The organism is Microbispora sp. CL1-1, from assembly GCF_012034195.1.
In the GTDB taxonomy this organism is placed as follows: domain Bacteria; phylum Actinomycetota; class Actinomycetes; order Streptosporangiales; family Streptosporangiaceae; genus Microbispora.
On record NZ_JAATEK010000020.1, the window covers coordinates 1 to 55596 of the forward strand.

Consider the following 55596-nt stretch of genomic DNA (forward strand, 5'->3'; position numbering starts at 1 on the left):
GCTCACCGGGGCCCGAGCGGACTTCACTGTGCGCCAGAAATACGACATGGCAAACCTCCTCCATAACGCCGGCTTCCCCGCGAGCAAACCACCCGCTGAGCTCATCAGCGCGAGGACAGGACACCTCAAGACCTTCGATGAATTAGTGGCCGAGGCCAAGCAGGAGGGGGCCCGAACGGGGAACAGCTGGGAGAGTGTCCTGCGGGCGAAGCTGACCCCTTACGAAAAGTGGATGGACAGCAACGACGCCCTTGACAGGAAGGCCGAGGATGCGGCGGACAACGTAAGCAGTGAGCAGGCCAAGGAGCTCAACCGTATCTGGAAGTGATAGAGCCTATGAGCGGGGGAGGCAATCAGTCTCCGCAACCAGCCGCCACGTTGGCGCTTCCGGCACCACTATCACCTTGACCGTCAAACCAAAAGCATCCTTCCTGCCCTCTATCAAGCGGGCGTCCTGCCAATCCAATTGGGCCAAGTCGTAGGTGATTTTGTAGTGAAGCTCCTGGGACAGCGTGTTCTCCATCACCCGCTCCGCGTGATCGAGGTGGTTGTCCACGGGGTCTTCAGGGATGTGTTCGTAATCCGCCGTCGCGTGTAACACCCGCTTGAACTTATCCTTGTCGCAGGGCAGGTCCCTGTCCGGACGATCCACGATTCGGAGCTTGCTGAGAGGATTCTTCAAAAGTCCGTCGGCCTCTAGGCGGTGCAGGTCTTTCTGTAGCTCGGCGGTTGCGGCCTGGAGTGTCGGACCGTTGCCGCAGCTCGAAACGAATCCGCCGACCAGCAAAAACGTCACCGCCACCCGCGCAACGCGCACGCCCCTACCTCCACCCGTCGGTATACAGACGGATCAATATTGACTCAACGCCTCGCCTTCCGTCACCCCGTCAAATAATCCGGTTACTCCGTCCGCCCCGGACTTCATGAGGTTTGGGACGGCACCGAGGCGTGCGCCTCGGACATCGGGCCGGCCCGTAGCGTGCCTGCCGTCACAGCAGTTTCCGACCGACTCATGCGCTTTCGGCGGATTCGGCCGGTTTTCCTCGCGCAGCGCTGTCCTGCCGAGAGACGCTGAACTGCGGGCAAGGGACGCTCCCGGGACGCCCACAGGCGCCCGGCATCGCTGCGCATGATCCTTAACCCATCGCACCCTGGAGCAGGGACGACGGCTCTGTGGTGTGTCACAGGTCAGGACCGACCCGGACCTGTACGAGCGCATCACGAAGGCCATCGAACGTCCGCAGCGCGTGGACGCCCCCACGATCGAGTGGCTCGAACGCTGCCTGAGCGAGCATCGCCGCGTCGAGGACACCTTGGGGAGCGGCCCGCTGCTACCGGTCGTACGCGCCCAGCTCGACGCGATCACCGTGCTCGCGCAGGGGGCTCCGGGGCCGCTCGCCGACCGCGTGGTCTCGATGCTCGGGCAGTACGCCCAGTTCATCGCCTGGATGTGCCAGGACTCCGGCGACCATGCCGCCGCGCTCGCCTGGTATGACCGCTCGCACGGCTGGGCGTTGGAGGCGGGGGACGCGGCTCTGGCCGCCACCACGCTCAGCATGCGCGCCCACCTCGCGTGGAGCATCGGCGACCAACTCCGGTGCGTACGGCTGGCGGAGGCCGCGCGCTGGGACGACGGGCGCACGACCCTCGGCGTGCAGGGCATGGCGGCCCAGATGGCGGCCCGAGGTCATGCCGAGATGGGCGAGGCGGGTCCCGCGCGGCGGCTGCTCGGAGAGGCCGAGGAACTGATCCGGGCGGCGGGCGAACACCCGGAGAACGAGCCGCCCTGGATGTACTTCTACGACGACGGCTGGTTCGACATGCAACGGGGAATGGCCGAGCTGGCTCTAGGCGACGGCACGCGCGCGGTGCGGTTCCTCGACCGCGGGCTGGCGACCCTGCCCGAGGCCTACCGGCGTGACCGTGCGTGGTTCGGGACCTGCCTGGCCCGCGCCCATGCCCTCGCGGGTGACGTGGAGGCCGCCGAGCGAGTCGCGCTCGACGCGGTGCCCGACACCCTGGCCGTCAACCGTCACGCCGTCAAGGACCTACGTGAACTGTCCGCCGGCCTGCTCCCCATCCACTCGCGGAGCGGGAGGCGCATCGAGGAGGCGTTGAGGGCGGAAGGGCGATGACACCGCACGATGCCGAGCGGACGTGGCCGCCGAAGAACGGTTCCGAAGGACCGGTCGCGGCACGCGGCAGTGACCGGTCGCTCGGGGCGGCGGGTTTTGTCGTACGCGGGAAGCATCATGGGCGGCGTGAAGGACTGGATGATCGACTTCGCGGAGCTCGCGCGTGAGGAGTTGCCGCCAGGGAGCGCGGAGCGGCTGATCGGACTGTTACGGCCCGCCATCCGGCTCTCCGCCGCCGAGGACGGCGAGACCATGGTCGGGCGGCTCGGAGGGCTCCCGAGGTTGCCGGACGACATGGCATGGCCGTCCGTCTCCGACGGCGACCGGCCGCTGTCGTTCCTCGCCGAGCTCGACTGCGGGGCGCTGGCACGTTACGAGGTGGACATCGCCCTGCCCGATGCCGGCACGCTGCTGTTCTTCGCCACGACCGACGCGGACGAGCACCAGGTGATCTACGTGCCGGACGGAACGACCGTCGCCGAGCGGCCCGCGCCCGACGACCGCGTCGAGGTGTACCCCGAGCTGCCGCTCACCGGGGCCACCGAGCCGACCTGGCCCTCACGTGATCACCCCGTCCTCGTAGACGTCTTCGGCAGTCTTCAGGAGGCCGAGGAGAAGGTGTGGGAACACGTGCTGGACGAGGACACCTGTGAGCTCTTCGAATATCAGCTCCAGCTGTTCGAGGACGGAGGAAGGGACGGGCCGCCGCACCAGGTGGGCGGATACTCCGACGCGCTTCAAGGCCCGATCGAGGTCGTCGCGGCACACGCCGCCGGCACCGGCTCCTACGGCGATCCGGCCTTCCAGGAGGAGGCGCGCCAGTGGGTCACGCTGCTGCAACTGGCCGAGGACAGCAGGACCGGGATGCGGTGGGGCGACGGCGCGTGGCTGATCTGGGGCATCCGCAAGGACCATCTGGCCGCCTGCGACTTCTCCAAGGTCCACCTCCACGTCGCAGGGCACTGACCCCGCGTCGGGCTTCTTCACGAGAGGAGGGCCGGGGGTGGCCCGGCCCTCGTGGTGTCATGGTTCGAGGCTCTCCGGGATGGAGTCGGAGTGCCCCCTCGGGCGTTCGGTGCGGCCGTCGGCGTCGTAGATCTTCACCCAGCGGATGCCGGGAAGCCGCTTGAGCGTGGGCGTGATCTCGTCGGCCACGGTGAACGTCGACCCGCCGCCGCGGAGCGAGCCGGTGAGCCGCACGTGGGCGACCCGGTCACGAATGACGACCGAACGGACGCCGGTGGCTCCTGAGGCGACGAACCGCAGCCCCTTGGCGTACTCCGCCTGCGTCGGCCCGGCGAACAGCCGTTGGAGGGCGCCGCGCGCGGTGGACGGCGGCACCACCGGCCGCGACACCGCCGCCGTGTACGGCCGCCGCCCCGCCGCGTACGCCCGGGAGTCGAGGAAGTAGGTGCGCACCGGCACCGTCCGGTAGGGCGTCTTGATGTCCACGACCACGCGGTTCGGACGCGTGAGGGTGTAGACGCGGTAGGACGACTTCCGCGACAGGCCGATGCCGAACGTGAGCTCCGCCTCGAAGTCGCCCGCGTTGACGACCTGGATCACGGCGGGCAGCGCGAAGGTCTCACGCGAGGGCCCGTAGGTGGAGTGTCCATGGGTGTCGTGGCCGGTCGCGCCGCCGAAGTGCAGCTCCAGGATCGCGTCGCCGGCCACCGGGACCGTACGGCCCGAGCCGTCGGCGATCAGCCGCGGCACGTAGCGTGCGCTCCGCCGTGCCGGGAGCGGTCCGCGGAACTCGAAGACGACCCGGTCGAGCCCTGGCTGGTGCGCGGCGCGCACGTCGACCAGGGTCGCCAGGCGCGGGGCCGCATAAGCGGCCGCGGGAACGGCCGCGGGAACGGCCGCGTGCACGGCCTCTTGAACGGCAGCGGTCTGCGGTACGGCTGTCGCGGCGGCGGGGGCCGCCGACAGGCTCACCAGCGGCACGGCCAACACCGCGAGCGAGCGCTTGGGGGGCAGAAACATGAGGGCTCCTCTGCCGGGTTCCTTTCGCGAGTTGGGGGACCCGCGGGAGGGCGCCAGGACCGGCTACGGACCGGCGTCCACTTGAAGTATCCCCAGGTAGGCCCTGCTCGGGGACGGCACAGACCTGTCACCTTCCGTCCGGCTTTTCCGACCCATTGACTGCATCGTGGGGTCTATGTAACATCTGGGCAACCAAATGTAAGAAATTTGCAACTCTGAATCGAGACTTTGCGGTCCTCCGCAAGTTCCGGCAGGAAGCACTGCGTCCGTGCGCCCCGCCACCGTCACCTTTCGCGCGAAAGGACACGAGGTGATGTCGGCCACGGCAGTGGGCAACCGGTCGCCGCCGCGACCATAGCGAGCCCCGACTTCCAAATCCCCCCACGACCGCGCGGATCGGACAGCCCGCCGGTCGGTTCCTGCCCGGACAGAGGAACGCAAATGTCGAAAACGCATGTCCCGTTATTGCGCTTGATCGCTGTGGTGGCAGCGGCCTGCCTGCTCGCCGTGGCCGCGCCCCTCTCCCCCGCCTCCGCCGCCGGCGGCCCCAACCTCGCCGCCGGTCGCACCGTGACCGCGAGCAGCAGCAACAGCCCGTACGTCCCGGGCAACGTCAACGACGGCGACCAGGGCACCTACTGGGAAAGCTCCAACAACGCCTTCCCCCAATGGGCGCAGGTCGACCTCGGCAGCGCGACGAGCGTCGACCAGGTCGTGCTCAAGCTGCCCGCGTCGTGGGAGGCCCGCACCCAGACGCTGTCGGTGCAGGGCAGCACCGACGGCACGAACTTCTCCACCCTCTCCGCCTCCGCGGGCCGCGCGTTCAGCCCGGCGAGCGGCAACGCGGTGACGATCGGCTTCACCGCGACCTCGACCCGGTATGTCCGGATCAACGTCACCGCCAACACCGGCTGGCCCGCGGCGCAGCTCTCCGAGATCGAGGTGTACGGCGCGGCCACCGCCTCCGGCAACCTCGCCCTCGGCAAGACCATGAAGGAGAGCGCGCACGCCGACGTGTACGGCGCGGGCAACGCCAACGACGGCAACCAGGCCACCTACTGGGAGAGCGCAAACAACGCCTTCCCTCAATGGCTGCAGGTGGACCTCGGCGCCTCGGCCGTGGTCAACCGGGTGGTGCTGAGGCTCCCGTCCACGTGGGAGGCCCGCACCCAGACGCTCGCCGTGCAGGGCGGCACCGACGGGACGAACTTCTCCACCCTCTCCGCCTCCGCGGGCCGCGCCTTCGATCCCGCGAGCGGCAACACGGTCGCCATCACCTTCTCCACGGCCAGCGTCCGCTACGTCCGGATCAACGTCACCGCCAACACCGCCTGGCCGGCCGCGCAGATCTCGGAGTTCGAGGTGTACGGCCCGGCGCCCACCGGTGACACCCAGGCCCCGACCGCGCCCTCGAACCTCGCCTACACCGAGCCGGCGACCGGCCAGATCCGGCTCACCTGGTCGGCCTCGACCGACAACGTCGGCGTCACCGGCTACGACATTTACGCCAACGGCGTGCTGCGCACCAGCGTCGCCGGAAACGTCACGACCTACACCGACACCCAGCCGGCCGACGTCACCGTGTCCTACTACGTGCGCGCCAGGGACGCCGCGGGCAACGAGTCGGCCGACAGCAACACCGTCACCCGCACGGGCGCGACCGGCGACACCCAGGCGCCCACCGCTCCCGGCGACCTCGCCTTCACCGAGACCACCCCGGGGCAGGTCAAGCTCACCTGGACCGCCTCCACCGACAACGTCGGCGTCACCGGCTACGACATTTACGCGAACAACGTGCTGCGCGGCAGCGTCGCCGGAAACGTCACGACCTACACCGACACCCAGCCCACCACCGCCACGGTGACCTACTACGTGCGGGCCAAGGACGCCGCGGGCAACGAGTCGATCGACAGCAACACCGTCACCCGCAACGGCTCGGGCGGCGGCGGCTCCAACATGGCCGTCGGCAAGCCGATCACCGCCTCCTCCTACACGTTCACGTACGTCGCGGCGAACGCGAACGACAACGACCTGACGACCTACTGGGAGGGCGCGGGCGGCTCCTACCCGCAGACGCTGACCGTGCAGCTCGGGGCCAACGCGGTCGTGAGCTCGGTCGTGCTGAAGCTCAACCCCGACGCCGCCTGGTCCACCCGTACGCAGACCATCCAGGTGCTGGGCCGCGAGCAGAGCGCGTCGGGATTCACCAACCTGACCGGCGCCGCGACCTACACCTTCAACCCGGCCACGGGCAACACGGTCACGATCCCGGTCTCCGGCACGGTCGCCGACGTGCAGCTCAGGTTCACCGCCAACTCCGGGGCCCCGGCCGGGCAGATGGCCGAGTTCCAGGTGATCGGCACCCCGGCGCCCAACCCCGACCTGACCATCACCTCCCTGTCCGCCTCCCCCGCGTCCCCGGTCGAGACCGACGCCGTCACGCTGTCGGCGACGGTGCGCAACGCGGGCACCCTCGGCTCCGGCGCCACGAACGTGAACTTCTACCTGGGCGGCGCCAAGGTGGGCACCGCCTCGGTCGGCGCGCTCGCGGCCGGCGCCTCGGCCACCGTGACGGCGAACATCGGCCAGCGTGACGCGGGCAGCTACCCGCTGAGCGCCAAGGTCGACGAGTCGAACGCGGTGATCGAGCAGAACGAGACCAACAACTCCTTCTCCGCCTCCGCCCCGCTGGTCGTGAAGCCGGTGGACAGCTCCGACCTGGTGGCCTCGCCGGTGAGCTGGACGCCGGGCAATCCGGCGGGCGGCAGCACGGTGACGTTCACCGTGGCGATCAAGAACCAGGGCACGGTCGCCTCGGCGGGCGGCGCCCACGGCATCACGCTCACGATCGCCAACGACTCGGGCACCGTGGTCAAGACGCTGACCGGCTCCTACAGCGGCGCGATCGCGGCCGGGGCCACGACGAGCCCGGTGAACCTGGGCACGTGGACCGCCGCCAACGGCAAGTACACGGTGAAGACCGTGCTCGCCGCCGACGCCAACGAGCTGCCGGTCAAGCAGGCCAACAACACCTCCAGCCTGCCGTTCTTCGTCGGCCGCGGCGCGAACATGCCGTACGACATGTACGAGGCCGAGGACGGCGTGACCGGCGGCGGGGCGACGGTCGTCGGCCCGAACCGGACCATCGGCGACCTGGCCGGCGAGGCGTCCGGGCGCAAGGCCGTGCGGCTCACCACCACCGGCAGCTACGTGGAGTGGACGACGAGGGCCGACACGAACACCCTGGTCACCCGCTTCTCGATCCCCGACGCGGCGGGCGGCGGCGGCACCGACGCCACGCTGAACGTCTACGTCAACGGCAGCTTCCTCAAGGCGATCAACCTGACCTCGAAGTACGCCTGGCTGTACGGTCCCGAGGCGAGCCCGGGCAACTCGCCGGGCGCGGGCGGCCCCCGGCACATCTACGACGAGGCCAACATCCTGCTCGGGACGACGGTCCCGAAGGGCAGCAAGATCCGGCTGCAGAAGGACGCCGCCAACACCTCCTCGTACGCGATCGACTTCGTGAACCTGGAGCAGGTCTCGGCGATCCCCAACCCCGATCCCGCGACGTACGCCGTGCCGGCCGGGTTCACCCACCAGGACGTGCAGAACGCGCTCGACAGGGTGCGGATGGACACCACGGGCACGCTCATGGGCGTCTACCTGCCGGCCGGTGACTACCAGACGTCGGGCAAGTTCCAGGTGTACGGCAAGCCGATCAAGGTGGTCGGCGCCGGGCCGTGGTTCACCCGGTTCTACGCGCCGTCCACGCAGGAGAACACCGACGTCGGCTTCCGGGCGGAGGCGTCGGCCAACGGCTCGACGTTCTCCGGGTTCGCCTACTTCGGCAACTACACCAGCCGCATCGACGGGCCGGGCAAGGTGTTCGACTGGTCGAACGTCGCCAACATGACGATCGACAACATCTGGGTCGAGCACCAGGTCTGCATGTACTGGGGCGCGAACACCGACAACATCACGATCAGGAACTCGCGGATCCGGGACACGTTCGCCGACGGCGTCAACATGACCAACGGCAGCACCGACAACCTGGTCTCGAACAACGAGGCGAGGTCGACCGGCGACGACAGCTTCGCGCTGTTCTCGGCCATCGACGCGGGAGGCGCCGACGAGAAGAACAACGTCTACGAGAACCTGACCGCGATCCTGCCGTGGCGTGCGGCCGCCGTCGCGGTGTACGGCGGGTACGCGAACACGTTCAGGAACATCTACATCGCGGACACGCTGACCTACTCCGGCATCACGATCAGCTCGCTCGACTTCGGCTATCCGATGAACGGCTTCGGCGCGAGCCCGCCCACGGTGTTCGACAACATCTCGATCGTCCGTGCGGGCGGCCACTTCTGGGGCCAGCAGACCTTCCCGGCGATCTGGCTGTTCTCCGCCTCGAAGGTGTTCCAGGGCATCCGGGTCAGCAACGTGGACATCGTGGACCCGACCTACTCGGGGATCATGTTCCAGACCCAGTACGTCGGCGGCCGGCCGGTCAACCCGATCAAGGACACCGTCTTCACCAACATCTCGATCTCCGGAGCGCACAGGAGCGGTGACGAGTTCGACGCCAAGTCGGGCTTCGGCCTGTGGGCGAACGAGCTGCCCGAGCCCGACCAGGGCCCGGCGGTCGGGTCGGTGACCTTCGACAACCTCAGGCTCAGCGACAACTACCAGGACATCAAGAACACGACCTCCACCTTCACGATCAACGTCAACCCCTGACGTGACGGCGCCGCCGGAGAGGCTTCTCTCCGGCGGCGCCTGCTTTTCAGGGACGTGCTTTTCGACGACGCGTCACGAGCAGCGGGTGCCGTTCAACGTGAAGTTCGTCGGGTTGCCGTTCGAGCCGTTCCAGGTGCCCTGGAAGCCGAACGAGGTGGTCCCGCCCGGCGGGATCGACCCGTTGTACGACAGGTTCCTCGCGGTCACCGACGACCCGCTCTGGGAGATGTCGGCGTTCCAGTAGCCGGTGATCTGCTGGTTGTTCGGGAAGGAGAAGCCGAGGTTCCAGCCGTTCACCGCGCTGGAGGAGGTGTTGGTGACGGTCACTTCGGCGGTGAAGCCGCCCTGCCACTCGTTCTTGCTGTAGCTGACCCGGCAGGCGCCGCCGCCGCCGTTGTTGCCGCCCTGCGTCGGGCTGGGCGAGGGGCTCTGGACCACGCCGCCGATGCTGTAGGAGAAGTTGTTCACCGCGAGGCCGGCGCCGCCCACCCAGGGCTCGAATCCGGCCTGGACGCTGGTCAGATACCACGACCGCTGGGCGTATCCCCTGTTCACCATGTCGTTGTAGAAGTCCCGCACGGCGAAGCTGATGGAGTTCGTCGGGGAGGTGCGGACGTAGGAGACGACGTTCCAGCCGGTGTTGCCGAACCAGACGTCCCAGGTGCCGCCCGCGATGTTGACCGTCCCGACCCTGGAGCCGACGGGCTGGACCGAGCCGGTGTGGTTCAGCCAGACCATCAGCTCGGCGCCGGTGTTCTGACCGTCCGTACGCGGCGTCGGGTCGAACCAGATGTCGTACGCGGCGTCGTAGACCCCGGAGCCCGGGTAGCTCATGCTGACGCTGGTCTGCACCGAGTTGAACTGGCTGTTGCTCACCGACAGGGGCAGGCCGCTGCCGCTGGAGCAGTTGGCGTAGTGGCAGCCCGCGTACACCGCGGGGTAGGCCGCCGGCGCGCCGTTCTGCGCCTTGTTGTGCCCCGCCTGCGTCACCGTGAAGCCGTTGTTCGTCACGTTGATGCACTGCTGGGCGTCGCTGCCCCAGACGTTGTTGATGACGACGTACTTGCCGCCCTGGATGGTGGTCGCACCATACTTCTCGCAGATCGTGGTGTCCGCGTGCGCCGCCTGACCGACGACGAGCGACGCGGCGACGGAGCCGAGCAAGGCGAGGCCCGCCGTGATCATTCGCATCTTCATGCCCCGGACCATAGGCACCGGGCCGAGGCGGGCGACATGGGCCGATTTGGTCGACAATCTGGACGAAATCCCGACCAGCGACAACGCCCTTACGGAAAGTGAAACTTTCAGTCACATGAACTGTCCGGCCCGCGGAACACCGGCGTGCGCCGCCCCTCTCCGGGGAGTATGGCGGCAGGAGTCGCAGGAGGAGGTGGGAGCGGTGTCCGTCACGGTCCGCCGCGTGTACGAGGACCCCGCGCCCGGGGACGGCACCCGGGTGCTGGTCGACCGGGTGTGGCCGCGCGGCCTCACCAAGGAGGCCGCTCATCTGGACGAATGGATCAAGGACGTGGCGCCGTCCGGCACCCTGCGCACCTGGTACGGCCACGTCCCCGAGAGGTTCGGCGAGTTCCGCAGCCGCTACCTCGCCGAGCTGGACGCTCCCGAGCGCCAGGCCGCCCTCGACCGGCTGCGCCGGCTCATGGAGAACGGCCCGCTGACCCTGCTCACCGCGACCAGGGACGTCGAGCACAGCCAGGCCGCCGTCCTCGCCGAGGTCCTGTCCGAGCCCCGCCGCTGAATCGGGAACGGCTCGTAGTCGGCAGGGGAAGGCCGCACTACGGGAGACCGGACATGGTCGGCGTCGACGCCACGCGTCGAAGTCTGCGCAACAGGGAGAGCCACCACAATGAGAAGCCACCACGCAGCAGACACCGCAGGCGAAGTTTCACCCACCAGCGAGAAGAAAGCACAGAAGATTGCCAGCGCCAGACGCAAGCGGGTGATTCCGGCGAAGAGTCGGTTGGAAGTACGTATCACCCCAGATGACAAAGACCTCATCGAGCAGGCCGCGTTCATCTCGCGGGAGACGACCACCGCTTTCGTTCTTCAAGCCGCTCGATCCGCGGCGGAGGAGGTCCTACGCCGGGAGCGACTCACCGTGGTTCCACCGGATTTCTACGACGAGATCCTCGCGTCGCTCGATGCTCCACCGGTGCGGAACCGTGCGTTGACCGAGGCGGCACGGAAGAACCGCGACATCATGGATCGGTAGGTAAGTAAGTCGTGTACACCACGCAGCCTCTCGGCCAGGAACACAGCCTGGAAGACTTCGATTGCGGAAAGGATGAGCTCAGCGCCTGGCTGAAGCAGTTCGCCTCGCACGCGCAGGCGATGAAGACCGCTCGAACGTTCGCCTGGACTCGCGAACACGACACGAACGTTCTGGCCTATTACTCCATCGCCGGGCACGCGATCGAAAGGGCGCAGGTGCCACCCAAAATCGGGCGCGACAGCCCCGAGCAGGTGCCTGCGGTGATCCTGGCACGACTGGCGCTCGACCGGCGACTGCAAGGGCAGGGACTCGGCAGCAGGCTGCTTGTCGACGTCCTTGACCGGATGGTCCGGGCCTCCAAGGAGGTGGTGTTCCGTCTGGTCGTCGTCGACGCTGTCGACGAAGAGGCTGCGCACTTATACGAGAAGTACGGATTCAGACGGTTTCCGGGCGAGACGAAGTTATTCCGAAAGCTGAGCGACATCGAGCGCGACCTGACCGATCTTTAGATCGGCCTGGGAGCGTCTGACGCAGCGAGGCGCCGTCTGGGCCACGCGCAGCAGAGCCATCCGGCTCCGGCTCCGGCGGGCGTACGAACAGGGCTCGGTCTCGATCAGTGGACCGCGCTTCAGTGGACCGCGCTTCAGTGGACCGCGCGGGTCCGGCGGCCGCCGGTCAGGTTGAGCCGGACCATGGCCGGGAGACGGCGCAGGCCGAGCGTGGTGCGCAGGTCGGGGACGGCCTCGTCGTGCAACCGGGTGACCAGTGCCCCGAGGTCGGCCGGTTCCTCGGCGGAGACGCCGATGTCGAGGTGCGGGTCGTCGGACGGGCCGCGCAGCACGGCGTGCGCCCGGCGGACCTCCGGATAAGTGCTGACCTGCTCGGCCAGGGCCTCGCTCGCGGGATGCGCGTCGACCTCGGTGACGCCGGTCGTGCCCGACTCCAGGCGCAGCCGCCGCGGCCGGTCGACCCGCAGCAGCGCCAGCAGCCAGGCCAGCCCGATGAGCCCGATCACGAATGCGACGGCGGCCACGACGGGCCACAACCACGGCGTGGTCGCCGCGAAGCTCCTGGCCCCGGCGTCCACCACCGGCTCCCGCGCCGCGGCGTCGCCGAAAGCGCCCAGCGCCCGCGCGATCGCGAGGCCGCCCACCGCCAGCAGGACCAGGCCGAACACCGCCAGGCCGGTCCGGTTGCCCTTGCCCGATCTCGTCTTCACGTCCTGTCTCCTTCGCCTACGACTTCGCCTACGACGGGCCGCGGACGCGCACGTTCAGGGATATGTGATGGGCTGGGGCGAGCCGGGCGAGCTCGTCCTCGACGGCCGCGCGCACGCGCTCCGCGAGCGCCTTCGTGTCGCGCAGGTCGGTCCTGACCGACACGTCCGCGTGCCAGCCGCGCATCCTGGTGCCGGCCGCGCGCACGCCGTCCACCTTTCCGGCCCTGGCACCGAGCGCCCGCGCCAGCGCGCGGCGCGGCAGGCCGACCACCAGGTCGGGGTCTCCGGTGCGCAGCGCGATCATCCGCCCCCGGCCGGGGACCACCGCGATCAGGATCAGCACCAGGCCGATCAGGGCGAGCGCGGATGCCACCGCGAGGGTGCGGCCGTCGTTCCAGGCCGTCGTGCTCGCCCAGCGGGCCCACTGTTCGTACGGCACGAGCCTGACGGGCCGCCCCAGCAGCGCGGAGACCACATGGACTGTGGTGAGACCCCCGATCGCCAGCAGCGCCAGCGCGGCGACCGCGGCAGGCAGCCCGCGACTGGGCCGGAAGGCCCCGCCGGCTCCCCCGGCCCCGAACCCCCGCATCGGGACGAAGCGCGGCACCTTCTCAGGCGCCTGTCGGCCTTCGGTCATCGCCATCCTCCCGCTCGGCCCTTCACGCGAGCCTGTGTCCCCGCCTCTGCTCGGGCACGAGCTCCACGACCTCGATGTCCACGTTCTCCACGGCGACGCCGGTCAGCTCGCGCAGCCGCCGCCGTACGTGCTCGCGGATCTTCGCGGCCAGCCGCGGCACCGGCGCCGGATATCGCAGGGCCAGGTCGCAGTGCACCGCCGCGACCGCCCCGCACACCGACGCCGTCACGTGGGGCGGGCCGGCGACGTGCTCGTCCTCGCTCGCCAGTTTCTCGGCGATCCGCGTGAAGGCACGGTCGGAGATCGTCGTCGTCCCGTGCTCCGTGGGCACGCTCATTGCCGTCTCGGGTGCATCTGCGGCAGGTGTACGCCGCCTTCGAGCACCAGGCCGACGACGAACCCGACGACGCCGAGGACCAGCACGATGATGAACGCGGCGAGGCCGCCGAAGGCCCCGACCACCCCGAGCACCGTGCCGAACAGCAGCCCCACGAGGCCCCAGACCGGATAGCCTTGCATGATCATCCCTTCTTTCCGCCGTCGTCTGTGACCACGTCGGCGATCGTCACGTCCACCCTCCGGCCGCCCGCCAGGTCGCCGATGGCGTCACGCACCAGGTCGGCGACCTCCGGCAGCGGCCTGCCGTACCGGGCGACGATGTCGACCTCGATCGCGTCGTCGCGTACGGCGACGCCCGGGACGAGACCTCCCGGCAGGTACGTCGCGACCACGCCGAACGGCCCCCGGGACAGGCCGGCCACGTCGGGACACGACAGCACGCGGTCCGCGATCCGGCGCGCTGAGACCTCTCGTTCCGGGGCCTCTCGTTCCGGGGCCGGGCGTTCCGGCGTTTCCGCTCCTGCGTCCCGCTGCCGGGGCGGGCCCTGCGGAGCGCCGGGCCCGGCCCGCTCGGGCGTCGTGACCCGCCCGGGCTCCGCTCCCGCGTTCTCCGGCACGGCGTTCATTGGACCCGTGGCTCCCCGTCGCCGGGCGTCTGCGGCTCCTGCTGCCGCGGCAGGTGGACGTCGTCGACCGCGATGTTGACCTCGGTGACCTCCAGCCCGCACATGCGTTCCACGGCGCGGATCACGTGGCTCCGCACCGCCTGTGCGAGGTCGGGGATCGCGACGCCGTACTCGACGATGAGGTGGATGTCCACGGCGGCCTGCCGCTCGCCGACCTCCACCGACATTCCTCGGGTGACACCATCCTCGCCGCCGAGCGCGCCCCTGATCGCGCCGAACGCGCGGGCCGTGCCGGTGCCGAAGTCGTGGACGCCGTCGATCTCACGGGCCGCGAGGCCGGCGATCTTGGCGACCACCTCGTCGGAGATCGTGGTGCGGCCCCGCTCCGTCACCAGACTGGAGCCGCCCATGGTCCCGAGGGACCGCCCGGGTGCCGGCTCGACGGTCGCGGTCGACGTTCTGGTCTCGGTCATGTGACTCACCCGCTTCACGCGCGCAGTAGATACCGCTTACCGCCGATACACGCCCGTAATACCCGGTTTGCGCACAGTAATCGTCCGAGGTGGGGCGAGTTTGGGTCACCGGAATCCCTCTAACACACCAAGACCGGCGAATCCGGCGACGACCGTAACGGACAGCACTAAGCCAGAGATCAAGTCCGCCGAAAACTGCCCGGTATGTACCGGATCGAGTTTTTGTGTGCCTGTCTAGGGCATTCATACCGTTCAGTCGGATCGCAGCGCCGTACGGCGTGACGGGCGGACGGCCGGAACGGCGCATCGGGCGGCCAGTAGGAGGCGCGATCATGAAAGACGGACTGAAGGTGGCCCTGGCTGTGATCGCGGGCTACTACCTCGGCCGGCACCACAAGCTGCGCCTGGCGATGGTGCTCGCGCTGGCCATCCTCGCCGCCCGTCTCAAGGGAGAGGGGGCCGCGGGAGCCCTCCTCGAACAGGTCCCCAAGATCCTCGGCGGCGCCGCCCCCGACCTCGGCAAGATCACCGAGCGCGTACGCGGCGACCTGCTGGACATCGGCAAGGCGGCGGCCATGCGCGCCACCAGCCGCCAGATCGACAACCTGAGCGACAGGCTGCACGAACGCGCCGAGGCCCTCCGGCAGCCCAAGGGCCGGGGCCGGGCCGCGGTGCTGGAGGAAGAGGAAGAAGAAGAGGAGAGGGAGCGTCCGGAGGAGGCCCGCCGCCGGGCGCCCCGCCGCCGCCCGCCCCAGCGCAAGCCCGAGCCCGAGCCCGAAGAGGCCTATGAGGAGGAAGAGGAGTACGACGAGGAGCCGTACGAGGAGGAGGCAGCGGAGCCCGAACCCGAGGAGCGGCGCCGGCCCCGGGTCCGTCCCACCCGTCCCGTGGTGCGGAGGAGGTGAGACCGATGGCCGGACAGACCCGAGAACGCAGCCAGACGCAACGATCGCGAGCCCCACATGCGCCGGACACGGGAGCGCTGCCCACGCAACGGCTCGGCGAGGAGTTCCAGAACCTCGCCACCGCAGTGGCCGAGCGCGCGTTGTCGCGGGTCGCCGAGAAGATCGATGGTCTGGCCGGCCGTCTCACCGACTATGTGGAGCACGGCGGCTCCGGGCTGTTCAGCGCGCTCACCGGCAAGGAGAGCGGCGGGCGGCAGGCGCTCGGCGGGCTGCTCGGCGGCCTCACCCACGGACAGGGCGCCCGGGGCCTGCTCAAAACGGCGGCCGACCGGCTCGGCGCGACGGGCGGAGGCGGCCTGCTCGGCACCGTCGCCAGCGCTCTCACCGAAGACGGCGGAGGCGGCCACCCCGTGCGCGCGGCCCTCATGGCGTACGGCAAGGAGAAGATCAAGGGGCTGTTCGGCGGGGGCGGCGGAGGCAAGGGCCGCAAGGGCAAGAAGCTCAAGGTCACCAACATCGTCGAGGCGCTCGACATCGGCGCGCCGCTCCGCCTGGTCTACAACCAGTGGACGCAGTTCGAGGAGTTCCCGAGCTTCATGAAGAAGGTCGAGACCGTCGAGCAGAAGTCCGAGGAGAAGCTCGGGTGGAAGGCGCAGGTCTTCTGGTCCCACCGCACGTGGGAGTCGACCATCGTCGAGCAGGTCCCCGACAGCAGGATCATCTGGCGGTCGCAGGGCCCGAAGGGCTTCCCGGACGGCTCGGTGACCTTCCACGAGATCGCTCCCGAGCTGACCCGGGTGCTGCTCGTCATCGAATATCACCCGCAGGGTTTCTTCGAGCACGTGGGCAACCTGTGGCGGGCCCAGGGCCGCCGCGTCCGGCTCGAGTTCAAGCACTTCAGACGGCACGTCATGACCAACGCCCTGCTGCGTCCCGACGAGATCGAGGGCTGGCGGGGCGAGATCCGCGACAGCCAGGTCGTCAAGGACCACGAGACGGCGCTGCGCGAGGAGCGCGAACGCGAGGAAGGCCGGGAAGGCGAGGAAGGCAGGGAAGGCGAGGAGCCCGAGGCCGAGCAGCCCGAGGAAGCCGGTGAAGGCGAGGAGGCCGGGGAGGCCGAAGAGTTCGAAGAGGAGCCGTACGAGGAGGAGGAGGAAGAGGAGGAGCCGGAGCGGGCGCGCAGGCCGGCGTACGCGGGCGCCCGGGCGGGCGGACGCGAAGGACCCACCCGTGGGCCCGCGGACGGGCCCGAGGAGCGCGGCGCGAGGCCATCGGCCAGGCGGCGCGGGCCGGAGGCCGAGCGAGGTGCCGCCGAACGGCCCCCGAGGCGCGAGCAGGCCCGCGGGGGCGAGCAGGCCCGCGCGGACGAGCCCGAAGAGACGGGCGAGGCCGAGGAGCAGCCGGCGCGCCGCCGTCCCCTGATCCGGCGCCGCCGTTCCCCGGAATAGGAGGCGACCACGCCTGACGGCCGCTCGTACGCCGGGCGGAGCGAGTGATCGGAAACATGACAGAGAACCGAGGAGGGGAAGCGCATGACGGTAGCCGTTCCACCGGCTGGTGGCGGCGGATTGCCGGGCCGATCATCGGGATCGGGCCTGGCGGACGTCATCGACACGATCCTGGACAAGGGCCTCGTGATCGACGCCTACGTGCGGGTCTCACTGGTCGGCATCGAGATCCTGACCATCGACGTACGCGTCGTCGTCGCGAGCGTCGACACCTATCTCCGCTTCGCCGAGGCGGTGAACCGCCTCGACCTGGCGTCCCAGAAGCAAGGGCTGCCCGACCTCCTGTCGAGCGCGCCGCAGAGCGTCGCCCGCGGCAAGACCAAGGGCATGGTCCAGGGCGTGCTGGAGGCGGCCGGAGAGAAGCTGCAGGACATGAGGGAGAGCTACGTGGACGAACCCGCGCCGCGTGCCCGCCGGCGCCGACGGGAGGAGGACTGAGATGACGGGCTCCACCAGGCAGTCCGGGGCGGGCGACCAGGCCGAGGCTCCCCCGCGCAACACCGCGTGCTACGTCTACGGCATCCTCCCCGAGGACGTCGAGATCAGCGAGGACGCCGTCGGGGTGGGTGATCCTCCCCGCCCGGTCACGATCGTCAGGCATGGTGAGATCGCCGCTCTGGTCAGCGACGTCGATGTGGACCGTCCCCTCGGCCGCGCCCAGGACCTGGTGGCCCACGAGCAGCTGCTCGACGAGGCCGCGGCGGAGGTCCCCGTGCTCCCCCTGCGGTTCGGCGCCGTGATGACCACGCCGGAAGCGGTCGTGGAGGAGCTGCTGGCCCCACATCACGACTCGTTCGCGGCCGCCCTGAAGCAGATCGAGGGCCGGGCCCAGTTCGTCCTCAAGGCGAGGTACGCCGAGCAGCCGGTGCTGGTCGAGGTGCTGACGGAGAACGCCGAGGCCAGGCAGCTACGCGAACGGATCAGGCAGTTGCCCGAAGAGGTGACGCGCAACGAACGGATCCGGCTCGGCGAGCTGATCACCCAGCTCATCGCCGCGAAGCGCGAGGCCGACACCCAGGCGGTCGTCGACCGCTTCGAGCCCTTCACCGCAGGCGCGGTGGTCCGCGACCCCAGCCACGAACGGGACGCCGCGCACGTCGCGTTCCTCGTGGAGAACGACCGCCAGGCCGACTTCGAACGCGTCGTCGGAGAGCTGCGCTCAGAGTGGGGCGACCGGGTCGAGGTCCGGGTGCTCGGGCCGATGGCGCCGTACGACTTCGTCACCACCTGACTCACGAGAGGAGGCCGCCGTGGGACTGATCGGTTTGCTGTTCACCTGGCCGCTCGCCCCGGTCCACGGCGTCATCAAGCTGGGCGAGCTGATCCAGCAGCAGGTCGAGCACGAGCTGCGGGATCCGGCCGCGGTCCGGCGGCGGCTGGAGGCCATCGAGGAGGCCAGACGCTCGGGTCAGATCTCCGAAGAGGAGGAGGCCCAGGCCGTGGAGGAGATCCTCAAGCTCATGAGCGGCCCGCCAAGGAGGTGACCGCCTGATGCCTCCCCGGCGAAGAGCCCGTTATGACGAGGATCCCGCCTCCTTTCGGCGGCGGGCCTCGTCCGGCGTGCCCGTCGAGGAGGACGGGCCGTACGACGAGGTCGAGGACGACAACGAGGACGAGTTCGATGACAGGGACGATGACAGGGACGAGCCGCGCCGGCGCCGGGCCACGCTGAACGCGGTGTCCGCCGGACGGCTCGGCCAGCGCTACATCGCGGATCTGACGTCCAAGGAGACCGAGGGGGTCACGTCGGTCGAACCCGTCGAGGACGGCTGGCTGGTGGACGTCGAGGTCGTCGAAGACCGCAGGATCCCGTCGACCGGCGACATGCTGTCGCTCTACGAGTGCCGGCTGGACGACGAGGGCGACCTGATCTCCTACCGGCGCACCCGGACCTATCGGCGCGGCACGGGCGCCTGTGGGGGTGGGCCATGACCGATCCCCGCTCGCGTCCCGTCCTGCGTGAGTCGTCGTACGGGCCGCCGCCCGTCATGGGGCGGGAGTCGACCAACCTCGGCGACATCCTGGAACGCGTGCTCGACCGCGGCATCGTGATCGCCGGCGACATCAAGGTGAACCTGCTGGAGATCGAGCTGCTGACCATCAAGCTGCGGCTCGTCATCGCCTCGGTCGACACCGCGCGGGAGATCGGCATCGACTGGTGGGAGCGCGACCCGTGGCTCAGCGGCAGGGACCAGGAGCTGGTCGATGAGAACCGCCGGCTGCGCGAGCGCCTGAGCGCGGTCGAGGAGCGCCTGCTCGCCTGGGAGGAGCGTACGGAACTCGAACCGGGCGAGCCCGCGCAGGAGCGAACGGGAGATCGCACTGCTGAGCGGCGGGGCGACCGCCGGCCCGAAGCGCGCGAGCGCCAGGCCGAGGCCCGCGACCGGCGGTTCGGCCGCCCCCGCGGAACGGAGCCCGGCGATGCGTGACGACCACCCCGCCACGAGCGAGCACGCCCCTCCCGGCGGGCCCGGGCAGGGGGTCTACCTGTACGCGGTGACGCTCGCCGGGAAGCCCGGGGAGATCGGGACGCCCGGGGACAGCGGGATGCCCTGGCACAGCGCGGAGAACGGCGGGCGCGCGGAAAACGGGATGCACACCGAAAGCGCGGAGCGCGCAGAGGGCGTGGACAGGGCGGGCGGCGCGGCGCACACGGGCAGCGCGGGCGGTGGGGAGAGCGCAGAGCGCGCGGACAGCGCGGAGCGCGCGGGCGGCGCGGGCGGTGAGGCGCACGCGGAAAGCCGCGAGCGCCCGGCCGGCCTGCGCGGGGTCATGGGGGGCGTGGTGCGGCCCGTGCCTCGCGGCGGGCTCGTGGCCCACGTCAGCGATGTGCCTCTCGACCGGTTCGGCGAGGAACCGCTGCGCCGCTCGCTGGAGGACCTCGACTGGGTGGAGGGAGTCGCCCGGGCCCACCACCGGGTCGTCGAGGCCCTGGCTGCGGCCGGGCCGACCGCCCCGGTGCGCCTCGTGACCGTCTACACCGGCGAAGATCAGGTCCGCGACCTTCTCGACCTGCGGCACGACGACTTCATGGAGATCCTGTCGCATGTCGCGGGACGGCGGGAGTGGGGCGTCAAGGCCTACCTGCGCCGGGACGCGCCGCCCCCTTCCCCGGTGCCCCGTTCCCCGGCGCCCGCGACCGCCGCCGCGCCCGGTGGCGACAGCCCCGGCATGGCCTATCTGCGCCGGAAGAAGGAGAGCCTGCGCGGCAGGGAGGACCTGTGGCGCGCGGCGGCCGAGCGAGCGGAGCTCCTGCACGCCGAGCTGGGACGGATCGCCGTGGCGAGCCGCCGCCACCGCCCGCAGGACCCCCAGTTGTCCGGGCGGAGCGAGTCGATGGTGCTCAACGGCGCCTACCTGGTGGATCCGGCCCGCGAGGAGGAGTTCGCCGCGGTGCTCGACAGCTATCGCGACCGGTTCCTCGATATCGAGCTGACCGGCCCGTGGGCGCCCTATTCCTTCACCTCGATCGACCTCGGGGCCGGCCGGGCCGGAGGCGTGCGATGACGCCCGAAGGGACCCCGTCGTACCTGCCGGAACGGTCGCGGGGCACCGCCCTCGCGGCCGAGGGCCGCCTGCCGCCCGAGCGCGTGGCGCTGGTCGATCTGCTCGACCGGCTGCTCGCCGGCGGCGTGGTGATCGCCGGCGACATCGTGCTGTCGATCGCCGACATCGACCTCGTCCGCATCTCCCTGCGGGCGTTGCTCGGCTCCGTACGCGGCAGCGAGCCGTTCGACCCGCTCGGTGAGCCGTACGGCGCGAGGGGCGGGCGGGCGACGGGCGATCGCGGCGGCAGAGAGGTGAGTGAGGATGACCGGTGGTGAGGCCAGGGGCTCCCCGTGGAACACGGCGGCGGGGCCGTGGCGGCTGGGCGTCGAGACCGAGACCAATACCGGCGGTGCGGACCAGTGGGAGCCGGCCCGGTGGGAGCGGGATCAGCCTGAGCCCGACAAGTCCGAGCCCGACAAGTCCGAGCCCGACAAGCCGGATCAACGGGAACCGGGCCACTGGGAGCGGGGCGCGGAGCCTGGGCGGGGCGGCCCGTGGCGGCTGAACACCGACCCGGACGCGGTGCGGCGCGACCTGAGCCGTCTCGTGCTCACGCTGGTCGAGCTCGTACGCCAGCTCGTGGAGCGGCAGGCCATCCGGCGGATGGACCAGGGTGACCTGTCCGACGAGCAGGTCGAGACGCTCGGCCTGACGCTCATGCGCCTGGAGGAGGCCATGAACGAGCTGTGCGAGCGGTTCGACATCTCGCCGTCCGACCTCAACCTCGACCTGGGCCCCCTCGGCACGCTGCTGCCCACCGACTCGCCGTGAACCCGGGTGTGTACGACCAGGTGACGGGGGTAGTCGGAGCAGACCGGCCGGGGGGAGATGTCATGGCCGCCCGCGACTGGGGGGCGTGACAAACCGGTCGCAGACCCCGCGGTACCGGGGCATTCGGTACTGGGGCATTGGGGGAACGTATGGGGGGATTCGACGCGTCCGCGTACGGGCGGGCGATCGCCGACGTCTACGACGAGATGGTGGAGCACCTGCCCACCGGTCCGGCGGTCGAGCGCGTCGTCCGGCTGGCCGAGGGAGGGCCCGTCCTGGAGTTCGGGATCGGCACCGGCAGGCTGGCGCTTCCCCTCGCCGCCCGCGGCCTGGCCGTGTCGGGCATCGACGCGTCGCCCGACATGGTGGCGGTCCTCCGCGGCAAGCCCGGCGGCGACCGCATCCCTGTGACCATCGGCGACTTCTCGGAGGTGCGGGCCGAGGGGCGGTTCGCGCTCGTGCTGCTGGCCTTCAACACCGTCTTCGCGCTGCCCTCCCAGGACGCCCAGGTGCGGTGCTTCCACAACGCGGCGGCCCATCTGCGGCCCGGCGGGCGCTTCGTGATCGAGGCGTGGGTGCCGGACCCCACGGCCTTCCATGACCGGACGTCGCTGCGGCTGCTGTCACTCAGCGATGACGAGGTCGTCGTGGAGGCCGCCCGGCTGAGCCCGGCCGAGCAGTTCATGCACACCACGAGACTGCGGATGACCCCGGACGGCCTGCGGTTGCTGCCGGCCAACCACCGCTATGCCTGGCCGTGCGAGCTGGACCTCATGGCCCGGCTCGCCGGGATGCGGCGGGAGCACCGCTGGGCCGACTGGTCCGGCGCTCCGTTCACCGACGACAGCCGTGCCCACGTGTCCGTCTACCGTCTACTGGAGAGCTGATGCAGTTACCCGTGCCCAGAGGGCCGCTCACCGACCGGCTCTTCGCGGAGCTGGCCCGCCCGCCACACGTCTTCCGAACGCCGCCCACCGGCCCGTACGACGACCGGTGCTTCGGCGAGGAGGACGCCCATCTCGCGCTGTTCGTCTGTTACGAGCTGCACTACCAGGGCTTCGACGGCGTGGACGACCGCTGGGAGTGGAACCCGTCGGTGCTCGCCCTGCGGGAGCGCCTGGAGGCATGGTTCGAGGGGTGGCTGGCCCGGCGCGTGCCCCGCCCGCCCGCTCCGCCGCCCCGGCAGGTGCCCCGAGCACTGGCCTCGCTGGTGGCGGCCGACAACGGCCCGTCCCTGTCGGCGTACCTGCGCACGAGAGGCGACACCGCGCAGTTCCGCGAGTTCGTGGTCCACCGGTCGATCTACCAGCTCAAGGAGGCCGATCCCCACACGTGGGGCATTCCGCGCCTGCTCGGACGGCCGAAGGCCGCGCTGGTGGAGATCCAGTCCGACGAGTACGGCGGGGGCAGGCCGGAGCGCATGCACGCCGAGCTGTTCCGCGCGACCATGCGCGGGCTGGGCCTCGACGACTCCTATGGCGCCTATCTGGACCACGTCCCCGGGGTGACGCTCGCGATCAGCAACGTCATGTCGCTGTTCGGGCTGCACCGCCACTCTCGGGGCGCGCTCCTCGGGCATCTCGCGGCGTTCGAGATGACCTCGTCGCTTCCCAACCGCCGCTACAGCCAGGGCCTGCGGCGGCTGGGCGGCGACGCCGGCGCGCGCCGCTACTACGACGAGCACGTGCAGGCCGACGCCATACACGAGCAGATCGCCGCGCACGACCTGTGCGGCGCGTTCGCGGCGGAACACCCCGGCCTGACCGGCGACATCATGTACGGCGCCGCCTGCGCGCTGGCTCTCGACCGGCTCTTCGCGGAGCACCTGCTGGACCGCTGGCACGAGGGACGCACCTCCCTGCGGGAGGCGGACGCCGAGGCGGCGGTGCGATGACCACGCCCGGCCGCCGCCCCCGTCGACCAGGCCGCGCCGAGATCGACTACGTGCTGCCGCTGCGCTGGCAGGACGACGCCGGGCTGGCGGAGCTGACCGGTTACCTGCGTTTCCTGTCCAGATATGCCCGGATCGTAGTGATCGACGGTTCACCGTCGCCGCTGTTCGAACGGCACGCGCACCTGTGGCGCGGCATCGCCGAGCATGTGCGGCCCGACGATGACCTGACGATCGCGAACGGCAAGGTCGCGGGCGTCCTCACCGGCATGCGCCGCGCCCGCGCCGAGCACGTCGTCATCGCCGACGACGACGTGCGCTACGACGTGGACGCGCTCGCCCGGGTGGACGCCCTGCTCGACGACGCCGACCTCGTCCGTCCGCAGAACCATTTCCACCCGCTCCCCTGGCACGCCCGCTGGGACACCGCCCGCACCCTGCTCAACCGCGCCCTCGGGGCGGACTATCCGGGCACCTTCGGCGTACGCCGTTCGACGTTCGAGAAGATGGGCGGCTACGACGGCGACGTGCTGTTCGAGAACCTGGAGCTCATCCGTACGGTCCGGGCCCACGGCGGCCGGGAGGCCCGGCCGCTCGACCTCTACGTGCGGCGCCTGCCGCCCGACGCCCGCAGGTTCTGGTCACAGCGGATCCGGCAGGCGTACGACGACCTGGCGCAGCCCGCGCGGATGGCGGTCTTCCTCGCCGTCCTCCCCTGCCTGGGCGCGGCTCTGTGGCGGTGTCGGATGGTGCCGGTCGCGACGGGAACGGTAGCGGCGGGAACGGTAGCGGCGGCCGGCCTGGCGGAGATCGGACGCCGCCGCGCCGGAGGCCGCCGGGTCTTCCCCGCCACGGTGAGCCTGTTCGCGCCGGTCTGGGTGCTCGAACGCGCCGTCTGCAGCTGGGCGGCCCTCGCCGCGAGGTTCGCGCTCGGTGGCGTGCCATACGCGGGGCGGCGGCTGCGGGTCGCCGCGCACTCGACGCGCCGGCTCCGCCGCCGGGCGCTCCAGGAGCCCGCGCCCTCCGGATGGGGTCTTGCCGGCCGGCGGCCGGTGCGTCGTCAGGCGGGCGGGTCGGGCTCGCTCGTCGCGCGGAACCCGGCCGCCTTGTGAGAGCCGTCGCAGAACGGCTTGGTCGCGGACCGGCCGCAGCGGCACAGCGCCACCGTGGCCCTGCCCGGATCGATACGCCGTCCGTCCTGTGTCATCAACGTGAACGGCCCGCGCACCAGCAGCGGGCCGTCCTCGCACGGTGTCACCGTAACCGCCGTCACCGGGACCGCCGTCACCGTGTCCGGGTCCTCCGCCATGTGCTCCATGCGGAGCAACCTGCCCGGAACGGTGACGGCATAACACCTGGTCAGCGGCGCATGGTCAGTCCCATCTCGCGCAGTGGGCGGAGGGGCTGAAGGCCCAGCATCCGGCCCGGCCCACGTCCGTTCCGTCCGCCGCGAGCGCGAACCCGGCGTACTGCACGCCGAACGCGCCCGGGACGCCCGACGGGCTGGGCCCGCCCGGCTTCACGCTCGGCGGGGCGAAGGCCCATCGCGGCGTCGCCGTGCCGCTCGCCTGCCCGCCACCCGAGAGCGGCGCGGAGTGGCCGGACGTACGGCTCCGCCAGGGCGCCAGGCTCCAGCAGCCGGCCGTGCCGTCGTCCCCGCACCGCTCGTGCGTATGGGCGACCAGCGGCGGCAGCGGCAGATATCCCGGGATCGCGATCGGTGCGGTCGGCGGCTGTCCACCGGCTGGGGGCACCACCGACGACCGGCCGGTGAGCGGCGCGGGGATCTCCCACACCGGGCTGCCCGGTGACGTCGGCACGGCCGTGGGAGCGGACGTGGGCGTCACGGCCGGAAGGGCCGCCCCCGTCGGCGTCGCCGCACCGCCCGCCTGTGGGACGGCGGGTGGCGAGGCGGCGGGAAGCCCGGTAGAGGTGACGGTCACGCTCGGCCTGGGTGCCGTGGGCTGCTGGGTCGGAGGTTGCTGCGTCGGGGGCTGCTGGGTCGGCTTGGCCGTCGATGTGCCGCCCGGTGCCTGCGTGTCCGTGGGTTTTGGACTGGATGTGGCGTTGCCCGTCGGCTTCTCGGACGGTTTGCTGGTCGGTTCGTTCGTGGGCGTGCTCGTGGGCTTCGCAGTCGGTTCGCCTGTGGGCGAGGCGCTCGGTTGCGTGCCCGGTTGCGTGCTCGCCGTCGTGCCCGGGTTGGGCGAGACGCTCACCTGGACGGGCGCCTGCGGGCTGGCCTGCGGCGTCGCGGGCGGGGTCGTAGGCGGGGCCGCGGGCGGGGTCGTGGGCGGGGTCGTGGGCGCGGCGTGCTCGTCGCCCGCCTTGGGCGCGTTCGCACCGCTCGCGGCGGGTGCGGGCGTGGCAGGTGCGGGCGTGGCGGGACCGGCGCCCTGAGCCGCGGCACCCTGCCCCACAGCACCCTGCGCACCCGCGCTCTTCGCCGCAGCACCCTGCCCCACAGCACCCGGCCCCACAGCACCCTGCCCCACAGCACCCTGCCCCGCGGCACCCTGCGCCGCCGACGCGGTGGGGCCGCCGCTCGCGGTCGGCGCAGGCGCTCCCTGGCCGTTCTGGCCCGGCTGGCCCGGCTGCCCGGGCTGTCCGGGCTGTCCCGGAGCCGCGGTGGCACCGCCACTCGCCGTCGGAGCCGCGCCACCCGGCCTGTACGGCGACGGAGTGGCCGGAGGCCGCGGGGCGGAGTTCCCGGCGTGGCTGCCACCGATGTTCCGTGAGGTGCCGGAAGGACGGTCGGTGCCGGCCTGCCGTGAGGTCCCGGAAGGCCAGTCGGTGCTGGTCCGGCCGGAGCCCTGCCGGTTGTCGGCACGGGTGTCGCGAGCCGTACGGTCACCGGAGGCACGGCTCAGGACTCGGCGGTCCTGATCACGCGATTGGTGGGCCGTCCGGTCGCGGGTGGAGGTGCCGGTGGGCTCGTCGCCGGTGCGGCGCGGCGCGATCGTGGTGCTGTCGGGTGCGTTCGCGGTGTGGCCGGGTGCCTTCGCGGTGGTCCGGGCGGAGTCGTCGCGGGCAGAGCCGGACGCATCACTCGAACGGCCGGACGAACCACCCGGAGCGCGGGACGAACCACCCTGACCGCTGAACGAATCACGCGCGCCGGACGAGTCCTGCTCCGCGCCCGGCACGTCATCGGAACCGCCCGAGGAGCGGCGGGAGGCGTCGGAGAAGCCGCGGGCCGCATCGGACGAGTCGCCGGACGTGCCTGCGGAGGAACCGGGGCCGGCCCTGACCTCCGTACGTGTGCCGGACGAGGCGTCGTCCGAGGCGGTCGCGACGTCGTCATGCACGCCGGCACGCGCACCACCGGAGCCGCCCGACGAGGAGCCGGGCGCCGAATCCGACACCGGATCCGATGACGACGAGTCGAGCGAAGAGGACGAATCCGACGAGAACGACGAAGCGCGGCCGGGCTCGTCGGACGTCGGCGCGGCCAGGGGGGCGGCACCGTCTATCGGCGGGGGGGCATCGCGGCCGGGGTCGGCCACGGCCGCCCAGGGCTGCGCGACGACGGCACCACCGGTCGCGGACACCGCTGCGAGGAGCAGGCCGGAGACCAGGGTGGCGCGCCGGGAGGACATTCGGGGGGTCATTGAGGCTCTTCCTCGATCTAGGGAGTGGGCCGGGGACCGATGAGGGACTTCCAGCCCGCCGCGGCGAACTCGGGTGTCCCTGGGAGAGCGGCTGCGGGCACGGACGGAGGCGTCGGGTCGGGGATGTTCACCCAGTCGCCCTTGTCGGCACCACGCATATCGGGTTTCCACGCCATCAGCAGGCTCATGGCGTAGGGGCTGGAGTAGACGGGGCCGGTGGCACCGGCGCCCGTGGTCGCCGTCACCTGCACCAGGACGGAGACCTGCACCTGGTCCTCGGAGCGGACCTTCCACTGGACGCCGATCGTCTGCGTCCGCAGGGCCGCCCCGGCGGGCAGTTCGCCTTCGGGGGGAAGGCCGAGGGTCTCCCGCCAGCCGCGTACGGCGTCGCGAGCACCCTCGCGTGCCGCCTCACGCTGGTCCGGCGGGGCGTACAGCGCGGCCGCCTGTTCCGCCTGGCCGAGGTCGAGCGTCCAGGCGGCCTCCAGGGCGGCGGCCGCAGCGGACGCCGCCCCGATCTCGGTGTGCGGGAAGCCGACGGGATAGCCCCCGTCGCCCTCGTGACCGGTGGGCACCGCCAGCGCGACGGTCGGCGCGACGACGTGCGCGGGCTTGGGCGGCGCGTCGGCGTGCCGGGTCTGCAGGACGATCACCGCGACGGCGATGACGGTGACGACACCCGCGATGGCGACGACCAGGTGCCGGGGATCCCACCGTCGCGGCGGTCCCAGGTCCCAGTCGAGCGCCGGATCGGGAATGACCGGTCCCACTACTTGCTCCGGTCCGTCCGCTGCGAGAACGCCTGCCCGGCGGCGGCGGCGAGGCGCAGGTACGCGCCGCGAGTGGTGGGCCGCAGCCGGGCCAGATCGACCTCCGCGCCCTCCTTGAGGTGCGGGTCGAACGGCACCCGCACCACCGTGCGGCAGCGTCCGGCGAAGTGGCGTTCGAGCAGGTCGACGTCAACGTGCGACTTCGGCTCGACCGCGTTCAGCACGACGATGGCGTTCCTCACGAGGTGGCCGTGGCCGTGGGCGGTGAGCCAGTCGAGGGTGGCGGCGGCCGAGCTCGCGCCGTCCACCGCGACCATGGTGACCAGCACGATCTGGTCGGCGAGCTCCAGCGTGGCGCCCATGGCGCCGTGCAGGAGCCCGGTGCCGCAGTCGGTGATGCAGATCGAGTAGTAGCGCTCGATCAGGTTGGCGACCGTACGGTAGTCCTCGGCGTTGAACGCCTCGCTGACGGCCGGGTCGGTGTCGGAGGCGAGCACCTCCAGCCGGGCGGACGACTGCGACGTGAACGCGCGGGCGTCGGCGTACCGCACGATGTGCGGCGCCTCGGCCAGCAGGGTCCTTATCGTGGCCGCGGTCTCCGACTTGACCTTGATGCCGAGCGTCCCCCTGTCGGGGTTGGCGTCGATGGCGATCACCCGGTCGCCGCGCAACGAGGCCAGCGTGTTGCCCAGCGCCGCCGTCGTCGTGGTCTTCCCCACCCCGCCCTTGAGGCTCATGACCGCGATCCTGTGGTGACCGCTGGCGACGGGCGTCTGGGCCTGGGCGATCAGCGTGCGCCGTTCCAGCTCCGCCGCCGACTCCGAGGGGATGATCCGGCCGCCGGAGAGCTGGTAGACGAGCCGCCGCCATCCGCTGGTGGGCTCGATGCGGCGGTTGGTCAGCAGATGTTCGGCCGTGAGAGGCACGCTCTCCGGGAACTGCTCGGCAGGAGTGGGCACCGAAGTGTGGATCTCGGTCATGGGCGGGTCCTTTCACCGAGGACGGGAGGAAACAGAGGCGGTCAGCAGGTGCTCCATCGCACGGTGGCGGTGCCTTTCTTGCCCTTCGGGCCGTGCAGTTCGAGCGGCGCCGTCACGGGCGAGGGGACCCCGCACCAGTAGCGGACGCGCAACGCGCGCACGGTGAGCACGTCGGTGTGCCCGGGCTTGAGCGTTCCACTGGACGGCTCGACCACCAGGCCAGGAGCCGTTATCCGCCATTTCACGGGTTTTCCGGAGGTCGTCGAGAGAGTGAGGGTTCCTCTCCCGAACGCGTCGAGTGCGACGACGGACGGCGCCTGCACACCCCAGGCACCCATCAGGAAGACGCCCGGACGTGTGGGAGTGTCCGGAGCGGCGCCCTGTCCGCCGGGTTGCGCGGCGCCCCCGCCTGTGGCGCCCCCTGCCGCCGTGCTCTGTTCGCCGCTCTGTCCCCCGCTCTGTTCGCCGCTCTGTCCCCCGCTCTGTCCCCCGCTTTGTCCCCCGCTCTGTGCTGTGCCCCCGCCTGTGGCACCCCCGTTCGCCGTACTCTTTTCCCCGCTCTTTCCGTCGCTCTTTCCGTCGCTCTGATCCCCGCTCTGTGCGGCGTCCCCGTCCGTCGTGTCCTGTCCGCCGGGCTGCGCGGCGCCCCCGGCCGTGGTGTCCCCCGCGGCCGTCGCGGTCACCGTGACCCGGGGCGCGCCCGTGCTGGTGGTGCCCTCGGCACCCGCCGCACCGTCCGCCGTACCACCCGCCGCGCCGTTAGCCGCGCCGTTAGCCGCGCCGTTCGCCGTGCCGTCCGCTGCGGGGTTCGCCGCGGGGTTGCCCGCCCCCGTTCCCGCCGGATCGGCGGACGTCTGCGCGACGTTCGCCTCCAGCGCCCCCTTCTGGGACTGGGGAGCGGGAGCGAAGAGGTTGATCCCCGTCACGGTCCCCGCCGCCCCCGCGACGACGACGATGACGATGCGTAAGGCGGTCGCCCGAAGCAGTGAGCCGACCCGGGCCAGGACCGCGACGATCCTGATCTGCGCACCGGCGGGCGGCCTGTGGGCGGAGCCTGCCTCCCCGGCCGTACCGGTGGTGTCGTGGACAGAGGCCGTTGCAGGGACGGTGCCGGCAGCGGGGGCAGGGACCACCTCGGCGGCATGCGCCAGCGCCTCCCTGGCCCTGATCTGCGAGAGCAGGGCGTTGTAGAGAGGCGTGTCCTGCCCCGGCTGCAGCGCGGCGCTCTCTCCGGAGGCCGGGTGCGCCCTGCTCGCCACCCCGGGGAACGGGTTGGGCCGTTGCGTGGCGCGTGACCTCAACGTTCCTGACGGCCACGGCAGGCTCGGCTGGGTGTCCTCCTGGGAGATGGGCCGCACCGGGCGCTCCGGCCGCTCGGCCCCTGGAGTCCCCGCGGCCGACGGTTCCGCCTTGGGAGCCCCCGCGCTCGGCAGTGCGCCCCCAGGAGCCGGCGTGAGCGGCAGCGCGGCCCCGGCAGTCGCCGCAGCCTGCGGCATGGCCCCGGGAGCCAGCGTGGTCGGCAGTTCGACCCCGGCGGTCGCGGCAGTGTCGGCAGGACGCGGCGCTTCCGGCAGCGAGGGCAGGAGGCCGGGCCTCGTGTCGTCCCGGTCCTCCCCGTCCTTCCGGGACGGGGGGCGGGACTCTTCCCGGGACCCCACCGGCGACAGACCGGAGCCGGGCGGCACCGACGGCGGGCCCGGCGGCGTCGCCCCTGGGACCGCAGGAGCCGCCGGCGTGCCTGGCGGCGACGCGGAGACCGCCGACGCGGGCGGCGGCGATATGGGGGATGCCGACGCAGGCGCGGCGGGAGCGGGTGTGGACGCCGCCGCAGGCGCAGGCGCGGGCGCGGTGCCCACGGGAGCGGACAGCGGCATGCCGAACGACGATGGGGGCCGCTGCCCCGTCCGCTCCGCCGGAGCAGAAGGCGGAGGGGACGCTGGAGCAGACGGCGCAGAGGACGGCGGTGCCGAGGATTGCGGTGCGAACGCCGGCTGGGACGCCGAAGGACGCTCCGAAACGGATGGCGACGAAGACGCCCGGGCGGACGCCGGAACGGACGGCGAAGAGGACTGCGGCGCGAACGCTGGATGGGACACCGAAGGGCCCGCCGGATGGGACGGCGGAGGAGACGCCGGGGCCGATGGTGGCGGGAACGGCGGAAGGGACGGCGGAGTGAACACCGGCGCGGTCGGCAGAGCGGACGCCGAAGGGGGCGCCGGGACGGGCGGCGGGGCGGGCCTGGCTCTGTGGCTGGCCCTGCTCAGGGCGTCCAGAAGTCGCTGCCTGGTCTCGGGCGTGAGGTCGGCGACCGGAGGGCGGGACAGGATCTGCGGAACGGTGTATCGGATGTTGATGGGCCGTTTGCACACCACGCACGTCACGATGTGCCGGAGCAGCGCCGTACGGGCGGTGCCGAAGTCGGCCGCCTCGCCGTGCTCGTCCGGGAAGACGGCGGCGGCCAGCGGAGCGAGGTCCGGGCAGATCGGACGGCCCCGGGCGAGGCCGTCCAGCCCGCTCACGAGGATCTCCACCACGTCCTGGGTGCGTGCGATCAGCCTGCCTGCCTCCTTCAGCGGCAGCGCGAGCACGTACACGAGATCCCGAAGCGGGAGTTCGTGACGGTAGAGGAGGAGCAGCGTCTCCGCGCCCAGCGGGTCGGCCAGGCGCCACGCGCGCCGCACCGCGAGGTGGTCGGGTCCGCCGGACCCGGGCCCGGGCACGAATCCCCGCCCCGGGCCGGTGGCGACCTCACGGCGCAGCGCGGACAGCAGCCAGGCCCGGTCTGAAACGTTCCCGGGCCGTTCGCGGGCCGCGCACGACTCCAGAGCGGCGGTCACCGCCGCGAGCATGGGGCCGGACGCGAGATGGCCGGAGGCATAGTCGACGAGGTGGGCGCCGTGTTCGTCCACCCACGTCATCCCCTGGCCGGGGTCGAGCGTCACATCCCCGACTGGCGGGCTCATGCGCACCGGATCGGGGTGAGGACGACGACGGCGTCATGTTCGGCCAGAGCATCCCTGCGACTTAGGCATGGCACTTGCCTAACAGGAAATCTTGATGCATACCGATACATAGAACGAGATCTTAGACTGACCGCGATGTGTTGGGAAGGAAAAGAACCAGAGAAATCCTGAGTTGAGGATAAGCCGCAAATAACACCGATATGGTCATCCGAAAGGGATCCGGTAGCGGCTCCGTATCGTCTCCCGACTTGTCTGGAGAACTTGCGGACCATGATTGCTTCCGCCACCCCGACAGCCCGGATGACCTGCCCTTTCATTCCACTTTCCGGCACGAGCGACATTCGGCGGCGGGCGGGTTTCGGTGCCCGCCTTTCACCCGTCATCCGATCGCCACATCCGATATGAATAGCCTTCATATTTCTGGGGAATAACCAGCGTTCCATGCTTTTTCAGCATTACAGCATGCGCACGCGCGGTCTCTGCGTGAAGCAGCCTCCGCCCACCTCGGATCACCCTCGAACGGCCGCCGCGAGGTCGCGAAAACGTGATCTCCAACGATCTTCGACGACCTTCCACGATCTTCAACACTCTCCGGCGATCTCCGCGATTTCCCGCGCCGGAGGCCGTCCGGCACGTGTCGAATCGGACTGACACTCAGGCGGCGTCTGCCTTCGTTGACGTGACGCCCGCAACCACCGGTGCCGGGGACCACGAAGAGACGTGCGTGGAGGCCGTCGTCGTCCTGTTCAACCGGGACCTGCGAGTTCACGATCATCCGGCGCTGTCCGAAGCGTGCGCCGCGGCCCGGCACGTCGTTCCGCTGTTCGTTTTCGACCCCGCCATCGGGGCCCGGCACCGCCGCGACTTCCTCCTCGCGTCCCTCCACGACCTGCGGTCGTCCCTGCGCGCGCTCGGCGGAGACCTCGTCGTACGGCACGGCGACCCGGTCGCCCATGCCGTACGGACCGCCGGGGAGACGGGCGCGGCGGCGATCTGGGCGAGCGAGGACGTCAGCCCGCTGGCGCGGCGACGCGAACGGCGATTGGCGGAGGAGTGCCAGGCCCACCGGCTGGAGTTCCGTCTCTTCCCCGGCGTGACCGTGGTGCCCCCCGGCGCGCTGCGACCCGGCGGCGGGAGCCACTACCGCGTCTTCTCCCCCTACTGGCGGGCCTGGTCGGCCACCGCGAGACGGCCGGTCCTCGGCGCGCCCCACCGCCTGTCCCTGCCACGTGGTGTCGATCCCGGCGTCCTGCCCGGGGCGTCCCCCACGCCGTACGGGATCGTGCGGGGCGGGGAGGACAAGGCGCGGCGGCGGCTGGAACGGTGGGTGAACGACGGCCTGGCCTCCTACGCCGAGACGCGCGACCTGATGGCGGGGCGCACCTCGATGCTGAGCGCCTACCTTCACTTCGGCTGCCTGTCGCCGTCCGAGGTCGTGGCCCGCGCCTGCGAACGGCCCCGCAGCGAGGAGTACGTCAGGCAACTGTGCTGGCGCGACTTCCACTACCAGGTCGTCGACGCGTTCCCCGACATGGGCCAGCGCGACTACCGGCCGAGGGACGTGGACTGGCGGCGCGACGAGGAGGCGGAGGCCGCCTGGCGAGAGGGCGCGACCGGGGTTCCGATCGTGGACGCGGGCATGCGCCAGCTACGCGCCGAGGGCTGGATGCACAACCGGGTGCGCCTCGTCACCGGCTCCTACCTGACCAAGCGGCTCGGGATCGACTGGCGGGCCGGGCTGGAGCACTTCGCCGAGTGGCTGCTCGACGGCGACATGCCGAACAACTCCGGCAACTGGCAGTGGGTCGCGGGCACGGGCAACGACACCCGGCCCTACCGCACGCTCAACCCCCTGCGCCAGGCGAAGAGATTCGACCCCGACGGGGAGTACGTGCGGCGTTACGTCCCCGAACTCGCCGCGCTGCCCGGCCACCTGGTGCACGAGCCGTGGAAGGTGCGCGGCGGGGTGCCGGGCTACCCCTCCACTCCTCTCGGCGGCGAGCTCAGTGCGTGACGGCCGCCGAGCCCGTCCCGCCGTCCGGTCAGAGTTCGGCGTCGTGGGTTGACCCCGCCCGGACCATGATCATGCCCGTCCCCGGCGCTTCCGTACGGCCATGGGCGGAGCACGTCATGGCTGTCTCCTCGTCATCCTGTCGAGCTGGCCGACGACCCATTCGCGATAGTCCTTCGACAGCGGATCGGCGCCGACGATCCCCTCGACCATCCGGGGCAGCGCAATAGGCGCGAAGGCCAGCGCGTAGGCGACCAGCAGGACGAACTCGGCGTCCAGCTCGCCGGTGATCTCGCCCTCCTTCTGACGGCGGCGGGTCCGCTCCACGGCCTGGCGCAGCCGGTCTCGCTGCGCCGTCGCCCATTCGTCGTCGCTCTCGGGGGACGAGCCGTCGCCCAGCGCCTGCCAGATCACCAGCCGGGACCAGTCCGGGTTGTCCAGTGTCGCGTCGAGGTGGGCCGCCACGCTCTCGGCGTACGTCGCGCCGGGCGGCGTCACGTTCTCCTGCGAGCGTGCCCACCTGCGCCGCAGTTCCTCGACGAGCCCCTGTTTTCCGCCGAAGTAGTACGAGATGAGCTGCTGGTTGACGCCCGCTCGCGCCGCGATGGCGGCCGTCCGGGCTCCGGCGTACCCCTTCGCACCGAACTCCTCGACCGCCGCCGCCAGGATCCGCTCGCGGGTCCGTTCCGCCGCCTTCCCACGCTCCTGTGGTGCGCGCCGCCCTGATGAAGCCATGCGTCGCACCCTAGCCAATCATGTGGTTGAGTGACAAAAATCAATCAATCACTTGAAGAGGATGGGGCGCATGATCTTCACAGAGCGCGAAATCGAATACCTCTCCAGTCAGCGGATCGGGCGCCTGGCCACGCTCCAGCCGAACGGGACGCTCCAGGTGAGCCCTGTCGGATTCCGCTACAACCCCGAGCTCCAGACGATCGACATCGCCGGGCACAACATGGCGGCCAGTCGCAAGTTCCGCAACGTGCTGGCCAACGGCAAGGTGGCGTTCGTCGTGGACGACATCCCGTCCGTCGATCCCTGGCAGGTGCGCTGCCTGGAGATACGCGGGCGCGGCGAGGCGCTCACCGAGGCCGCCGACTCGAACGCCCCGCTGCCCGGCCCGATCATCCGCGTCCGTCCACGGCGGATCATCAGCTTCGGCATCGACCCCGGCAACCCCGCCGCCGGCAAGCGCGACTTCCCGGAAGCGTGAACGGCGCGCAGGCGGTGCGCGTCCGGGAGGCGTGCACGGCCCGGAGGCCGTGAGTGGTCCGGGGAGGCGTGAACGACGCTGATGCCTGAACCGCGCGGAGGCGGTGAACGGCGCTTAGGCGTGAGCGGCGCTTAGGCGTGAGCGGCGCGGGGGCGTGAGCGGCGCGGGGGCGTGAGCGGCCTTTTACTCGGATCGGCCGGTGGCACGGCAGCGGCGGTGGACCTCGTCCACCCGTTCAGTGAGGCCCTTGCGGTCGAGGTGTTCCAGCAGCGGCACCGCGACCCTGCGGCTGGTGCCGAGCACGCTCCTGGCCTGGCTGACCGTGAACGGCTGCGGCAGCCGGGCCAGCAGCGCCGCCGCGCCCGCGTCCGCGCCCGGCGCGAGCACGATGCCCTCGGCCACGCGCAGCAGCGCCCCGGCGCGTACGGCGGCGGCGAGCTCGCGTGGTCCGAGTCCCAGCTCCGCCAGCCGCCCGGCGTCCGGCGCCTGGAACGGAGCCGTGGCCAGGTCGTCCAGCAGGGCCCGCACCGCCCGGGCCACGGGGGCGGGCAGCCCGGCCGTCCCGGTCACGACGCGGCCCGCCGTGGTGATCCGCCCGTCGGCCACCGTCAGCGGCGGGCGTACGAGCGCCGTCACGAGCCGCCGGTCGGGCAGGCCCAGCTCGTGGCGGGCGGCCTCCACCGGCATCCCCGGCTCCAGAGGATGATCGGCGGCGTACCGCCGTACGACCTCGGGGAGACGAGCCGACAGCTCCGCCCAGTGATCGGGGTCGGCGTGCCAGCCGGCGGCCACCGGCCGTCCCGTGGGCGGGCAGCCCATCGCGAGCAGCTCGCCGTCGCGCAGCAGCAGGTGCGTACGCAGGAGCGACGCGGCGTCCGCCGACGCGTCCGCCAGCGCCTTCGCCCGTTCCCTGGCCGCGCCCCGGCGGCGCAGCTCCGGAGGGCGTACGTCGAGCACGGTCGCCCGCGCGAGCACCCGCAGCTCGCCCTGTCCCCGGCCCGGGTCGCGCAGCAGCAGCGCGTCGCCCACGTGCAGGGGAAGCGGCCGGGCCAGGCGTAGCCGGGCCGCCACACTTTCGGCACTTTCGGCACTTTCGGCCTCCGCGCCGAGCGGGCGCACCTCGCACGGCACCGCCGCCGAGCCGATGTGGGCGGTGAGCCGCGCGGGAAGCGGCCCGCGTGCGCCTTCCGCCATCGTCACGCGTACGTCGGCCAGGCTCGTCGCCGTCCAGGCGCCGGGCGTGACGAGGGCGTGGCCGCGTTGCGGCGCGATCCGCCCGCGCAGGTTGAGCGCCACCCGCGCGACCCCGGTGACCGACTCGACGTGCTCCTTGAGCGACTCCAGGGCGCGTACCCGCACCGGCTCGCCGTCCAGCTCCAGTTCGTCGCCCGTCGCGACGCGGCCGGCGGGCAGCGTGCCGGTCACGACGGTGCCGCTGCCGCGCACGCTGAACGCCCGGTCGATCCACAGCCGTACGGGGGCCTGCGGATCGGGCGCGGGCAGCGCCGCCACCAGCCGGTCGAGGGCCGCCCGCAGCCCGTCGAGGCCCTCACCGGTGCGCCCGCTCACCGCCAATGCCTCCACCTCGCCCAGCCCGGCCTCCGCCAGCCGGGCGCGCGCGTCCTCCAGGGCGGGCGCGGGGTCGGCGAGGTCCGCGCGGGTGACGGCGAGCAGGCCATGCCGTACGCCGAGGGTGCGCAGCGCGACCAGATGCTCCTGCGACTGGGGCATCCACCCCTCGTCGGCGGCGACGACGAACATCACGGCGGGCACCGGGCCGACACCGGCGAGCATCGTGCCGAGGAAGCGTTCGTGCCCGGGGACGTCGACGAACGCCACCCGTTCCCCCGAGGGCAGCGTCGTCCAGGCGTAGCCCAGCTCGATCGTGAGCCCACGGCGCCGCTCCTCCGCCAGCCGGTCGGGCTCCATCCCGGTCAGCGCCCGCACCAGCGTCGACTTGCCGTGGTCGACCGGCCGTGGCCACGACATGCGTTCCCGGGGCCATCAGGAGGCCGCCCTGAGGACGGCCGCGAGGACCTCGCCGTCCAGGTCCGGCGGCACGGCGCGCAGGTCGAGCAGCAGGCGTCCCCCCTCGACCCGGCCGACGACCGGCGGCTCGCCGCGCCGCAGCGGTCCAGCCAGCCGTTCCGGCAGGCTCACCGCCGTGCTCGGCAGGCGCACTCCGGGGGCTCCGCCCCCGCCCACGGTCGCCTCCGTGGTCACGGCCGCCGCGTCCACACCCGCCTGGCACAGCGCCTTGGCCAGCGCCTCGGCCCGCTCCCCGAGGATGATCGGATCGGCGTGGAGAGCCTGCCGTACGGGCGGCTCCGGGCCCCGCAGCGTCGCCTCCAGGGCGGCCAGCGTCAGCTTGTCCACGCGCAGCGCACGGGCGAGCGGGTGCCGCCTGAGCCGTTCGACCAGGTCGCTGCGGCCGAGCAGCAAACCGGCCTGCGGACCGCCGAGCAGCTTGTCGCCGCTCGCGGTGACGAGGTCGGCGCCGACCCGCAGCACGCTCGCGGCGTCGGGCTCCTCCGGCAGGAGCGGATCACGGTCGAGCAGCCCCGAACCGATGTCGACGACCACGGGCACGCCCAGCCCGGTCAGCTCGGCCACCTCGACCGAGCCGGTGAAGCCCTCGACCCGGAAGTTCGACGGGTGGACCTTGAGCACGAACCCCGTCTGCGGCCCGATCGCGTCCCGATAGTCGGCCAGGGCGGTGCGGTTGGTCGTGCCCACTTCGCGTAGCCGCGCGCCGGTGGACACGAGCAGGTCGGGGATGCGGAATCCGTCGCCGATCTCGACCAGCTCGCCCCTGCTGATCACGATCTCCCGTCCGGCGGCGAGCGCGGTGGCGGCCAGCACGAGGGCGGCGGCGTTGTTGTTGACCACGTGGACGCCCTCGGCGTCGGGCACGGCCCGGGCGAGCGCCTCGATCGCGCCGCGTCCCCGGCGGGCACGCGCTCCCGACTCCAGGTCGAACTCCACGTCGGTCGCCCCAGCCGCCACCGTCACCGCCTCGACGGCGGCCGGCGACAGCGGCGCGCGGCCCAGGTTCGTGTGGAGCAGCACGCCGGTCATGTTGACGACGGGCCGCAGGCTCGTGGCGTGGCGCGGCAGCGCCGCCAGCGCGACGTCGGCGACGTCCTCCGGTTCGATCTCGCCCTGCCGCACCCGCTGCTGCGCGTGCACGACCGCGTCCTTGACCGCCGTACGGCCGAGCCGCTCGACGGCGGCGACCAGCCGCGGATCGGCCAGCACGGCGTCGGTGCGCGGCACCCGCCTCCGTGGATCCACACTTCAAACTACAGCGGCGGTGCCCGGCCGCCCGATGAGCCAGGCCGGGCACGCCGGTTCTTCACCAGCGGCTTGGCGCCGCCGAGGCACAGCCCATAAGCCGGGCCGGGCACGCCGGTTCTTCATCAGCGTCTCCTCGGCCACCAGGACACGCTGTATGCCGACTCCCGCAGCCTCGACACCTTCGCCCGGCAGCACTACCGCGCGTGCCACATCAAGGGGGACGTCGCTCGTCTTCGGCCGCGCGACCGCCGTCTTCGAGCGGTGCGAGCTGAGCCCGGGCGCAGCGATGCCCGTGCCCGAGAACCGGCGGAACTCACACCGCGACAGGCCGCCGGGCGCACCCTCGGGAGCTACCTAGGCGACTGGCGCTCCGGCCCTGCTCTGCTCCCCCGTCCCTCGGGCAGGTGACACCCTTCTCCCTGCCATGGCGGTAACGGCGGAGTGCTCGTCCGCGAGTTCCTTGTGACCGCCTCGGGAGGGAAGCCCCATGGACGTGCGGGACCACGCCGCTGCCGGACCGCACCGGAAGCCGGCGATTCGAGCCGGTACGGCGAACGGGCGCGGCGTGCTCGAAGGAGCGTTCCACCTGCTCGACGTGCTGGCGGCGGCCGAGGAGGGAGCCGGTCTGTCCGAGCTCGCCCGCGACGCCGGCATGCCGAAGGCGACCACCTATCGCCTGCTGCGGCAGCTCGCCGACCTCGGCGCGGTGCACCAGCACGGGCAGCGCTACTTCGTGGGGCGGCGGCTCGCCCTCCTGGGCGACGCCTGGCAGCCCGACCCGCGGCTGCGGGCCGCCGCCCGCGAACCCGTACGCCTGCTGTCGGCGCTGACCACGACCGTCGTGTTCCTCACCGCGCTGGAAGGAGACCGGGTCAAGGTGATCACGGTGGCGCGGGGAGAGATCAAGGAGGTGCCGCCGATCCTGCCGGGCTCCGAGCTTGCCGAGGCGACCGCCGCGGGCCGGGTGTTGCTGACGCAGAGACCGGACGGCGACGCCGCGCCGCCGGGGTTCACGCTCACCGAATGGCGGCGGGCCCAGGCGGCCCTCCGCCGGTCGGGTTCGGTCGCCGTCGATCACCATGAGGTGATGCCCGGGGTCTGCTGCGTGGCCGCACCGGTCCGGCGCCCGGAAGGCGAGATCGTCGCGTCCATCAGCGCGCTGGCGGTGCGACCGGCGGTGCCGGCCGGGCTCACCGAACTCGTACTGCGCGCGTCGCGGGAGATCACCCGCAACCTCGGCCGCACCTGACGGTCCACGGCCCGCTGCCCCAGGTCGTCCCGCCGGCACCACATCGAGGCCGTACGTGCGCCGCCTCGTGTGGACTCGCGTCACGGCCCGCCGGGGCGGCTGGTCGTAGCGGCTAGGACTCCTCGGCGAACAGGTCGGCAGCCGAGGTCGCCGTGGCGGCACGCCGCACCCATTCGTCAAGCAGGCCCACATCCGTACAGGCACTGATGAACGCGCGGTCGGAATCCGAGACGGCAATGCCACGCGCCTCCAGAACGGTCAGCACCGCCCTCGCCTCACCCTCTGCCCGGCCCCTTCTCCGGCCTTCCTCGCGGCCCTCTTCACGGCCTTCCGCACGGCCGACTTCGAGGCCCTTCCCGTAGTGCTGACGAGCGAAGGGACTGTAGACCGGCCAAGTGGTGGTTTCCATGACTCTCTCCATGACGTATCTGGCGGCCTTCGTAGCGAGTCGGTATGCGTATTCATAGTATTGCGGAGCGTGTTCATCGGGTAGGTGTCGCAGCGCGGCCACGAACGCCTCTATCACCGGCGGATGTTCGCCGTGAGCCATCACCGACAACGCGGCCAGTTCCGGGTGGGCCGCCGCTTCCGCGGGATCGGTGACAGCCGGGATCTGATCCGGGCCGATCACCTGACAGGCCAGCGTGTAGCCGGGCAGGCTGGTACGGATCGGGGCGGACGCCCACTTGGCCGTACGGGCCTTCGGGCAGATCATCAGGACGGTGATCGGGCAGGCCAACTGCAGCCACAGTGCGGCGGCATATCGAGGCAGCGCGTGCAACTTGTCCGGCTCCTCCTTCTGCTGGATCTCCACGACGATCGCGTGAAGGGGAGAGTGCCGGGGGCCGACCGTGATCCCGACGTCAGGGCGCAGATCGATGGACGGGCGGTCGTTCAGGTCGTTGCTCGCGACCTGGACCGGGAGCCCGTCAGGCACATCGACGCCGAGGTGGTCGCGCAGCATCTCGACGGCGAACTGCGGCCTGTGCCGGAACAGCAGGTTGAGCGTGTCATGCAGGGGGGACGGCATGACACGGAATGTTATTAACAAATTACTATGAGTAGTCGCCGCCTTGGCTCGGCTGCCGCAGGGCCGAGGCCAGGCCACAGGCTTGGCAGAGGAAGGCGAACGGTGAGCGGAGGTGGACGGGAATCGAACCCGCCAGGCCGAGGACCTCGGCCTCGTCGGTTTTGAAGACCGCGGGGGCCACCAGGCGCCCACACACCTCCAGGAAGAAACCTAACCGGTACGGGGTAGGGACCCTGGGCGACGCCCCGCGGCAGGCGGCGTGACGGACGGACGACGCGAGGACGGGTGCGACATGACCGAGACGGCGGACCGGGCCGGGATCCGGCTGACCCAGCAGGCACACGGAGGCGGCTGCGCCTGCAAGATTCCCCCGGGTGAGCTGGAGAGCATCGTGGCCGGGCTCATGGCCCCCGACCCCTCGGCGTACGCGAACGAACTGGTCATCGGGCTGGACGACGGCGACGACGCGGCCGTGGTCAGGATCGAGGGCGGCCGGGCGGTCGTCGCCACCGCCGACTTCTTCACGCCCGTCGTGGACGACCCGTACGACTGGGGGCGCATCGCGGCGACCAACGCGCTGTCCGACGTGTACGCGGTGGGCGGCGAGCCGGTCGTGGCGGTGAACCTGCTGGGCTGGCCCAGGGAGAGGCTGGCCATGGACCTCGCCAGGGAGGTGCTGCGCGGGGGCCTGGACGTGGCGCGGGCGGCGGGCTGCCACGTCGCGGGCGGGCACAGCGTTGACGACCCCGAGCCCAAGTACGGCATGGCGGTCACCGGCCTGGCCGACCCCGACCGGCTGCTGCGCATCGACGCGGGACGGGCGGGGACGCCGATCTCCCTCACCAAACCGCTCGGCGTGGGCGTGCTCAACACGCGGCACAAGGCGACCGGAGAGGTGTTCCCGCAGGCGGTCGAGGTCATGACGACGCTCAACCGGGACGCCTCGCGGGCGGCGCTGGAGGCGGGGGCGAGGTGCGCGACCGACGTGACCGGGTTCGGTCTGCTCGGCCATCTCTACAAGCTGGCCAGGGCGAGCGGCGTCACGGCGGTGGTCGACGTGGCGGCCGTGCCCTACCTGGAGGGTGCACGGCAGGCGGTGCACGACGGCTACGTCAGCGGCGGCACCCGCCGCAATCTGGAGTGGGTCCGCGCCCATCTCGATCCTGGCCGCTTCGGGGAGGAGGACCTGCTCCTGCTGGCCGACGCCCAGACCTCGGGCGGCCTGCTGGTCGCCGGCGAGATCCCCGGCGCGCCGGTCGTCGGCGTACTCGTCCCGGCCGGGGACGCCGCGATCCGGCTCGCCTGACATCCCTGGCCCGCCCGGAACGGCGGTGAAGTGGTAGACCCGGTGACATGCGACCTGAGCCCGGCGAGGTGCTGCATTTTTCCGAGGACCCCGAGATCACCCGATTCGTCCCGCACGTGGCCGCCACCGCACGGCAGCCGGAGGCGTACGTCTGGGCGGTGACGGCCGAGCGCTGCCCCGACTACTGGTTCCCCCGCCAGTGTCCGCGGGCCATGGCCTGGACGACCCCGGCGACCACCGGCGACGACCGCGACCGGATCATCGGGCCGGGCTGCGGCGAGCGGGTCCACGCCATCGAGTACGGCTGGCTGGAGGCGTTCCTGAGCGTCCGCCTGTACGCCTACCGCTTCCCGGCGGAGAAGTTCGTCCCGTTCGGGGAGCCGGTGCCGAGCGCGGTGGTCGCCACCGAGCCCGTCACACCCCTCGGGCCGCCCGAACCCGTCGGCGACCTGCTGCGGCTGCACGAGGAGGCCGGCATCCAGCTCAGGGTGCTGGACAACCTCTGGCCGTTCTGGGACGCGGTGACCACCAGTTCCCTGGGCTGGAGCGGCATCCGCCTCCGCAACGCCCGCCCCCACCCGGCTTAGCCGAGCGCGTCAGGCGTTGTTCAGGTAGGTGAGGACGGCGAGCACGCGGCGGTTGTTGTTGCCGTCGTCGGTGATGCCGAGCTTGCCGAAGATCGACGTCGTGTGCTTGCTGATGGCGCTCTCGCTGAGGAAGAGCCGCTGGCCGATGGCCTGGTTCGACAGCCCCTCCGCCATGAGGCCGAGCACGTCGTGTTCGCGTTCGGTGAGCCGTTCGAGCCGCCGGTTGGACGTCCCGCTGGACAGCAGCTTGGCGATGACGGCCGGGTCCATGGCGGTCCCGCCGCCTGCCACCCGCTCCAGGGCGTCCACGAACTGATCGGCGTCGAACACGCTCTCCTTGAGGAAATAGCCGATGCCGCCCGTGCCGTCGGCGAGGAGTTCACGGGCGTAGAGCTGTTCGACGTGCTGGGAAAGGATCAGGATCGGCAGCCCCGGCACCTGGCGACGGGCTTCGAGAGCCGCCCGCAGGCCCTCGTCCGACTGGGTCGGCGGCATGCGGACGTCGACGACCGCGACGTCCGGCCGCTGGGTCAGCAGCATGTCGAGCGTCTCGGGCCCGGTGGTCGCCGTCGCCACCACCTGGTGTCCGTACGCCTCCAGGAGGCGGACCATCCCGTCGCGCAGGAGGTAGAGGTCTTCGGCTACAACGATTCGCATGGCACGACCATTCTGACGTGGGTCGGACCGCCCGCCGGGCTGGTGATCTCCAGGGTGCCGTCGAAGGTCGCGAGGCGGCGGCGGAGCCCGTCGAGCCCGCCCCCCGCCCGTGCCCCGGCACCGCCCCTGCCGTCGTCCGCCACGTCGACGACGATGCCCTCGTCGGTGCGGGCGATCGAGATCCCGGCGTGGGTCGCGCGGGCGTGCTTGGCCGCGTTGGTGAGCAGTTCGGCGACGCCGAAATAGAGGGCGGACTCGATCGGCGGGTCCAGGCGCAGGCCGAGATCGACGCTGACGGTGGTTTCGAGAGGGCTGTCCAGGGCGAGAGCGCGTACGGCGTCGACCAGCCCGCGCTCGGTCAGCAGCGGCGGGCTGATGCCCCTGACCAGGTCGCGGAGCTCGGCCAGGGACGCGGTGGCCCCCGCTCGCGCCTCCCGCAGCAGCGCCTTGGCCCGGTCGGGGTCGGTCTCCATCAGCTTCTCCACGGTCGCCAGGGACATCCCGAGCGCGACCATGCGCGCCTGCGCCCCGTCGTGCAGGTCGCGCTCGATGCGCCGGATCTCGGCGGCCTGCGCGACCGTCGTGTCCGCGCGCTGGGCCGTCAGCTCGTCCACCCGGTCGGCCAGCGCCATCGCCGGCGACGGCCGCAGGAACCGGACGGCCACCGGGCGGACCGGCCGCCAGGCGTACGGCGCGGCGCAGGCCGCCACGACCACGCCGAGCACCCCGATGAGGCGCATGGAGGGCGCCGGGTGAGCGAACCCGACGACCGCCACCACGACTCCGGCCGGTGGGACGGCCGCGACCAGCCCCATGGTGAACGGGGCGATCAGTGCGAAGCGCAGGTCACGCCAGGTGGCGGGATCGCTCCGCCAGAGCCGCATCCGCTGGTCCCGGCGCGCGTCCCGGCTGGTGCGCTCGTAGGAGAATCCGTTCCACCAATATCCGGTCGACATGCGCACCACCGGCCCGGCCTGCCGATATCCGGGCGGAATGACGGTGCCCGTCCACTTCGCCACGAGGGAACGGGTCATCCGGCAGACCGGGCGCGCCAGGGCGAGCGTGCCGACGGACGCCCACAGGACCGGCGCTATCGCCGGCCACGGGTTGCCGCCCCACCACCACATCCACAGCCCTGCGGCGGCGGCCCACACGGCCGGGACCAGCATGCTCACGACCAGCACGACGCACGATCGCACGAATCCCACGGCGGCGCTCGCCGCCCACGACAGCGGCTGTCGCATCCTTGTTCCTTCGTGCTCCATGACCCCGGTCCCCGATGTGTCCCGAAATGCGCCGATCCGGCGTGGTGTCTCCACTGTGCACCGCGCGGAGCCTGGTCACCATCGGCTCGGCCCGGGAGTGGGTCTGGCCCCACCCCTCCGTACGTCCAGACGCATACCGCGCCGCCCATGCCCTCCCTAGCGTCGAGATCACGACAACAAGGAGGAAAAGACATGACCACCATCGACAACACCCACGCCCACAAGGCCTTCGACCTGGCGAGGAAGTGCGTCACGCTCTCCGGCGTGATCTGCGCCGTCACACTCGCGACGGTCGTCGTGATGTCGATCGCCGATCACCCGGGCACCCCGTTCATGTGGGCCAGGGCCGCCATCTTGCTCGCCATCGCCCCGATGCTCCACCGGATGATCGCGCGTGCTTCGCAGGGCTCGCGGCGCAGCTTCGAGCGTATGCGCGTCATCACCGTCACGATGCCGATCGCGATCATCGGCGTCGACCTGATCCCCGGCATCTGCCCGATGTGGTACGCCGTGCTGCAGGCCGTGAGCGTCCTGCCCCTGGTCGCGGTCGCGTTCATCCTCAACGGCTCCGGCCCCCGCGCCGCCTTCCCCAAGACCCGCTGACCGGCCCGGCCGTCCGTGCCTCCTACACGCGGGCCCGCACGGCGAGGTCACCCGGCGGGTACGCGACAGGCCGTCCGGACAACGGGAAGACCGCACGTAGCCTCGCGCCCGGGCTGTGCGGAACCACCTGGAGGGTCCCCCCGTGAGCCCGCGCGATATCCCTGGCGATCGGCAGCCCCAGCCCTGAGCCTCCCGTGTCCCGGGTGCGGGCGTGGTCCAGGCGGGTGAATCGGTCGAAGACGGTGGTGTGGTGTTCCGGAGGGATGCCGGGGCCGTCGTCCACGACGTCGAGGACCGCGTGGTCGCCCGACGACGTGAGGGTGACGTGGACCGACGTGGAGGCGTGGCGGACCGCGTTGTCGACGAGGTTCGCCACAAGACGGCGGAGTTGATCGGCGGAGCCGTCGAGGAGCAGGTCAGGGGTGAGGTCAAGGTGCACGTGGACGTCCGGACGAGGGCGTTTGCGGACGGCCTCCTCGGCGACCACCTGGGCCAGGTCGAGTTCCTCGGCCCGCGACAGGGGTTCGCCCGCGTCGAGCCGGGCCAGCAGGAGGAGGTCGGCGGCAAGGGACTGGAGGCGTGCGACATCGTCCAGTGCCGCGGTCGCCAGCGCCTTTTCGGCGGGCCGGGCCAGCTCCAGCCGGGTTCGCAGGATCGCCAGTGGGCTGCGCAGTTCGTGTGCGGCGTCGGCGACGAACTGCCGCTGCGCGTCGACGGAGGTCTGCAGCCGGTCGAGGGTCGCGTTGACGGTGCGGGCCAGTGCCGCGATCTCGTCCCGGGTGTCCGGCTCCGGCACGCGTTCGTGCAGGCCGTTCGCGGTGATGTCGGCGACCTTCGACCTGATCGCCGAGACCGGGCGGAGCACTCGGCCGACCGCCATCCAGGTGAACAGCGCGACCACCGCGAGGAGCGCCGGCACCCCCCAGATCAGCAGGTTCCTGAGCGTGGTCATCGCCGCCAGGGCGGGTGCCCTGGAGGCTCTTCCGGTGACGGTGACCGGGCCTTCCTCGGTCTCGAACGTCCGTCTGACCACGAGCACGGCCTCGTCGGGCGGGCCGTCGTCTTCGCCGGTGGCGGCCGAGCCCGGCATCGGTCCCTTCTCTCCCGGCGGCACCACTCCTTTTCCGAGCGGTGGCGCCGTTCCCTTTTCGAACGGTGGCACCGTTCCCTTTTCGTCCACCACGCCACCCGGCCCCGACTCCGCCTTCAGTATTTGCATCTGTTTCTTGGCGTCGTTCGCCGCCAGCTCCTTGGTGGAGGCCGTCAGGCTCGAGTCCAGCGCGGTGAAAAGCGCGATCGAGGCCAGGCAGAGCGCCGCCGCCACCGCCGCGGTGGCCGTCAGCGTCGTGCTCAGACGCACTCCCATGTCAGCCCTCCAGCCGGTAGCCCACGCCCCGCACGGTCTTCAGCGTCGTCCGTCCGAACGGTTTGTCGATCTTGCGGCGCAGCGCGCTGATGTAGACCTCGACGACGTTCGAATCGCCGTCGTACGCGAAGTCCCATGCCTGGGCGAGCAGCTCGGCCTTGGTCACCACCTCGCCCGCGTGCCGCGCCAGGCAGTGCAGGATCGCGAACTCCTTGGGCGTCAACGCGATCTGCACGTCCCCGCGACTGCACTTCAGCCCCGCCGGATCGACCCGGAGGTCCCCGACGGTCAGCGTCGTCGGCCGCTCCCGCACCTTGCGCCGGGCCAGTGCTCTCAGCCGCGCCAGCAATACGACGTACGAAAACGGCTTGGTCAGATAATCGTCCGCGCCGATGTCCAGCGCCTCCGCCTCGTCGTACTCCCCGTCCTTCGCGGTCAGCATGAGGATCGGCGTCCAGTTTCCGGCCTCCCGCAGCTTCGCGCAGACTCCGTAGCCGTGCAGCAGCGGCAGCATCACATCCAGCACGATCACGTCGTACGAATGCTCGGTCGCCATCCACAGGCCCTCGCGCCCGTCGTGAGCGAGATCGACCGCGAAGCCCTCTTTGGTCAGGCCGTCTTTGAGCAGCTCGGTCAGCCTGCGTTCGTCTTCCACCAGAAGTAGGCGCACCTCAACAGGGTGAAGGTGCGCACCTAAGAGAAACATGAAGATCGTCTTTGCCTCTTCAGGGTCGCTTCAGGTAGGGGAGCCCAAACTCCTGAGCGTTCCGTCAACCGATCACGGCCGGCCCCACGGGCAGGCCGATCCAGGGAGTGACCAGAGAATGAGGAAGAGGAGCATGATCCTCGCGGGGGTCATCATGACGGTGGGCCTCGGCATCGGCGGCAGCACGGCCGCGTCCGCGACCTCCACCGGTGCCCCGAAGCCGGGGGTCGTCTGCGCCGTGAAGGGTGGGCCGACGGCCGCGGAGAAGGGCAAGACCACCGTCAAAGTCGACAAGGACGGCAGGGTCTTCGTGAACGGCAAGGAGGTCTCGAAGAGTGAGCTGAAGACCCTCTGCGAGAAGCTCCCGCTGCCCGGCAAGGGCGTCGTCTGCATGGTGCACAAGAAGGGCGGCACGTTCAGAGGGGACACGATCAGAAGGGTCAAGACCAGGATCGGCAGGGTCTTCGTGGACGGCAAGGAGATCCCGAAGAACAAGCAGAGCGCTCGCTGCCAGAAGCTCCCGCTGCCCGGCAAGGGCGTCATCTGCATCGTGCACAAGAAGGGCGAGGGCGGCGGGTTCGGCACGAGCGACGAGAAGACCTACGTCGACGGCAAGCCGGTGCACGCCACGTGCCCCCCGCCCAAGAAGCCCGGTAAGGGCATGGACGACGTGCACGCCGGGGACGACACCCCGGTGATCATCACGCCGAACTGACACACGACTCGCCGCAGGCGGTGACCATCCCATCCGAACGTCCCGCCGGCCCACCTCGCCGACGGGACGTTTCCGGCACCTCATCGGCCTGGCCGCCCGCGGCGTGATGGAGGGTCCAGCAGCCGCTCCCGCCTGAGCCGTGACAGGGCGGTGCCCGGGGTCGCGGCGCCCGGATTCCCGGACGCCGCGACCGTACGTCAGGCCGGTCGGCGAAGGTGCCGGGCGAAGAAGCGGACCGCGCTGTCGGCCTCGAACCTGGGCAGTTCCTTGTGCCTGCCCGCGTTGCCGTGCAGCGTCTTCTCCTTCGAGGCGAAGGCGTCGAACAGGGCGAGAGCGGCCTCGCGCGGGATGTGCTCGTCGTCCCACTGCATGTCGAACTCGATCGGTACGGTGATCTGCTTCGCCTTCTCGATCAGGACGTCGGGCCAGTGCTGGCCGAAGACCGCGGCCGTGATCCTGGGTTCGACCGCCACCAGCGGTACGCCGATCGCGGTGCCCATGTTGATGCCGAAGTAGCCGACCGGCCCGTCGGAGCCGATCTCCGGAAGCTCCTGGAGCGCGTCCAGTGCCGCCCGCCATTCGGGCACGGCGAGCTCCGCCAAATGGGCGTTGTAGCGGACGACGATCGGTCCTTCCGGCTCGCCCGCCGCCCTGGCCCGGAACAGCTCGGCGATCTCCTGCTCGTCGTGCGCCGTACGCGGCCGGTCGCCGTGCCCGGGCGCGTCGATGACGGCGACGTGGAAGCCGCAGACGGTCACGAGGAGGCGGGCGCGGCCGGCCATCGCCGGATGCTTCTTGTGGTTGCCGCCGCCGTGGCCCATCAGGACCAGAGGCGCGCGGCCGGTGCCGGGAGCCGGCGACCAGAGGACTCCGGGGACGTCGCCCACGGTGAAATCACGTTCGATCACGCCGTCCGAGGACGACTCGGCGGTGAACCGCAGAGAGTGCACAGGTGTTGCCTTTCGGGAGAGTCTTGGCGCTCCCGGCGACACCTACGTCGATCACCCGGCCGTGACGGGAAGGGGGAGCACCCACGTCGTTCCTGCGTTCATGGGTCTCACCTCCTCGGCCGGTCACGGTCACCGGCACGCTACCAGGCTCGCCGATCGTCTCTCCAACCATTTTCAGCGGCCGGGGACAGAGGCGGGGCGGCCCGCGTCGAGGCGGTCACGCTGTGGCACGACGGTGTACTTGGGGTCCCTGGCCGAGGCCCGGCCCGCCGCCAGCACGCCGAACCGGGTGCACAGCGCTCCGGCCGTGATCGCCACTGCGGACAGCGCGGTGAGGGCCCGGCTCCGCCCGGCGACCGTGGCGAGCAGGCCGCCGCCGAGGGTGAGCACGCGGGAGGCCCGCATGAGCCTGCCCGCCCTGCCCGTCCGGTACGGCTCGCCGACCAGGCCGAGGCGGTGCTCCAGCAGCCCGCCGGCGACGATCTCGGCCATGGCGCCCGCCGCGGCGGTGCGGGCGGGCCCCGCCAGCGCCCGGGGCGTGGTCAGCATGACGGCCGCGCCCGCCGAGGCGAGCGCGCTCCCGGCGAACAGGAACGGCAGCTCGCGCATGCCCTCGTGCCAGGCGGGGACGGCGGTGTCGGCCAGCAGGACGGCCGTGTAGGTGGCCATCGCCACGCCGCTCAGGCCGCTCGCGACCGACGCGGCGTCGCCCGCGAGGGGCAGCAGGCCGGTCACCGCGGAGCCCGCCGCGACTCCGGCCAGCCCGCTGTGGGCGGCCAGCGTCCACGAGCCGACGCTCATCGGCGAGGTGAGCTTGAACACCCGCAGCATGTTGAGGAAGCGCATCGGCCTGCCCAGCTCGGCCACGAGGAAGACGGTTCCGGCGCCCGCCCCGGCGAAGGCGGCCATGCGGGCGGCCAGCCCCAGCCGATCCCGCCCGGTGAGGCGGGCGGCCGCCGCCATCACGCCCGCCGCGCCGGACAGCCCGCCCAGATAGAGGTACGCCGGCATGTGGGGCTCGTGCCAGAGGGGCTGCTTGATGACCGGCTGGCCGTAGTAGGACCGGAACTCGGCGTCCGGCACCATCTCGTCGCGCCGCCTCGGCATCAGGTCCTCCCCACAGAAACGATCACGTCCTGCTCCGCGCCGCGTGTCACGGCCTGCTCCACACGAAGCGTCTTGTCCTGCTCCCCACGAAGCCTCATGTCCTGCTCCGCAGGCGGTGTCACGGCTTTCTCCGTACGAACGAGACGGCCACTCCGGCGGCCACGGCGAGCGCGGCGCCGCCGGCCCAGCGCCACATCGCGGGCAGGTCACGGGTGGTCACCACGGGATCGGGCGGCAGGCCGTACGTCTCGGGCTCGTCCAACAAGAGGAAGAAGGCACCCGTGCCGCCCACCCCGTTGTCCGGGTCCGCGCCGTACAGCCGGGCCTCGGTCGCGCCCTCGGCGTGCAGCCGTTCGACCCGTTCCTCGGCCCGCTGCCGCAGCTCGTCGAGCGGCCCGAACTGGATGGACTTCGTCGGGCACGCCTTGGCGCAGGCGGGCTCCATGCCGCCGCGCAGGCGGTCGTAGCAGAGCGTGCACTTCCAGGCCCGGCCGTCGTCCTGCCTGCGGTCGATCACGCCGTACGGGCAGGCGGGCACGCAGTAGCCGCAGCCGTTGCAGACGTCGGGCTGGACGACGACGGTGTCGAACTCGGTGCGGAACAACGCGCCGGTGGGGCAGACGTCGAGGCAGGCGGCGTGGGTGCAGTGCTTGCACACGTCGGACGACATCAGCCACCGGCCGTCCTGCTCGATGAACGCGACATGCCGCCAGGTGCTCGCGCCGAGCGCGCCGGTGTTGTCGTAGGAGGTGGCCCGGAACACGAACCCGTCGTCGGGCACGTCGTTCCACTCCTTGCAGGCCACCTCGCAGGCCTTGCATCCGATGCAGATGGACGTGTCGGTGAAGAACCCCACCCGCTCAGCCATGGCGATACCTCTCGATCAGGTCGAGCAGCGCCGGGCCGCGCGGGCGGCGTCCGGGCAGGACGTCGCAGGTGCCGGCCTTGCTCTCCTGGATGTAGACGTTCGGGTCGAGCACGATCGACGGCAGGTCGTTGACGACGTCCCCGGTGATCACCCCGCCGCTGCTGTATCCCCAGTGGTACGGCATGACGATCTGGTGGACGACCTTCCCGTTGAGCCGCAGGGGCCGTACGCGGCCGGTGACGAGCACGCGCAGCTCGATCGCGGTGCGCGCGGTGACGATCGTCGCCCAGTCGCCGTTGTCCAGGCCGAGCTCCTCGGCCATCTCCCGCGACATCTCGCAGAACGCCTCCGGCTGGAGCTCCGCCAGGTACGGCAGGGGCCTGCTCATGGCGCCCGTCGTGTGGTGCTCGGTGAGCCTGCTCGTCGTGTAGACGTACGGGAACCGGGGCGACAGCGCCGGGTTGTACGGGTTCTCCGGGTGGTCGATGGTGCGGCGGGCCGGGTTGGCCTGCTGACCGTAGAGCGCGTTGCGCACGGGCGACTCGTGCGGCTCGTAGTGGGCGGGCAGCGGCCCGTCGGACAGGCCGGACGGGACGTACAGCCAGCCCCTGCCGTCCGACTGCATGATGAACGGGTCGGTGCCGGCCAGCGCGTGCTCGGCCTTGGCCCCCTCGGGCGGCACGTAGTCGGGCGCCTTGTCCTCCTCGAAATCGGGCACGTCCGGCCCGGTCCACTTGGCGCCGTCCCAGTAGACGTACTTCTTGCGTTCGCTCCACGGGCGGCCCTGGGGGTCGGCCGAGGCGCGGTTGTAGAGGACGCGCCGGTTGGCCGGCCAGGCCCAGCCCCATTCGAGCGCGACCGGGCCCTGCTCGGTGTGGGGGGTGCGCCGGGCCGCCATGTTGACCCCGTCGGCGTACACCCCGCAGTAGATCCAGCAGCCGCAGCTCGTCGAGCCGTCGGGCTTCAGCTCACGCAGCGACGCCAGCAGGCGGCCGTCGGCGGCCCGGCCGTTGATCTCGCGCAGCACGGCCGCGGCGTCGGGGTCGCGCTGCGCGCCGACCTCCGGGTAGTCCCAGGTCAGCTCCTTGACCGGCCGGTCGATGTCGTCGTCGCCGAGCCGCTGCCTGATCCGCTTGCCGAGGTGGTAGTAGAACCACAGGTCGCTGCGGCAGTCGCCGGGCGGGTCGAGGGCCTTCTCTCGCCACTGCAGCAGCCGCTGGGTGTTGGTGAACGTGCCCTCCTTCTCCACATGGCTCGCGGCGGGCATGAAGAAGACCTCGGTGCCGATCTCCTCGGTGCGCAGCTCGCCCGTCTCGATCTCGGGCGCGTCCTTCCAGAACGTCGCGGTCTCGACCAGCACGAGGTCGCGGACCACCAGCCATTCGAGGTTGGCCAGGCCCAGCCGCTGCGCTCTGCCGTTGGCCGAGCCGACCGCCGGGTTCTCGCCCACGACGAAGTAGCCCTTGACCGTGCCGTCGATCTGGCCCATCACGGTCGCGTAGTGGCCGTGGTCGCCGGTGAGGCGCGGCAGGTAGTCGAAGCAGTAGTCGTTGGCCTCCGTCGCCGCGTCGCCCCACCACGCCTTGAGCAGGCTGACGACGTACGCCCGCCGGTTGCCCCACCAGCCGGTGTCGGCGCCCTCGCGTTCCAGGTAGTGGTCGAAGCCCTCGTGCCGGTGGGCGTGCGGCATCGCGATGTAGCCCGGCAGCAGGTTGAACAGGGTCGGGATGTCGGTGGAGCCCTGGATGCTCGCGTGGCCGCGCAGCGCCATGATGCCGCCGCCCGGCCGGCCCATGTTGCCCAGCAGGAGCTGCAGGATCGCGGCGGCCCTGATGTACTGCACGCCGACCGAGTGCTGCGTCCAGCCCACCGAGTAGACCCACGCCGTGGTCCGCTCGCGGCCCGAGTTGGCCGTGATCGCCTCGGCCAGCTCGTGGAACAGCTCGGGCGGGATGCCGCACAGCTCCTCGACCATCTCCGGCGTGTAGCGGGAGTAGTGCCGCTTGACGATCTGGTAGACGCACCGCGGGTCGGTCAGCGTCGGGTCCTGGGGCGGCGTCGCGCTCGCGCCCGCGCCGCGCGCGCCGTACGAGTCGGACCCCGCCGCCTCCGCGTGGCGCTCGTCGCCCTCGACCGGCTCCTCCTGCTCGGGCACGTCGCCCTCGTACGCCCAGCTCGACGGGTCATACCTGCCGGTCTCCTCGTCGAAGCCGGAGAACAGGCCGTCGAGGTCCTCGGTGTCGCGGAAGTCCCGGTTCACCAGCGTCGCGGCGTTCGTGTACGCGAGGACGTACTCGCGGAAGTCGAGCCCGTTCGACAGCACGTGGTTGATCAGCGCGCCGAGCAGGACGATGTCAGTACCGGCCCGGATCGGCAGATACCTGTCCACGGTCGCACTCGTACGGCTGAAGCGCGGGTCGATGTGGAAGACCTTCGCGCCGCGCGCCCGCGCCTCCATCACCCACTGGTAGCCCACCGGATGGCACTCGGCCATGTTGGAGCCCTGGATGACGATGCAGTCGGCGTTGGCCAGGTCCTGCTGAGGCTGGGTCGCGCCGCCACGCCCGAAGCTGGTCCCCAGACCGGGGACGGTGGAGGAGTGTCATATGCGCGCCTGGTTCTCGACCTGGATCGCGCCGAGGGCGGTGTAGAGCTTCTTCATCAGGTAGTTCTCTTCGTTGTCGAGCGTCGCCCCGCCCAGGCTGGCGATGCCCAGAGTCCTCCTGACCTCCCGCCCCTCGTGCGTCTGCTGCCAGGTCTCGCGCCGGGTCCGCACGACCCGGTCGGCGATCATGTCCATCGCGGTTTCGAGGTCGAGCGGCTCCCACTCGGTGCCGTACGGCCTGCGGTAGAGCACCGTCGCCTGACGGCCGGGGTGGGTGACGAGCTGCTTGCTGGCCGATCCCTTCGGGCACAGCCGCCCCCGCGAGATCGGCGAGGCGGGGTCGCCCTCGATCTGGGTGACCCTGCCGTCCTTGACGTAGACGAGCTGGCCGCAGCCCACCGCGCAGTAGGGGCAGACGGACCGCGCGACCGTCTCGGCGTCCTCGACGCGGGGCCGCAGGGCGTCCGTACGCGCCGAGCGCGCCGCCCGCCCTCTGCCGTCCTCTCCCTTGAGCTGCCGGATCACCGGCCAGCGGGAGAGCCATCCACCACCCACGACGCCTCTGATGCCCCGCTCATGCCGGTCTAATCACGAGATATCGCCGCGTCGCCCACCACCCGCCGGGACGTGACCGCGTGGAGGTAGCCGCGGGCGAGCGCGCGCCGCCCGGACGAACGGTGCAGCTCGCCGAGCAGCCGCCGCGTGGCCGCCTCCCCGCTCCGGTCGCCGAGCTGCCGGAAGATCGCCAGCGAGCTTTCCAGCCGGGCCGAGCCGTTCCGCCAGTCGCCCCTGGCCGCCTGGAGCCCGCCCAGGCCCTGCATCGCGTACGCCGCGCAGTGCCGGTCGCCATAGCCCTCGAAGATCGTCAGCGCCCGGCCCTGGGCGCGCATCGCCCGCCCGGTCTCGCCCGCGAGGTCGTGCAGGCGGCCGATCTGGAGCGACACGCAGCCCTCCCGGTGGGCGTCCCCGAGCTCGCGCGCCATGCGCAGCGCGCCGCCGAGCCAGTCGGCGGCGCCGTTCAGGTCGCCCGCGCTCAGGCAGCCGCGCCCGAGCGCCTGCCGCGCGTACGCCTCACCGGAGCGGTCGTCGAGCGACACGAACATCGCGAGGGCCCGGCGGAAGTGTCGGGCCGCGGCGACGTGGTCGCCCCTGAACTGGCCGACCGCGCCCAGCCCGCAGACCGACACGGCCTCGCCCCTGACGTCCCCGAGCATGCGGAAGAGCAGCCGGGAGCGGCGGAACATGCCGGCCGCCTGGGCGTACCTGTCCCGATAGAGGGCCACCTGGCCGAGCCCGCGCAGCATGGCGGCCTCCCCCGCCCGGTCTCCTGCGGCGCGGGCGGCCTCCAGGGCGACGCGGTGGGTCTCCTCCCACGCGCCGAGGTGACAGCGCAGGTCGAAGTACGGCACGAGCGCCGCCGCCAGGCCCCAGGCGGCGCCGGTCAGCCCCGCCTCCGCGGCCAGCCGTACGGCCTCGACCAGGGTCTCGTGCTCGGCGCCGAACCAGGAGACCGGATGGGCGCCGACCCGGCGCAGGGCGTCGTCGGGCAGCCGCCAGCGCCGGGCGGCGGGCGAGGTCAGGCGGAAGACCGTGGTGGGCAGGCGGGCCGTGGCGTGTTCCGCGGCGGCCGTCCAGCCCGCGACCACGCGCGCCAGCGCCGGCATGTCCAGCTCGCCCGCCTTGTCCCTGGCGTCGACGCGCAGCAGGTCGGGCAGCCGATATCGGGGCTGGCCGAGGGGATCGGTGCCCACCGGGCGCAGCAGGTTCGCGTCGACCAGCACGTCGGTCACGGCGTCGCTGCGGTGCCGGTCGAGCACCGCGTCGACCACCCAGCCGGGCAGCGGCCGGGTGCCGAGCAGTCCGAGCGCCCGGAACGTGCGCGCGGCGTCGTCGGGCAGCAGGCGATAGCTGCGGTCGAAGGACTCCCGCACCACCAGATCGCCGGCGCGCAGCTCGGCGAGCCTGACCGTCTCGTCGTCGAGCCGCCGCCGCAGCACGGCCGGGGACCAGCCGGGACGGGCGGCCAGCCGCGCCCCGGCCACCCGGATCGCGAGCGGCAGCCGGCCACAGGCCCGCACGATGGCGGCGGCCTCCTCCGGCTCCCGCTCCAGCCGCTCCGCGCCGACGATCGCCGTCAGCAGCTCCAGCGCCTCCGCCTGGGGCAGGACGTCCAGGTCGATACGGGCGGCGCCGGGCAGTTCGGTGATGCGGCGTCTGCCGGTGACGACGACGGCGCTGCCGCCGCCCGGCAGCAGCGGCCCCACCTGCGCGGCGCCCGCCGCGTCGTCGAGCACGACCAGCATCGGCCGTACGGCGAGCAGCGTGCGGTAGAGCGCGGCGCGCTCGTGAACGGTGGGCGGCAGCGGCTCCGCCGCGTCCAGCGCACGCAGTGCCTCGGCCAGCAGCTCTCCCGGCTCCGCCGGTGATCCCGCCGCGCCGTCCCGCGGGTCGGTGCCGCCGAGCGACAGGAAGAGCTGGCCGTGCGGGTACGCCTCGCGGACGGCGTGGGCGCAGCGCACCGCGAGCGCGGTCTTGCCGACGCCCGGCGGCCCGGTGACGACGGCGACCCCGCCCGGGGCGAGCGCCCGGGTCAGCGCCGCGACCTCGGCGGCCCGCCCGGTGAAGTCCACCAGGTCCGGCGGCAGCTGACGCGGCACGACGGGGTGAGCGCCGCCGCCGGAACGGGTGGCGGGCTTGATGGGCTTGACGATGAGGCCGTGCTTGGCGG

Annotated in this window: 56 protein-coding genes and 1 tRNA gene (1 of these 57 only partly in view); 29 read left to right on the forward strand and 28 right to left on the reverse strand. The window is 71.7% G+C overall.

The features are described 5' to 3' along the window. On the forward strand, positions 1-328 hold a 328-nt coding region (locus HCK04_RS22485; RefSeq protein ID WP_205830588.1), incomplete at its 5' end, for a hypothetical protein. A 6-nt stretch (positions 329-334) separates the two neighbouring features. Here HCK04_RS22485 and HCK04_RS22490 read toward each other — a convergent pair. Then, positions 335-817, reverse strand: coding sequence for a hypothetical protein (locus HCK04_RS22490; RefSeq protein ID WP_142649355.1), 483 nt, complete (start codon positions 815-817; stop codon positions 335-337). Positions 818-1178: 361 nt separating this feature from the next. On the opposite strand from HCK04_RS22490, the gene HCK04_RS22495 reads away from it, so the two are divergent. After that, on the forward strand, positions 1179-2135 hold the full coding sequence (locus HCK04_RS22495) for an XRE family transcriptional regulator (RefSeq protein ID WP_142649356.1): 957 nt from the start codon (positions 1179-1181) through the stop codon (positions 2133-2135). 126 nt (positions 2136-2261) lie between these two features. Further along, positions 2262-3101 carry a YwqG family protein gene (locus HCK04_RS22500; protein ID WP_168066178.1) on the forward strand — a complete coding sequence of 280 codons (840 nt, stop codon included), beginning with the start codon at positions 2262-2264 and terminating at the stop codon, positions 3099-3101. 57 nt (positions 3102-3158) lie between these two features. Here the strand turns inward: HCK04_RS22500 and HCK04_RS22505 are convergent, their stop codons facing one another. Continuing rightward, positions 3159-4121, reverse strand: coding sequence for a GerMN domain-containing protein (locus tag HCK04_RS22505; RefSeq protein WP_142649358.1), 963 nt, complete (start codon positions 4119-4121; stop codon positions 3159-3161). Between the two features lie 480 nt (positions 4122-4601). On the opposite strand from HCK04_RS22505, the gene HCK04_RS22510 reads away from it, so the two are divergent. Beyond that, complete coding sequence (locus HCK04_RS22510; protein ID WP_260617377.1) at positions 4602-8861, forward strand: discoidin domain-containing protein; 4260 nt, start codon at positions 4602-4604, stop codon at positions 8859-8861. Positions 8862-8933: 72 nt separating this feature from the next. On the opposite strand, the gene HCK04_RS22515 is transcribed toward HCK04_RS22510, so the two are convergent. Further along, the gene (locus HCK04_RS22515) at positions 8934-10058 is read right to left on the reverse strand and encodes a cellulose binding domain-containing protein (protein WP_205830589.1); all 1125 of its coding nucleotides are present in this window, start codon (positions 10056-10058) and stop codon (positions 8934-8936) included. A 202-nt stretch (positions 10059-10260) separates the two neighbouring features. Here HCK04_RS22515 and HCK04_RS22520 point away from each other — a divergent pair, with 202 nt between their 5' ends. The 3 genes from HCK04_RS22520 to HCK04_RS22530 all read left to right on the forward strand — a co-directional run bounded on the left by HCK04_RS22520 (position 10261) and on the right by HCK04_RS22530 (position 11603). Further along, entirely contained in the window at positions 10261-10620 is a 360-nt protein-coding gene (locus tag HCK04_RS22520) for a DUF488 family protein (RefSeq protein WP_260617372.1), read from the forward strand. 108 nt (positions 10621-10728) lie between these two features. Continuing rightward, the gene (locus HCK04_RS22525) at positions 10729-11094 is read left to right on the forward strand and encodes a DUF1778 domain-containing protein (RefSeq protein WP_142649361.1); all 366 of its coding nucleotides are present in this window, start codon (positions 10729-10731) and stop codon (positions 11092-11094) included. An 11-nt stretch (positions 11095-11105) separates the two neighbouring features. Further along, entirely contained in the window at positions 11106-11603 is a 498-nt protein-coding gene (locus tag HCK04_RS22530; protein WP_142649362.1) for a GNAT family N-acetyltransferase, read from the forward strand. Between the two features lie 134 nt (positions 11604-11737). Here the strand turns inward: HCK04_RS22530 and amaP are convergent, their stop codons facing one another. From amaP to HCK04_RS22560, 6 genes are read right to left on the reverse strand one after another with little or no spacing between them, the layout of a single operon-like run. Then, positions 11738-12313: an alkaline shock response membrane anchor protein AmaP gene (gene amaP / locus HCK04_RS22535; protein ID WP_142649363.1), complete on the reverse strand. Its 576-nt coding sequence runs from the start codon at positions 12311-12313 to the stop codon at positions 11738-11740. A gap of 28 nt (positions 12314-12341) precedes the next feature. Beyond that, positions 12342-12950 (reverse strand): DUF6286 domain-containing protein, encoded by a 609-nt coding sequence (locus HCK04_RS22540; protein WP_142649364.1) that lies wholly within the window; start codon positions 12948-12950, stop codon positions 12342-12344. 22 nt (positions 12951-12972) lie between these two features. Then, complete coding sequence (locus tag HCK04_RS22545) at positions 12973-13287, reverse strand: Asp23/Gls24 family envelope stress response protein (RefSeq protein WP_142649365.1); 315 nt, start codon at positions 13285-13287, stop codon at positions 12973-12975. After that, the gene (locus tag HCK04_RS22550; protein WP_142649366.1) at positions 13284-13469 is read right to left on the reverse strand and encodes a hypothetical protein; all 186 of its coding nucleotides are present in this window, start codon (positions 13467-13469) and stop codon (positions 13284-13286) included. The genes HCK04_RS22545 and HCK04_RS22550 overlap by 4 nt, the downstream gene beginning before the upstream one ends. Positions 13470-13471: 2 nt before the next feature. Then, positions 13472-13915 carry a hypothetical protein gene (locus HCK04_RS44305; protein WP_312845760.1) on the reverse strand — a complete coding sequence of 148 codons (444 nt, stop codon included), beginning with the start codon at positions 13913-13915 and terminating at the stop codon, positions 13472-13474. Further along, positions 13912-14325, reverse strand: coding sequence for an Asp23/Gls24 family envelope stress response protein (locus tag HCK04_RS22560; RefSeq protein WP_240971709.1), 414 nt, complete (start codon positions 14323-14325; stop codon positions 13912-13914). Before HCK04_RS22560 ends, HCK04_RS44305 begins: the two co-directional genes overlap by 4 nt. Positions 14326-14720: 395 nt before the next feature. Between HCK04_RS22560 and HCK04_RS22565 the strand changes: the two genes are divergently transcribed. The 13 genes from HCK04_RS22565 (at position 14721) to HCK04_RS22625 (ending at position 24124) form a co-directional block, all read left to right on the forward strand. Beyond that, positions 14721-15293 (forward strand): hypothetical protein, encoded by a 573-nt coding sequence (locus HCK04_RS22565; RefSeq protein ID WP_142649368.1) that lies wholly within the window; start codon positions 14721-14723, stop codon positions 15291-15293. 5 nt (positions 15294-15298) lie between these two features. After that, positions 15299-16741: an SRPBCC family protein gene (locus tag HCK04_RS22570; protein WP_142649369.1), complete on the forward strand. Its 1443-nt coding sequence runs from the start codon at positions 15299-15301 to the stop codon at positions 16739-16741. An 84-nt stretch (positions 16742-16825) separates the two neighbouring features. Beyond that, on the forward strand, positions 16826-17239 hold the full coding sequence (gvpJ, locus tag HCK04_RS22575; RefSeq protein ID WP_142649370.1) for a gas vesicle protein GvpJ: 414 nt from the start codon (positions 16826-16828) through the stop codon (positions 17237-17239). Between the two features lies 1 nt (position 17240). Continuing rightward, positions 17241-18032 carry a GvpL/GvpF family gas vesicle protein gene (locus tag HCK04_RS22580; protein WP_142649371.1) on the forward strand — a complete coding sequence of 264 codons (792 nt, stop codon included), beginning with the start codon at positions 17241-17243 and terminating at the stop codon, positions 18030-18032. Positions 18033-18051: 19 nt separating this feature from the next. Continuing rightward, positions 18052-18285 carry a gas vesicle protein GvpG gene (locus HCK04_RS22585; RefSeq protein WP_142649372.1) on the forward strand — a complete coding sequence of 78 codons (234 nt, stop codon included), beginning with the start codon at positions 18052-18054 and terminating at the stop codon, positions 18283-18285. 7 nt (positions 18286-18292) lie between these two features. Further along, positions 18293-18733, forward strand: coding sequence for a gas vesicle protein GvpO (gene gvpO / locus HCK04_RS22590; protein WP_142649373.1), 441 nt, complete (start codon positions 18293-18295; stop codon positions 18731-18733). Continuing rightward, on the forward strand, positions 18730-19230 hold the full coding sequence (locus tag HCK04_RS22595) for a gas vesicle protein (protein WP_142649374.1): 501 nt from the start codon (positions 18730-18732) through the stop codon (positions 19228-19230). The genes gvpO and HCK04_RS22595 overlap by 4 nt, the downstream gene beginning before the upstream one ends. Continuing rightward, positions 19223-20308 carry a GvpL/GvpF family gas vesicle protein gene (locus HCK04_RS22600; RefSeq protein WP_240971700.1) on the forward strand — a complete coding sequence of 362 codons (1086 nt, stop codon included), beginning with the start codon at positions 19223-19225 and terminating at the stop codon, positions 20306-20308. Before HCK04_RS22595 ends, HCK04_RS22600 begins: the two co-directional genes overlap by 8 nt. Further along, the gene (locus tag HCK04_RS22605; protein WP_142649375.1) at positions 20305-20625 is read left to right on the forward strand and encodes a gas vesicle protein; all 321 of its coding nucleotides are present in this window, start codon (positions 20305-20307) and stop codon (positions 20623-20625) included. Before HCK04_RS22600 ends, HCK04_RS22605 begins: the two co-directional genes overlap by 4 nt. Next, positions 20612-21121: a gas vesicle protein K gene (locus tag HCK04_RS42645; protein WP_240971701.1), complete on the forward strand. Its 510-nt coding sequence runs from the start codon at positions 20612-20614 to the stop codon at positions 21119-21121. Before HCK04_RS22605 ends, HCK04_RS42645 begins: the two co-directional genes overlap by 14 nt. 149 nt (positions 21122-21270) lie before the next feature. Beyond that, positions 21271-22008 (forward strand): class I SAM-dependent methyltransferase, encoded by a 738-nt coding sequence (locus HCK04_RS22615; RefSeq protein WP_142649376.1) that lies wholly within the window; start codon positions 21271-21273, stop codon positions 22006-22008. Beyond that, positions 22008-23015, forward strand: coding sequence for an iron-containing redox enzyme family protein (locus HCK04_RS22620; RefSeq protein WP_142649377.1), 1008 nt, complete (start codon positions 22008-22010; stop codon positions 23013-23015). Before HCK04_RS22615 ends, HCK04_RS22620 begins: the two co-directional genes overlap by 1 nt. After that, positions 23012-24124, forward strand: a complete 1113-nt coding sequence (locus HCK04_RS22625; RefSeq protein ID WP_142649378.1) for a glycosyltransferase family 2 protein — start codon at positions 23012-23014, stop codon at positions 24122-24124. Before HCK04_RS22620 ends, HCK04_RS22625 begins: the two co-directional genes overlap by 4 nt. Here the strand turns inward: HCK04_RS22625 and HCK04_RS22630 are convergent. Both HCK04_RS22630 and HCK04_RS22635 read right to left on the reverse strand, forming a co-directional pair. Then, complete coding sequence (locus tag HCK04_RS22630) at positions 24073-24330, reverse strand: CDGSH iron-sulfur domain-containing protein (protein ID WP_168066180.1); 258 nt, start codon at positions 24328-24330, stop codon at positions 24073-24075. The genes HCK04_RS22625 and HCK04_RS22630 overlap by 52 nt on opposite strands. A gap of 55 nt (positions 24331-24385) precedes the next feature. Next, entirely contained in the window at positions 24386-24955 is a 570-nt protein-coding gene (locus HCK04_RS22635) for a hypothetical protein (RefSeq protein ID WP_142649379.1), read from the reverse strand. Between the two features lie 118 nt (positions 24956-25073). On the opposite strand from HCK04_RS22635, the gene HCK04_RS22640 reads away from it, so the two are divergent. After that, the gene (locus HCK04_RS22640; RefSeq protein WP_168066182.1) at positions 25074-25409 is read left to right on the forward strand and encodes a hypothetical protein; all 336 of its coding nucleotides are present in this window, start codon (positions 25074-25076) and stop codon (positions 25407-25409) included. A gap of 528 nt (positions 25410-25937) precedes the next feature. Next, the gene (locus HCK04_RS22645) at positions 25938-26105 is read left to right on the forward strand and encodes a hypothetical protein (RefSeq protein WP_168066184.1); all 168 of its coding nucleotides are present in this window, start codon (positions 25938-25940) and stop codon (positions 26103-26105) included. A 532-nt stretch (positions 26106-26637) separates the two neighbouring features. Here HCK04_RS22645 and HCK04_RS22650 read toward each other — a convergent pair. Genes HCK04_RS22650 through HCK04_RS22660 form a run of 3 tightly spaced genes read right to left on the reverse strand, consistent with a single transcriptional unit; the run spans position 26638 to position 31333 of the window. After that, a complete protein-coding gene (locus HCK04_RS22650) occupies positions 26638-27390 on the reverse strand; it encodes a hypothetical protein (protein ID WP_142649380.1) in 753 nt (250 codons plus the stop codon). Then, positions 27390-28370 carry a MinD/ParA family protein gene (locus HCK04_RS22655; RefSeq protein WP_142649381.1) on the reverse strand — a complete coding sequence of 327 codons (981 nt, stop codon included), beginning with the start codon at positions 28368-28370 and terminating at the stop codon, positions 27390-27392. The genes HCK04_RS22650 and HCK04_RS22655 overlap by 1 nt, the downstream gene beginning before the upstream one ends. Positions 28371-28411: 41 nt before the next feature. Next, entirely contained in the window at positions 28412-31333 is a 2922-nt protein-coding gene (locus tag HCK04_RS22660; protein ID WP_142649382.1) for a hypothetical protein, read from the reverse strand. 679 nt (positions 31334-32012) lie between these two features. On the opposite strand from HCK04_RS22660, the gene HCK04_RS22665 reads away from it, so the two are divergent. Further along, on the forward strand, positions 32013-33347 hold the full coding sequence (locus HCK04_RS22665; RefSeq protein WP_260617373.1) for a deoxyribodipyrimidine photo-lyase: 1335 nt from the start codon (positions 32013-32015) through the stop codon (positions 33345-33347). Between the two features lie 114 nt (positions 33348-33461). Here the strand turns inward: HCK04_RS22665 and HCK04_RS22670 are convergent, their stop codons facing one another. Beyond that, positions 33462-34079, reverse strand: a complete 618-nt coding sequence (locus HCK04_RS22670; RefSeq protein ID WP_142649383.1) for a TetR/AcrR family transcriptional regulator — start codon at positions 34077-34079, stop codon at positions 33462-33464. A gap of 70 nt (positions 34080-34149) precedes the next feature. Here HCK04_RS22670 and HCK04_RS22675 point away from each other — a divergent pair, with 70 nt between their 5' ends. Further along, entirely contained in the window at positions 34150-34557 is a 408-nt protein-coding gene (locus HCK04_RS22675; protein WP_142649384.1) for a PPOX class F420-dependent oxidoreductase, read from the forward strand. Between the two features lie 183 nt (positions 34558-34740). On the opposite strand, the gene HCK04_RS22680 is transcribed toward HCK04_RS22675, so the two are convergent. Next, positions 34741-36546, reverse strand: a complete 1806-nt coding sequence (locus HCK04_RS22680; protein WP_142649385.1) for a SelB C-terminal domain-containing protein — start codon at positions 36544-36546, stop codon at positions 34741-34743. 15 nt (positions 36547-36561) lie between these two features. Continuing rightward, entirely contained in the window at positions 36562-37833 is a 1272-nt protein-coding gene (selA, locus tag HCK04_RS22685) for an L-seryl-tRNA(Sec) selenium transferase (protein ID WP_260617374.1), read from the reverse strand. A gap of 508 nt (positions 37834-38341) precedes the next feature. Here selA and HCK04_RS22695 point away from each other — a divergent pair. Further along, positions 38342-39103 (forward strand): helix-turn-helix domain-containing protein, encoded by a 762-nt coding sequence (locus tag HCK04_RS22695; RefSeq protein WP_142649387.1) that lies wholly within the window; start codon positions 38342-38344, stop codon positions 39101-39103. Positions 39104-39215: 112 nt separating this feature from the next. Here the strand turns inward: HCK04_RS22695 and HCK04_RS22700 are convergent, their stop codons facing one another. Continuing rightward, positions 39216-40133 carry a hypothetical protein gene (locus HCK04_RS22700; protein WP_240971702.1) on the reverse strand — a complete coding sequence of 306 codons (918 nt, stop codon included), beginning with the start codon at positions 40131-40133 and terminating at the stop codon, positions 39216-39218. 106 nt (positions 40134-40239) lie between these two features. Then, positions 40240-40333: transfer RNA gene (locus tag HCK04_RS22705), tRNA-Sec, on the reverse strand. 92 nt (positions 40334-40425) lie between these two features. Here HCK04_RS22705 and selD point away from each other — a divergent pair. Then, positions 40426-41439 carry a selenide, water dikinase SelD gene (selD, locus tag HCK04_RS22710; protein ID WP_142649388.1) on the forward strand — a complete coding sequence of 338 codons (1014 nt, stop codon included), beginning with the start codon at positions 40426-40428 and terminating at the stop codon, positions 41437-41439. Between the two features lie 47 nt (positions 41440-41486). Further along, positions 41487-42026, forward strand: a complete 540-nt coding sequence (locus tag HCK04_RS22715; RefSeq protein ID WP_142649389.1) for a DUF6886 family protein — start codon at positions 41487-41489, stop codon at positions 42024-42026. A 9-nt stretch (positions 42027-42035) separates the two neighbouring features. Here HCK04_RS22715 and HCK04_RS22720 read toward each other — a convergent pair whose 3' ends face one another. Both HCK04_RS22720 and HCK04_RS22725 read right to left on the reverse strand, forming a co-directional pair. Continuing rightward, entirely contained in the window at positions 42036-42683 is a 648-nt protein-coding gene (locus tag HCK04_RS22720; protein ID WP_142649390.1) for a response regulator transcription factor, read from the reverse strand. Further along, positions 42668-43927, reverse strand: coding sequence for a histidine kinase (locus tag HCK04_RS22725; RefSeq protein ID WP_142649391.1), 1260 nt, complete (start codon positions 43925-43927; stop codon positions 42668-42670). The genes HCK04_RS22720 and HCK04_RS22725 overlap by 16 nt, the downstream gene beginning before the upstream one ends. A 213-nt stretch (positions 43928-44140) precedes the next feature. Between HCK04_RS22725 and HCK04_RS22730 the strand changes: the two genes are divergently transcribed. Beyond that, positions 44141-44551 carry a hypothetical protein gene (locus HCK04_RS22730; protein ID WP_142649392.1) on the forward strand — a complete coding sequence of 137 codons (411 nt, stop codon included), beginning with the start codon at positions 44141-44143 and terminating at the stop codon, positions 44549-44551. A gap of 22 nt (positions 44552-44573) precedes the next feature. Here the strand turns inward: HCK04_RS22730 and HCK04_RS22735 are convergent, their stop codons facing one another. Together HCK04_RS22735 and HCK04_RS22740 are read right to left on the reverse strand one after the other, a co-directional pair. Beyond that, the gene (locus HCK04_RS22735) at positions 44574-45917 is read right to left on the reverse strand and encodes a HAMP domain-containing sensor histidine kinase (RefSeq protein ID WP_142649393.1); all 1344 of its coding nucleotides are present in this window, start codon (positions 45915-45917) and stop codon (positions 44574-44576) included. A gap of 1 nt (position 45918) precedes the next feature. Further along, positions 45919-46587, reverse strand: a complete 669-nt coding sequence (locus tag HCK04_RS22740; RefSeq protein WP_142649394.1) for a response regulator transcription factor — start codon at positions 46585-46587, stop codon at positions 45919-45921. Between the two features lie 154 nt (positions 46588-46741). On the opposite strand from HCK04_RS22740, the gene HCK04_RS22745 reads away from it, so the two are divergent. Continuing rightward, positions 46742-47338 (forward strand): hypothetical protein, encoded by a 597-nt coding sequence (locus HCK04_RS22745; RefSeq protein ID WP_142649395.1) that lies wholly within the window; start codon positions 46742-46744, stop codon positions 47336-47338. A gap of 197 nt (positions 47339-47535) precedes the next feature. Here the strand turns inward: HCK04_RS22745 and HCK04_RS22750 are convergent, their stop codons facing one another. The 5 genes from HCK04_RS22750 to HCK04_RS22770 all read right to left on the reverse strand — a co-directional run. After that, entirely contained in the window at positions 47536-48288 is a 753-nt protein-coding gene (locus tag HCK04_RS22750) for an alpha/beta hydrolase (protein ID WP_142649396.1), read from the reverse strand. Between the two features lie 174 nt (positions 48289-48462). After that, positions 48463-49395: an NrfD/PsrC family molybdoenzyme membrane anchor subunit gene (gene nrfD / locus HCK04_RS22755; RefSeq protein WP_240971703.1), complete on the reverse strand. Its 933-nt coding sequence runs from the start codon at positions 49393-49395 to the stop codon at positions 48463-48465. 118 nt (positions 49396-49513) lie between these two features. Beyond that, positions 49514-50263 (reverse strand): 4Fe-4S dicluster domain-containing protein, encoded by a 750-nt coding sequence (locus tag HCK04_RS22760; protein WP_142649397.1) that lies wholly within the window; start codon positions 50261-50263, stop codon positions 49514-49516. Continuing rightward, the gene (gene fdh / locus HCK04_RS22765; RefSeq protein WP_142649398.1) at positions 50256-53423 is read right to left on the reverse strand and encodes a formate dehydrogenase; all 3168 of its coding nucleotides are present in this window, start codon (positions 53421-53423) and stop codon (positions 50256-50258) included. The genes HCK04_RS22760 and fdh overlap by 8 nt, the downstream gene beginning before the upstream one ends. A gap of 29 nt (positions 53424-53452) precedes the next feature. Then, positions 53453-55596 carry the 3' portion of an AfsR/SARP family transcriptional regulator gene (locus tag HCK04_RS22770; RefSeq protein ID WP_142649399.1) on the reverse strand. Its footprint extends 763 nt past the window's final position, so only the last 2144 of its 2907 coding nucleotides appear in the window; its start codon lies off the right edge, out of view; its stop codon occupies positions 53453-53455.

What these genes read in the sequence shown, in the direction of transcription:
- HCK04_RS22505 (WP_142649358.1), bottom strand. Translation starts at nt 4,121, where the DNA reads ATGTTTCTGCCCCCCAAGCGCTCGCTCGCGGTGTTGGCCGTGCCGCTG.
- HCK04_RS22515 (WP_205830589.1), bottom strand. Translation starts at nt 10,058, where the DNA reads ATGAAGATGCGAATGATCACGGCGGGCCTCGCCTTGCTCGGCTCCGTC.
- HCK04_RS22525 (WP_142649361.1), top strand. Translation starts at nt 10,729, where the DNA reads ATGAGAAGCCACCACGCAGCAGACACCGCAGGCGAAGTTTCACCCACC.
- HCK04_RS22540 (WP_142649364.1), bottom strand. Translation starts at nt 12,950, where the DNA reads ATGACCGAAGGCCGACAGGCGCCTGAGAAGGTGCCGCGCTTCGTCCCG.
- HCK04_RS22545 (WP_142649365.1), bottom strand. Translation starts at nt 13,287, where the DNA reads ATGAGCGTGCCCACGGAGCACGGGACGACGACGATCTCCGACCGTGCC.
- HCK04_RS22550 (WP_142649366.1), bottom strand. Translation starts at nt 13,469, where the DNA reads ATGCAAGGCTATCCGGTCTGGGGCCTCGTGGGGCTGCTGTTCGGCACG.
- HCK04_RS44305 (WP_312845760.1), bottom strand. Translation starts at nt 13,915, where the DNA reads ATGAACGCCGTGCCGGAGAACGCGGGAGCGGAGCCCGGGCGGGTCACG.
- HCK04_RS22560 (WP_240971709.1), bottom strand. Translation starts at nt 14,325, where the DNA reads ATGGGCGGCTCCAGTCTGGTGACGGAGCGGGGCCGCACCACGATCTCC.
- HCK04_RS22565 (WP_142649368.1), top strand. Translation starts at nt 14,721, where the DNA reads ATGAAAGACGGACTGAAGGTGGCCCTGGCTGTGATCGCGGGCTACTAC.
- HCK04_RS22570 (WP_142649369.1), top strand. Translation starts at nt 15,299, where the DNA reads ATGGCCGGACAGACCCGAGAACGCAGCCAGACGCAACGATCGCGAGCC.
- gvpJ (WP_142649370.1), top strand. Translation starts at nt 16,826, where the DNA reads ATGACGGTAGCCGTTCCACCGGCTGGTGGCGGCGGATTGCCGGGCCGA.
- HCK04_RS22580 (WP_142649371.1), top strand. Translation starts at nt 17,241, where the DNA reads ATGACGGGCTCCACCAGGCAGTCCGGGGCGGGCGACCAGGCCGAGGCT.
- gvpO (WP_142649373.1), top strand. Translation starts at nt 18,293, where the DNA reads ATGCCTCCCCGGCGAAGAGCCCGTTATGACGAGGATCCCGCCTCCTTT.
- HCK04_RS22595 (WP_142649374.1), top strand. Translation starts at nt 18,730, where the DNA reads ATGACCGATCCCCGCTCGCGTCCCGTCCTGCGTGAGTCGTCGTACGGG.
- HCK04_RS22600 (WP_240971700.1), top strand. Translation starts at nt 19,223, where the DNA reads ATGCGTGACGACCACCCCGCCACGAGCGAGCACGCCCCTCCCGGCGGG.
- HCK04_RS22605 (WP_142649375.1), top strand. Translation starts at nt 20,305, where the DNA reads ATGACGCCCGAAGGGACCCCGTCGTACCTGCCGGAACGGTCGCGGGGC.
- HCK04_RS42645 (WP_240971701.1), top strand. Translation starts at nt 20,612, where the DNA reads ATGACCGGTGGTGAGGCCAGGGGCTCCCCGTGGAACACGGCGGCGGGG.
- HCK04_RS22615 (WP_142649376.1), top strand. Translation starts at nt 21,271, where the DNA reads ATGGGGGGATTCGACGCGTCCGCGTACGGGCGGGCGATCGCCGACGTC.
- HCK04_RS22620 (WP_142649377.1), top strand. Translation starts at nt 22,008, where the DNA reads ATGCAGTTACCCGTGCCCAGAGGGCCGCTCACCGACCGGCTCTTCGCG.
- HCK04_RS22625 (WP_142649378.1), top strand. Translation starts at nt 23,012, where the DNA reads ATGACCACGCCCGGCCGCCGCCCCCGTCGACCAGGCCGCGCCGAGATC.
- HCK04_RS22630 (WP_168066180.1), bottom strand. Translation starts at nt 24,330, where the DNA reads ATGGAGCACATGGCGGAGGACCCGGACACGGTGACGGCGGTCCCGGTG.
- HCK04_RS22655 (WP_142649381.1), bottom strand. Translation starts at nt 28,370, where the DNA reads ATGACCGAGATCCACACTTCGGTGCCCACTCCTGCCGAGCAGTTCCCG.
- HCK04_RS22660 (WP_142649382.1), bottom strand. Translation starts at nt 31,333, where the DNA reads ATGAGCCCGCCAGTCGGGGATGTGACGCTCGACCCCGGCCAGGGGATG.
- HCK04_RS22670 (WP_142649383.1), bottom strand. Translation starts at nt 34,079, where the DNA reads ATGGCTTCATCAGGGCGGCGCGCACCACAGGAGCGTGGGAAGGCGGCG.
- HCK04_RS22675 (WP_142649384.1), top strand. Translation starts at nt 34,150, where the DNA reads ATGATCTTCACAGAGCGCGAAATCGAATACCTCTCCAGTCAGCGGATC.
- HCK04_RS22680 (WP_142649385.1), bottom strand. Translation starts at nt 36,546, where the DNA reads ATGTCGTGGCCACGGCCGGTCGACCACGGCAAGTCGACGCTGGTGCGG.
- HCK04_RS22695 (WP_142649387.1), top strand. Translation starts at nt 38,342, where the DNA reads ATGGACGTGCGGGACCACGCCGCTGCCGGACCGCACCGGAAGCCGGCG.
- HCK04_RS22700 (WP_240971702.1), bottom strand. Translation starts at nt 40,133, where the DNA reads ATGCCGTCCCCCCTGCATGACACGCTCAACCTGCTGTTCCGGCACAGG.
- selD (WP_142649388.1), top strand. Translation starts at nt 40,426, where the DNA reads ATGACCGAGACGGCGGACCGGGCCGGGATCCGGCTGACCCAGCAGGCA.
- HCK04_RS22715 (WP_142649389.1), top strand. Translation starts at nt 41,487, where the DNA reads ATGCGACCTGAGCCCGGCGAGGTGCTGCATTTTTCCGAGGACCCCGAG.
- HCK04_RS22720 (WP_142649390.1), bottom strand. Translation starts at nt 42,683, where the DNA reads ATGCGAATCGTTGTAGCCGAAGACCTCTACCTCCTGCGCGACGGGATG.
- HCK04_RS22725 (WP_142649391.1), bottom strand. Translation starts at nt 43,927, where the DNA reads ATGCGACAGCCGCTGTCGTGGGCGGCGAGCGCCGCCGTGGGATTCGTG.
- HCK04_RS22730 (WP_142649392.1), top strand. Translation starts at nt 44,141, where the DNA reads ATGACCACCATCGACAACACCCACGCCCACAAGGCCTTCGACCTGGCG.
- HCK04_RS22735 (WP_142649393.1), bottom strand. Translation starts at nt 45,917, where the DNA reads ATGGGAGTGCGTCTGAGCACGACGCTGACGGCCACCGCGGCGGTGGCG.
- HCK04_RS22745 (WP_142649395.1), top strand. Translation starts at nt 46,742, where the DNA reads ATGAGGAAGAGGAGCATGATCCTCGCGGGGGTCATCATGACGGTGGGC.
- nrfD (WP_240971703.1), bottom strand. Translation starts at nt 49,395, where the DNA reads ATGCCGAGGCGGCGCGACGAGATGGTGCCGGACGCCGAGTTCCGGTCC.
- HCK04_RS22760 (WP_142649397.1), bottom strand. Translation starts at nt 50,263, where the DNA reads ATGGCTGAGCGGGTGGGGTTCTTCACCGACACGTCCATCTGCATCGGA.